At 60.3% G+C, this 45,096-nt stretch carries 40 protein-coding genes (1 of these 40 running past the window's edge); 10 read left to right on the top strand and 30 right to left on the bottom strand.

Features of this window, described 5'->3' with window-relative positions; all coding sequences use genetic code 11:
- The 3 genes from F3H58_RS08875 to F3H58_RS08865 form a co-directional block, all read left to right on the top strand.
- The coding region (locus F3H58_RS08875; RefSeq protein ID WP_080857880.1) for a carbohydrate ABC transporter permease at positions 1–873 on the top strand (873 nt) is incomplete at its 5' end.
- A gap of 12 nt (positions 874–885) precedes the next feature.
- Entirely contained in the window at positions 886–1,710 is an 825-nt protein-coding gene (locus tag F3H58_RS08870; RefSeq protein WP_003525171.1) for a carbohydrate ABC transporter permease, read from the top strand.
- Between the two features lie 12 nt (positions 1,711–1,722).
- Positions 1,723–2,727 (top strand): ABC transporter ATP-binding protein, encoded by a 1,005-nt coding sequence (locus F3H58_RS08865; RefSeq protein WP_149741931.1) that lies wholly within the window; start codon positions 1,723–1,725, stop codon positions 2,725–2,727.
- Positions 2,728–2,730: 3 nt separating this feature from the next.
- Here the strand turns inward: F3H58_RS08865 and F3H58_RS08860 are convergent, their stop codons facing one another.
- The 10 genes from F3H58_RS08860 to aztA form a co-directional block, all read right to left on the bottom strand.
- Entirely contained in the window at positions 2,731–3,807 is a 1,077-nt protein-coding gene (locus tag F3H58_RS08860; RefSeq protein WP_149741930.1) for an ABC transporter ATP-binding protein, read from the bottom strand.
- A 4-nt stretch (positions 3,808–3,811) separates the two neighbouring features.
- Positions 3,812–4,642 carry a carbohydrate ABC transporter permease gene (locus F3H58_RS08855; protein ID WP_149741929.1) on the bottom strand — a complete coding sequence of 277 codons (831 nt, stop codon included), beginning with the start codon at positions 4,640–4,642 and terminating at the stop codon, positions 3,812–3,814.
- A 3-nt stretch (positions 4,643–4,645) separates the two neighbouring features.
- On the bottom strand, positions 4,646–5,590 hold the full coding sequence (locus F3H58_RS08850; protein WP_149741928.1) for a carbohydrate ABC transporter permease: 945 nt from the start codon (positions 5,588–5,590) through the stop codon (positions 4,646–4,648).
- Positions 5,591–5,741: 151 nt separating this feature from the next.
- A complete protein-coding gene (locus tag F3H58_RS08845; protein WP_149741927.1) occupies positions 5,742–7,001 on the bottom strand; it encodes an ABC transporter substrate-binding protein in 1,260 nt (419 codons plus the stop codon).
- 38 nt (positions 7,002–7,039) lie between these two features.
- Positions 7,040–8,212 carry a PLP-dependent transferase gene (locus F3H58_RS08840; protein ID WP_149741926.1) on the bottom strand — a complete coding sequence of 391 codons (1,173 nt, stop codon included), beginning with the start codon at positions 8,210–8,212 and terminating at the stop codon, positions 7,040–7,042.
- On the bottom strand, positions 8,209–8,901 hold the full coding sequence (locus tag F3H58_RS08835) for a FadR/GntR family transcriptional regulator (protein ID WP_003525094.1): 693 nt from the start codon (positions 8,899–8,901) through the stop codon (positions 8,209–8,211). The genes F3H58_RS08840 and F3H58_RS08835 overlap by 4 nt, the downstream gene beginning before the upstream one ends.
- A 229-nt stretch (positions 8,902–9,130) precedes the next feature.
- Positions 9,131–9,604 (bottom strand): ribonuclease H family protein, encoded by a 474-nt coding sequence (locus F3H58_RS08830; RefSeq protein WP_149741925.1) that lies wholly within the window; start codon positions 9,602–9,604, stop codon positions 9,131–9,133.
- Between the two features lie 125 nt (positions 9,605–9,729).
- Positions 9,730–10,755: a zinc ABC transporter substrate-binding protein AztC gene (gene aztC, locus F3H58_RS08825; RefSeq protein WP_149741924.1), complete on the bottom strand. Its 1,026-nt coding sequence runs from the start codon at positions 10,753–10,755 to the stop codon at positions 9,730–9,732.
- Between the two features lie 28 nt (positions 10,756–10,783).
- A complete protein-coding gene (gene aztB, locus F3H58_RS08820) occupies positions 10,784–11,650 on the bottom strand; it encodes a zinc ABC transporter permease AztB (RefSeq protein WP_149741923.1) in 867 nt (288 codons plus the stop codon).
- A complete protein-coding gene (gene aztA / locus F3H58_RS08815) occupies positions 11,643–12,470 on the bottom strand; it encodes a zinc ABC transporter ATP-binding protein AztA (protein ID WP_149741922.1) in 828 nt (275 codons plus the stop codon). Before aztA ends, aztB begins: the two co-directional genes overlap by 8 nt.
- Positions 12,471–12,765: 295 nt before the next feature.
- Here aztA and zigA point away from each other — a divergent pair, with 295 nt between their 5' ends.
- Positions 12,766–13,971: a zinc metallochaperone GTPase ZigA gene (gene zigA, locus F3H58_RS08810; RefSeq protein WP_149741921.1), complete on the top strand. Its 1,206-nt coding sequence runs from the start codon at positions 12,766–12,768 to the stop codon at positions 13,969–13,971.
- 204 nt (positions 13,972–14,175) lie between these two features.
- Here zigA and F3H58_RS08805 read toward each other — a convergent pair whose 3' ends face one another.
- From F3H58_RS08805 to F3H58_RS08795, 3 genes are all read right to left on the bottom strand, one after another.
- Entirely contained in the window at positions 14,176–14,613 is a 438-nt protein-coding gene (locus tag F3H58_RS08805) for a YqaA family protein (protein WP_149741920.1), read from the bottom strand.
- Between the two features lie 97 nt (positions 14,614–14,710).
- Positions 14,711–14,980 carry a hypothetical protein gene (locus F3H58_RS08800; protein WP_149741919.1) on the bottom strand — a complete coding sequence of 90 codons (270 nt, stop codon included), beginning with the start codon at positions 14,978–14,980 and terminating at the stop codon, positions 14,711–14,713.
- The gene (locus F3H58_RS08795; RefSeq protein ID WP_149741918.1) at positions 14,977–16,113 is read right to left on the bottom strand and encodes a CobW family GTP-binding protein; all 1,137 of its coding nucleotides are present in this window, start codon (positions 16,111–16,113) and stop codon (positions 14,977–14,979) included. The genes F3H58_RS08800 and F3H58_RS08795 overlap by 4 nt, the downstream gene beginning before the upstream one ends.
- 310 nt (positions 16,114–16,423) lie before the next feature.
- Here F3H58_RS08795 and ugpB point away from each other — a divergent pair, with 310 nt between their 5' ends.
- The 4 genes from ugpB to F3H58_RS08775 all read left to right on the top strand — a co-directional run bounded on the left by ugpB (position 16,424) and on the right by F3H58_RS08775 (position 20,605).
- Positions 16,424–17,734, top strand: a complete 1,311-nt coding sequence (ugpB, locus tag F3H58_RS08790) for a sn-glycerol-3-phosphate ABC transporter substrate-binding protein UgpB (RefSeq protein ID WP_188128837.1) — start codon at positions 16,424–16,426, stop codon at positions 17,732–17,734.
- Positions 17,735–17,803: 69 nt separating this feature from the next.
- Positions 17,804–18,685, top strand: coding sequence for a sn-glycerol-3-phosphate ABC transporter permease UgpA (gene ugpA / locus F3H58_RS08785; protein WP_078052474.1), 882 nt, complete (start codon positions 17,804–17,806; stop codon positions 18,683–18,685).
- A gap of 10 nt (positions 18,686–18,695) precedes the next feature.
- Entirely contained in the window at positions 18,696–19,544 is an 849-nt protein-coding gene (ugpE, locus tag F3H58_RS08780; RefSeq protein WP_080854682.1) for a sn-glycerol-3-phosphate ABC transporter permease UgpE, read from the top strand.
- Entirely contained in the window at positions 19,544–20,605 is a 1,062-nt protein-coding gene (locus tag F3H58_RS08775) for a sn-glycerol-3-phosphate import ATP-binding protein UgpC (protein WP_149741916.1), read from the top strand. The genes ugpE and F3H58_RS08775 overlap by 1 nt, the downstream gene beginning before the upstream one ends.
- A 72-nt stretch (positions 20,606–20,677) precedes the next feature.
- Here F3H58_RS08775 and F3H58_RS08770 read toward each other — a convergent pair whose 3' ends face one another.
- From F3H58_RS08770 to odc2, 7 genes are all read right to left on the bottom strand, one after another.
- On the bottom strand, positions 20,678–21,121 hold the full coding sequence (locus F3H58_RS08770) for a glyoxalase superfamily protein (RefSeq protein WP_149741915.1): 444 nt from the start codon (positions 21,119–21,121) through the stop codon (positions 20,678–20,680).
- 210 nt (positions 21,122–21,331) lie between these two features.
- Positions 21,332–22,030, bottom strand: coding sequence for an OmpW/AlkL family protein (locus tag F3H58_RS08765; protein WP_065655479.1), 699 nt, complete (start codon positions 22,028–22,030; stop codon positions 21,332–21,334).
- 310 nt (positions 22,031–22,340) lie between these two features.
- A complete protein-coding gene (locus F3H58_RS08760; RefSeq protein WP_149741914.1) occupies positions 22,341–23,636 on the bottom strand; it encodes an MFS transporter in 1,296 nt (431 codons plus the stop codon).
- A gap of 89 nt (positions 23,637–23,725) precedes the next feature.
- A complete protein-coding gene (locus tag F3H58_RS08755; protein ID WP_149741913.1) occupies positions 23,726–24,127 on the bottom strand; it encodes a MarR family winged helix-turn-helix transcriptional regulator in 402 nt (133 codons plus the stop codon).
- A 95-nt stretch (positions 24,128–24,222) separates the two neighbouring features.
- A complete protein-coding gene (locus F3H58_RS08750; protein WP_149741912.1) occupies positions 24,223–25,464 on the bottom strand; it encodes an MFS transporter in 1,242 nt (413 codons plus the stop codon).
- 203 nt (positions 25,465–25,667) lie between these two features.
- A complete protein-coding gene (locus F3H58_RS08745; RefSeq protein WP_080854677.1) occupies positions 25,668–26,237 on the bottom strand; it encodes a GNAT family N-acetyltransferase in 570 nt (189 codons plus the stop codon).
- 193 nt (positions 26,238–26,430) lie between these two features.
- Positions 26,431–27,564 (bottom strand): ornithine/lysine decarboxylase, encoded by a 1,134-nt coding sequence (gene odc2, locus F3H58_RS08740; protein WP_003523360.1) that lies wholly within the window; start codon positions 27,562–27,564, stop codon positions 26,431–26,433.
- A 537-nt stretch (positions 27,565–28,101) separates the two neighbouring features.
- On the opposite strand from odc2, the gene F3H58_RS08735 reads away from it, so the two are divergent.
- Positions 28,102–28,995: a LysR family transcriptional regulator gene (locus F3H58_RS08735; protein WP_065655482.1), complete on the top strand. Its 894-nt coding sequence runs from the start codon at positions 28,102–28,104 to the stop codon at positions 28,993–28,995.
- Between the two features lie 246 nt (positions 28,996–29,241).
- Here the strand turns inward: F3H58_RS08735 and F3H58_RS08730 are convergent, their stop codons facing one another.
- From F3H58_RS08730 to F3H58_RS08690, 9 genes are all read right to left on the bottom strand, one after another.
- Positions 29,242–30,195, bottom strand: a complete 954-nt coding sequence (locus tag F3H58_RS08730) for a substrate-binding domain-containing protein (protein WP_020810860.1) — start codon at positions 30,193–30,195, stop codon at positions 29,242–29,244.
- A 72-nt stretch (positions 30,196–30,267) separates the two neighbouring features.
- Positions 30,268–31,269 (bottom strand): ABC transporter permease, encoded by a 1,002-nt coding sequence (locus F3H58_RS08725; protein WP_149741911.1) that lies wholly within the window; start codon positions 31,267–31,269, stop codon positions 30,268–30,270.
- Positions 31,270–31,319: 50 nt separating this feature from the next.
- Positions 31,320–32,843, bottom strand: coding sequence for a sugar ABC transporter ATP-binding protein (locus F3H58_RS08720; RefSeq protein WP_149741910.1), 1,524 nt, complete (start codon positions 32,841–32,843; stop codon positions 31,320–31,322).
- A 200-nt stretch (positions 32,844–33,043) separates the two neighbouring features.
- Positions 33,044–33,667, bottom strand: coding sequence for a TetR family transcriptional regulator (locus F3H58_RS08715; protein ID WP_149741909.1), 624 nt, complete (start codon positions 33,665–33,667; stop codon positions 33,044–33,046).
- A gap of 118 nt (positions 33,668–33,785) precedes the next feature.
- Positions 33,786–36,920: a multidrug efflux RND transporter permease subunit gene (locus tag F3H58_RS08710; protein ID WP_149741908.1), complete on the bottom strand. Its 3,135-nt coding sequence runs from the start codon at positions 36,918–36,920 to the stop codon at positions 33,786–33,788.
- Between the two features lie 11 nt (positions 36,921–36,931).
- A complete protein-coding gene (locus F3H58_RS08705; protein ID WP_149741907.1) occupies positions 36,932–38,122 on the bottom strand; it encodes an efflux RND transporter periplasmic adaptor subunit in 1,191 nt (396 codons plus the stop codon).
- A 422-nt stretch (positions 38,123–38,544) separates the two neighbouring features.
- A complete protein-coding gene (locus tag F3H58_RS08700) occupies positions 38,545–40,050 on the bottom strand; it encodes a sensor domain-containing diguanylate cyclase (protein ID WP_149741906.1) in 1,506 nt (501 codons plus the stop codon).
- A 166-nt stretch (positions 40,051–40,216) separates the two neighbouring features.
- Positions 40,217–41,041, bottom strand: a complete 825-nt coding sequence (locus F3H58_RS08695; RefSeq protein ID WP_080857212.1) for a bifunctional allantoicase/(S)-ureidoglycine aminohydrolase — start codon at positions 41,039–41,041, stop codon at positions 40,217–40,219.
- A gap of 92 nt (positions 41,042–41,133) precedes the next feature.
- Positions 41,134–42,180, bottom strand: a complete 1,047-nt coding sequence (locus F3H58_RS08690) for a class I SAM-dependent methyltransferase (RefSeq protein ID WP_149741905.1) — start codon at positions 42,178–42,180, stop codon at positions 41,134–41,136.
- Positions 42,181–42,496: 316 nt separating this feature from the next.
- On the opposite strand from F3H58_RS08690, the gene F3H58_RS08685 reads away from it, so the two are divergent.
- On the top strand, positions 42,497–44,491 hold the full coding sequence (locus F3H58_RS08685; RefSeq protein ID WP_149741904.1) for a putative bifunctional diguanylate cyclase/phosphodiesterase: 1,995 nt from the start codon (positions 42,497–42,499) through the stop codon (positions 44,489–44,491).
- Positions 44,492–44,534: 43 nt separating this feature from the next.
- Here F3H58_RS08685 and F3H58_RS08680 read toward each other — a convergent pair whose 3' ends face one another.
- On the bottom strand, positions 44,535–45,096 hold the 3' portion of the coding sequence (locus F3H58_RS08680; RefSeq protein ID WP_188128835.1) for an Ldh family oxidoreductase. The gene runs 515 nt beyond the window's last position; the window shows 562 of its 1,077 coding nt (coding positions 516–1,077); its start codon lies off the right edge, out of view; it ends in the stop codon at positions 44,535–44,537.

The following is a 45,096-nucleotide window of genomic DNA, read 5'->3' as shown; positions in this document are numbered from 1 at the left end:
ATGGCAACCCGAAACACAAGCGGATTAGCGCGGGTCATGCTTGCGCCATCGGTGCTGCTGCTTCTGGTGTGGATGATCGTGCCTCTGGCGATGACGCTCTGGTTCTCGTTCCAGAACTACAATCTCCTCAACCCGGCCAATGTCAGCTTCGCTGGTCTGTTCAATTACCAGTATTTCTATACCGACCCGGCCTTCTTCCAGTCGATCTGGAACACGCTGTTGATCGTCGGCGGTGTGCTGCTCATCACGGTGGTTGGCGGCATCGCCATTGCGCTTCTGCTCGACAATGACATTTTCGGCCAGGGCATCGTGCGCATCATGATCATCTCGCCCTTCTTCGTCATGCCGCCGGTGGCTGCTTTGGTGTGGAAGAACATGATCATGCATCCCGGTTACGGCGTGCTTGCCGATCTGTCGCGCTTCTTCGGTTTCCAGCCGGTCGACTGGTTCGCGCAGTTTCCGCTCTTGTCCATCATCATCATCGTCGCCTGGCAATGGCTGCCCTTTGCAACACTGATCCTCTTGACCGCGCTGCAGTCGCTCGATGGCGAACAGAAGGAAGCCGCCGAGATGGATGGCGCCAACTTCGTCAACCGCTTCATCTATCTGACGTTGCCGCATCTTTCCCGCGCCATCACCGTCGTCATTCTGATCCAGACGATCTTCCTGCTTGGCGTCTACGCGGAAATCCTCGTCACCACCAATGGCGGCCCAGGCTACGCTTCCACCAACCTTGCCTTCCTCATCTATCGCACCGCACTTCTGGGCTATGACGTCGGCGGGGCTTCGGCCGGCGGTATCATCGCCGTCATCCTCGCCAATATCGTCGCCATCTTCCTGATGCGCGCCGTCGGCAAGAACCTCGACCGGTAAGGGGGAAACATCATGGCCCGCAAGACAACCACTCGCGCAAAGATCGGCTTTTCCATCGCGGCCTGGGCCGTGGCGCTGCTGCTGTTCTTCCCGATCCTCTATGCCTTCCTCACCTCGATCAAGACCGAGCCGGAGGCCATCGCCGGCTTCAGCCTCATTCCGTCCGGCACGCTCGAGAATTACGTGACGGTCCAGACCCAGCGCGATTACTTCAAGCCCTTCATGAACTCGGTGGTGCTGTCGCTCGGCTCGACGATCATTGCGCTGATCATCGCCATTCCCGCCGCCTGGGCCATGGCGTTCTCGCCGACCAAGCGCACCAAGGACATTTTGATGTGGATGCTCTCCACCAAGATGATGCCGGCCGTCGCCGTGCTGGTGCCGATCTACCTGATCTTCCGCAATGCCGGCCTGCTCGATACCCGCATCGGGCTCACCATCATGCTCACCTTCATCAACCTGCCGATCGTCATCTGGATGCTCTACACCTACTTCCGGGAAATCCCCGGCGAGATTCTGGAAGCCGCCCGCATGGATGGCGCATCCTTGTGGAACGAGATCGTGCATGTGCTGACGCCGATGGCGGTTCCGGGCATTGCCTCGACGCTGCTCCTCAACGTCATCCTCGCCTGGAACGAATCCTTCTGGACCATCCGGCTGACGACCACCAATGCCGCCCCGCTGACGGCCTTCATCGCCTCCTTCTCAAGTCCGCAGGGGCTGTTCTGGGCAAAACTCTCGGCCGCCTCGATGATGGCGATCGCCCCCATTCTCGTCATCGGCTGGTTCTCGCAGAAACAACTCGTGCGTGGCCTGACCTTCGGCGCCGTGAAATAAGGAACGACAAACATGGGCAGCATTTCCCTTCAGAACGTGTCCAAGCTCTTCGGTGAGGCGAAAGTCATCCCGTCGATCGATCTCGATATCCATGACGGCGAATTCGTCGTCTTCGTCGGCCCCTCCGGCTGCGGCAAGTCCACGCTGCTGCGCCTGATTGCCGGGCTGGAAGATGTTTCCGGCGGCAAGATCGTCATCGACGGCAAGGATGTGACCGAGCGCGCGCCCGCCGAGCGCGGCCTTGCCATGGTGTTCCAGTCCTATGCGCTTTATCCGCATATGAGTGTGAGAAACAACATCGCCTTTCCGCTGAAGATGGCCAAGCTCGACAAGGCGATCATCGATAAAAAGGTCGAAGACGCCGCAAGGGTGCTGAACCTTACCGATTATCTCGAGCGCCGGCCCTCGCAGCTGTCGGGCGGCCAGCGCCAGCGTGTCGCCATCGGCCGCGCCATCGTGCGCGAACCCTCCGCCTTCCTGTTCGACGAGCCGCTTTCCAACCTCGATGCGGCGCTGCGCGGCACCATGCGGTTGGAAATCTCAGAACTGCACAATACGCTGAAGACGACGATGATCTACGTCACCCACGACCAGGTGGAGGCGATGACCATGGCCGACAAGATCGTCGTCCTCAACCGCGGCAATATCGAGCAGGTCGGCTCGCCGATGGAGCTTTACCGCTCCCCCGCCAACCTCTTCGTCGCCGGCTTCATCGGCTCGCCGCGCATGAACCTGGTGACCGGTGACTTCGCCCGCCAAAAGGGCGCGACCACCGCCGGCGTGCGGCCGGAGCATCTGGTGCTGTCGAAGGAAAGCGGGCTGTGGCAGGGCAAGGTCACCGTCGCCGAACATCTCGGATCGGATACCTTCCTGCATCTCGAGGTGAACGGCATCGGGCCGATTACTGCCCGCACCGATGGCGAGTTCGAATGCAAACACGGCGATACCGTCTTCATCACGCCGGATGACACCAAGATCCACAGGTTCGATGAAAAGGGTAAGGCGATATCGGCCTGAGCCTCACGCCTCCCCAATTCTGACGCCATTCCTGTCGAAGACATGCAGCCTTTCCTGCGGGAAACCGACCCGCAGGGATTTACCCGGCTGCAACAATGCCCGGTCCGATGAAAACAGCTTGAACGGCAATCCATGCACGGTGAGGTGCAGGATGACGCCGAGGCCGGTCGGCTCGACCAGATCGACGGTTGCCTCCACACCGCCTTCAACCGGCGCTACGGTCACATGTTCCGGGCGGATGCCGAGCGTGACCGGTTCGCCATCGGCAAGCTTCACTTCCCGACCAAGCGCCAGACGCGTGCCGTCACCCAGCACGACGAAACTGCCGCCATTCTCCTGCACGAGTCTTCCTTCGAGGAAATTCATGCCGGGCGATCCGATGAAACCGGCGACGAAGAGATTGGCGGGACGGTCATAGAGATCGAGCGGCGCGCCGATCTGCTGCACATGGCCGGCATTCATGGCGACGATCCGTGAGGCAAGCGTCATAGCCTCGATCTGGTCGTGGGTGACGTAAACCGAGGTGGCACCAAGATCGGCATGCATGCGCTTGATTTCGGCACGCATCTGCTCGCGCAGCCGGGCATCGAGGTTGGAAAGCGGCTCATCGAACAGGAAGGCCTTTGGCTGGCGCACGATGGCGCGGCCCATGGCGACGCGCTGACGCTGGCCGCCGGAGAGCGCCTTCGGGCGGCGGGCGAGATAGGGATCGAGGCCGAGTTTTGCCGAAGCACCGGCCACCGCCGCCGCGATGGTTTCCTTCGGGCTGCGACGCAGGCGCAGGCTATAGCTCATATTGTCGGCGACGCTCATGTGCGGATAGAGCGCATAGGACTGGAAGACCATGGCGATGTCGCGATCCTTTGGCCGGCGATCATTGACGCGTTCGCCGTCGATGGACAGGTCGCCGGATGTTATCTCTTCAAGTCCCGCGATCATGCGCAGCAACGTCGATTTTCCGCAGCCGGAGGGACCGACGAGCACGATGAACTCGCCATCCCTGATATCAAGATCGACGCCATGCAGGACGGCGAGGTCGCCATAGGTTTTGCCGACATTCTTCAGCTCGATGGAAGCCATGGGATTATCCTTTCACCGCGCCGGCCGTCAGGCCCTGCACGAGATAACGTTGAATGAGCAGGAAGAAGAGGCAGGCCGGGATGAGAGCCAGGACGCCCGCCGCCATCATCTGCCCGAAATCGACGGAGAATTTCGAAACGAAGGTCAGAAGGCCGACCGGGAAAGTGGCGCTCTGGTTTCCGGAAATCAGCATCAGCGCAAACAGCAGCTCGCTCCACGCGGCGGTGAAGACGAAGCCGAGCGTCGCGGCGATGCCCGGAAGCGTCAGCGGCAGGATGATCTGGCGGAAGGCCGTAAACCGGCTTGCCCCGTCAATCATCGCCGCTTCTTCCAGATCTTTCGGAATGCCGTCAAAGAAGGATTGCATCAGGAAGGTGGCGAAGGGCACGTTAAAGGCGGTATAAACGATGACGAGGCCCGTCAGGCTATTGGTGAGGCCGAGCGGCGAAAGCATCTTGAAGATCGGCGCGACCAGCATGACCAGCGGAAACATCTGGGTGATCAGCATGAGCGCCACGATCCAGTATTTGCCCTTGAAACGGAAACGCGAAAGCGCGTAACCCGAGAGCGAGGAGAGTATCGTGACGGCAATCGCCGTGGAGCCCGCGACGATGACGCTGTTCTTAAAAAACGTCGGGAAAGCACTGTTTTCTATGACGAAACGATAATGATCCCATGTCGCGCGCGATGGCCACATCCTGACACCTTCGCTGTAAAGCAGGTCATTCGGCGTGACGGAAACCTTCAGCAGCCAGAAGAGTGGGAACAGTGCGAAGGCGATGTAGGCGAGGGTCGCGAGACGATGGGCAAGGGTGAGAAAAATCCTTGATGTCATCGGTCAGTCCTTCTCGATCAGGCGCTGGCGCAGCAGCACGATCAGCATGGAATAGGCAAGCAGCAGCACCAGCAGCACCAGCGCAATCGCCGAGGCGTAACCGAAGTCCAGCCGCTTGAAGGCCTGCGTGAAGATGTAGCTAGCAACAATCTGCGTGCGGTCGGCCGGTCCGCCATTGGTCATGACGATGATGAGATCGGCGAAATTGGCGATCCAGACGGTGCGCAGCAGGATGGTGATGGCGATGGTGGGCGCCAGAAACGGCAGGGTGATGGAGGTGAAGCGCTGCAACGGGTTTGCCCCGTCAATTTCCGCAGCCTCGTAGAGATCGCGCGGGATCGCCTGAAGGGCGGCAAGAAGGGTTATGGCGAAGAAGGGAATGCCCCACCAGACATTGGCGATGATCGGCCCCCACATCGCAAGCTGCGGATCGGCGAGGATATTGTTGGGCGCGGATAACAGCCCGAGCGAGACCATCCAATGCGGCAGCGGCCCGATGACCGGATTGAACAGCCACGCCCAGTTGAGACCGGCAAGGAAGGTGGGCACGGCCCATGGCAGGAATACCAGCGCCTGCGCCAGCCCCCTGCCCGCAAAGGGTTTATCGAGCAGCAGCGCCAGAATAAGGCCGAAGAAAAATTGCAGGAAAACCGAAGCGCCGGTCCACCACAGCGTGTTTTTCAGCGCCCGGTAAAAGGCCGCATCCTGCGACAACGTCTCCAGATGTTTCAGGCCAACGAAACCGCCCGAAAACGGATTGAGCAGTTGCACATCACGGAAAGCATAGGAAAGGCCGAGCACCAGCGGCACCAGCATGACGGCGACGATGAGCACCAGCACGGGCGCGCTGTAAAGCCACGGTTCGGCCCAATCGGCAAACCGCCGCATCGCAGGCTTGCCAGCCGGTTTGCGCGCAGCCACCGGCCCGGCGCCATGGGCATAGGACATTATATCGCTCCCTGATCGGACGACGAAACGGACGGGTTTTCCAGCCTCTCGGCTTGCCGATCCGAAAAATTGCAAGAAAAAGGCCTGTCGCAGCGAAGGCCGGCAAGACCCGCCGCACGGGCATTTGCGCCCGCACGGCCGGTCAATGTCGTTACTTCGAGGCGAGGAACTTCTGCTGCGCCTTGGTCATGTAATCAGCCCATTGCTTGGCGAGGTCTTCCGGCGTGATGTCGCCGAGAAGCGCTTCCTGCGAGGTCTTGATCACGAGCGAGTCCTTGAAGAAGGCGAATTCCTCAAGATAGGTCGGCATCGTCGTCGGCACGGCGTTCTTGTCGGCCAACTCGTCGAACCAGCCCTTGAACTGCTCGCTGGCATAGAAAGGGTCCTTCTCCGCCGACTTGTGCACCGGCAGCGCGCCGGTCTTCTTGTTCCACTCGATATTGCCTTCCGGCCCTTCAAGCGTCTCGATCAGCTTCCAGGAAAGGTCCTTGTTTTCCGATTTCGACATCATCGACCAGCCGGCGAAACCAATCGTCGGGAAGGTCTTGCCGTCAGGTCCCTTCGGCATGGTCATGACGCCGAAATCTTCCGGCTTCATACGCTGGGCAATGGCGATAAGGGCATCCGGGTCCTGATCGAGGAAAGCGCAGGTGCCGGAATAGAAGCCGGCAACGATTTCGTTGAAGCCCCAGTTGACGCTGTCCTTCGGCGCCAGTCCGTTCTTGTAGAGATCGATCACATAGGTCAAGCCCTTCACCCAGCCGGGGCTGTCGAAGGTGGAGGTGCCGTCCTTGGTGAAGAACTCGTTCGAACCTGCCATGGAAGCGCCGAACATCACCCAGCCGTTGAGGCCGCCGGGGCCGCCGCGCAGGCAATAGCCATATTTGCCGGGAAGGGCCGCGACCTTCTTCGAGGCATCGGCGAATTCGTCGAGCGTCTTCGGCGGCTCCTTCACGCCTGCCTGTTCCAGCAGCTTCTTGTTGTAGAACATAGCGCGCAGGTAAAAGCCGTAGGGCAGCATATAGGCCGTGTTCTTCACGTCGCGGCCGAGTTCAAGCGTACGGTCGCTGAGGCCCGCGGTGTGTTCCCACTTCGCGAGATAGGGCTCAAGGCTTTCGAGCATGCCGTTATTGGCATAGAGCGACAGCCAGGTATCAGGCATTTCCATCACATCGGGAATATCGCCCGCGGAGACCATGGTGGCGAATTTCTGGAAAGCCTCGCTCCATGGAAGCGAGACGATTTCCACCTTGGTGCCGGGATTGGCCGCTTCGAATTTCGAAACGATGCCTTTCAGCGTTTCGGTGCGTTCCGGGCTAGTGATGACTTCCACCAGCTTCAAGGTCGTGTCCGCCAGCGCCGTTCCGGTCATCAGGGCGGTGAAGATTGCTGCTGTTACCAGTTTTTTCATGTCGTTCTCCCCTTTTTTGTCGTCAGTTTAAAAATGCGTCAGGCGGCGGTAGCCGCCTTGATCGCGGGTTCGAGATCGTTCCAGAGCGCTTCCGTGCCCTCCAGCCCGACATGCAGACGCACGGACCGCGCGCTGATGCCGAAAGTGTGGGCGGAGTTTGGCTGCGCCTTCTGTTCAAGCACCACTTCGCCGGGGACGATGAGGCTTTCATGCCCGCCCCAGGAAACACCCAGTTTGAAAAGCTTCAGCCGATCGGCAAAAGCGCGCACATCCACGCCTTCCTTGAAGATGAAGGAAAACAGGCCCGACGTGCCGTTGAGACCCGGCGGCAGGCGGTTCGCCAGCCCCGGATGGCAGACGGTTTCCACGACGTCGAGCGCGTGAAGACGCGTTGCGATATCCAAAGCCGAGGCCTGATGCGCCTTCATGCGCAGCGGCAGGGTGCGAAGCCCGCGAATGAGCAGCCAGGCATCAAAAGGCGACATCTTGCCGCCGAGATAGGGATAGGCTTCCGCCCGAATGCGGTCGATCATGGCCTTCGAACCGGCAACCACGCCGGAGACCACGTCGCTGTGGCCGCCGAGATATTTCGATGCCGAATGCACGACGAGATCGACGCCCAGCGAAATCGGCTGCTGGAAGACCGGGCTTGCCCAGGAATTATCGATGACGGTCACGGCGCCATGCCGCTTACCGATGGCGGCGAGCGCGCCGACATCATGGGCTTCCATCACCCAGCTCGTTGGGCTTTCCATGTAGAACAGCTTTGCGCCCGGCATCGCCTTTTCAACCGCCGCCTCATCGCGACCATCGACATAGGTCACCTCGATATTCATGCGCTTCATGAAGGTGCCGAACAGCCGAAAAGCATCGGGATAAACGTGGCGCACCGCGACGATCCGGTCACCGGGCGACACGAAGGAAAGCACGGTGGATGAGATCGCCGACATGCCGCTTGCAAAACCCAGCGCGTCTTCCGCCCCTTCCAATTTTGCCAGCATCTCTTCGAACAGTCGAACGGTAGGGTTCAGTCCGCGCGTATAGACCGGCCGCACCTTCTCGCCGCGATAGGTGGAGACCATTTCGTCGTAGCTGGAGAAAGTGAACAGCGACGTCTGCACGATGGGCGGCACGACGGCCTCGAAGGCGTGGGCTTCGTCATGGGCGACGATCAGGGAGGCGGGATCGAAGAGATCGTTGCCATGGTTCATTTCGACATGTCCTTGATATCTTCCTCGACGACAGCGAGGATTTTCAGTGTTTCTTCCCGCGCCGTTTCCGCGTCTCCTGCGGCGATCGCGTTGAACAGGGTGCGATGAAAGGGAAAGGAGCGGCTGGCGAAATCCGGCCGGTCAAAGGGTTTCGACCAGAAGCGTTCAAAACCCTCGCGCATCTGCTCCAATAGCTGCTTGAACAGCGAATTATGCGTGGCGTCATAGATAGAGAGGTGAAAGGCGAGGTCCGCCTTGCCAGAGGTTCCCTCGGCCAGATGCACCCGCTCCATCTCATCGAGCCGCGCTTCCATGGTGGCGATATCCTCGGGCGTGCGACGGCGCGCGGCGGCCATGGAGGCCTCGACCTCGATGCCGCGCCGTACCTCCAGCGTCATCAGCAGCGCATCGCGCAGGCTTTCGGCATCGATGGAAATCGGCATATGCACGGTGGCAGCGGAAATCGGCTTCAGCAGATAATTGCCGCTGCCCTTGCGGCTATCGATAACGCCGAGCGCCTGAAACTTGCGAATGACTTCACGGATTGTGGACCGCCCCACACCCAGCGCCGCCATTAGTTCCCGCTCGGCCGGCAGCCGGTCTCCCGCCTTCAGCCCCGCCCGCTCCACATAGTCGGAAAGCGCGGCCTCGACCTGACGCACGCGGTCGCTCGGCGGAATCGGCTGCATGAGTTCCCGGCTGGACCTGTCCAAGACGCATCCTCTAAATTGGTCTGACATCTTACCATTTCAAACGGGACGTCGATTGTCAACCGGCAAGCGGCCGTGCGTGCACACCATTCGGTTGGAGTCCCGAAAGAGTACCGGCGCGACCGCTCGATACGGAAAAAGGTTGAGACGGGAGATGGCTGAAGTGAAGAGGTTAAAGCGCCGAATCACGGCGACTGACGGCCACCCGCTAAATCGCCGTCGCGCGGGCCACTCCCCGCGCCAAAGCATCGGCATGCTCGTTGCCGACAGTGCCGGAATGCCCTTTGCACCATTCTATAACCACATGGGGATGCAGCTCCAGCAGGCTGTCGAGCTGCTGCCAGATGTCCCTGTCGTGGATCGGCCTTCGACGGGTGCGCTGATTGGGCGTGATCCGCTTCCAGCCGTTGTTGCGCCAGATCGCCCTGTATCGGCGGCAGCCTTCGATAACATGAACGGCATCCGTCCAGAGCGTGACAGCCCGTGTTGGCGCCTCGGCGGCGATCCAGGATAGTGCGTTGAGAACGGCGAGGACCTCGAACGTATTGTTCGATGTGCCGACAGTCCTGCCTGAAGCGGAATGGACTTGGTGGCCCGCTTCATGAACCACGAACGCCCATCCTCCGGAGCTGGAAGCATCGTCGAAGGAGCCGTCGGTGAAGATGTGAAGCGCATCGGACATGAGGAGGCTTTGTAGCACCAATATGGAAATCGCTAAAGGAAGAGTTCCAGGGCCATGGCATAAACACAAAAGCAGAGAGGGCGGCACAAGCCACCCTCCCCGAACTCACAGCGCTATGGTCGAACTTACTGGCCGAGCACAGCCGCCGTTATCGTCTCTATATTGTGGTTGATCATGTCGATATAGGTTGCAGCCGGGCCGTCGGCAGTCGAAAGCGCGTCGGAATAGAGCGTGCCGCCAACCTTCAGGCCGGTTTCGCTGGCAATCTGGTCGATCAGCCGCTTGTCGGTGATGTTTTCGACGAAGATCGCCGAGGCCTTGTCGTGCTTCACCTGATCCACCAGCTTGGCGACATCGGCGGCTGAGGCTTCGGATTCCGTCGATACGCCTTCAGGCGCGAGGAAATTCAGGCCATAGGCATGCTCGAAATAACCGAAGGCGTCATGCGAGGTGATGATGACGCGCTTTTCCGGCGGGATGGCGGCGATATCGGTCTTCACCTTCTCGTTCAGAGCGGCAAGCTTGGCGATATAGGCGTCCGAATTGGCGGTGTAGGTGGCGCAACCGGCCTTGTCGACCTCGCAAAAGGCGCCGGCAATGTTCTTTACGTAAATTTCGGCGTTCTTGATCGACTGCCAGGCATGCGGGTCGAACTCGCCGTGATGGTGATGTCCCTCATGGCCGTGGTCGTGATCATGGGCCTCTGCGGTCTCATGGCTGTGGCCGGCTTCCTCTGCCTTGTGGTCGTGACCTTCCTCTTCCTTGGCCTCCGGATGGGCGTGACCGGCCGGCTCTTCGGAAAGCTTGAGCGGCTCCACACCCTTGGTCAGCTCTACCACCGGCGCCTTGGTGCCGCTGGTGTCGATCAACCGCTTCAGGAAGCCTTCGAATTCCAGACCGTTGACCAGCACCACATCCGCCTTGCTGACGGCGACGGCATCGGCCGGGCGGGGTTCATAGACATGGGCGTCGCCATCCGGCCCGACGAGCGTGGTGATTTCGACGCGGTCGCCGCCGACGTTTTTCGCGAAATCGGCGATGATCGAGAAACTGGCAACGACCTTGAGTTCGGCGGCGGAGGCCTGCGCCATCAGAACCGGGGAGAGGGAAAGAAGGCTGGCGCAGGTGGCCAGACGGAAGGTTTTGAACATGAAGGTTCTCCTTTTTCGAACGCTGTTTTCAGGCCGTCCTGTGACGGCCGGAACCGAGAAGATCGCTGAGCACGCCGCGCGTGCCGATGAGGGTGGAGAGCGCATAGATGACGCCCGCGGAAAGGATGATCGCCGGGCCGGATGGCAGCGACGCGTGATAGGACAAAAGCAGACCGGCAAAGCAGGACACCATGCCGATGCCGATGGAAATGAAGCACATGGGTGCGACACGGTTGGACCAGAAACGGCTGGCGGCTGCGGGCAGCATCATCAGCCCGACCGAAAGCAGCGTTCCGAGCGCCTGAAAGCCGCCGACCAGATTGAGCACGACGATGGCAAGGAAGAGGAAATGCACCGGGCTGCCCCAGTTGCTGACCGAGCGCAGGAACAGGGGATCGAGGCATTCCGCCAGCAGCGCCCGCCAGAAAGTGATCATCACCACCAACGTCACGATGCAGATGCCGCCGATCAGGCCGAGCGCCTCATTGTTCAGCGCCAGCACCGTGCCGAAAAGCACATGCATGAGATCGACGCTGGAACCGCGCCACGAGACGAGCAGCACGCCGAGCGCCAGCGAGATGAGATAAAAGGCGGCAAGCGACGCATCTTCCTTTTGGATCGTGAAGCGTGACACAGCACCGGCACCCAGCGCGACCAGGAGGCCGACGGCCAGCCCGCCGATGGTCATGGGCAGGATTTCCAGCCCGTAGAACAGAAACCCGACCGCCGCTCCCGGCAGGATGGCGTGGGACATGGCGTCGCCCGTCAGGCTCATGCGGCGCAGCATCAGAAACACACCGACGGGGCCGCAGCTGATGGCAAGGATCAGTGCACCGGCAAGCGCGCGCTGCATGAAGACATATTGGACGAAGGGTTGGATGAAGATATCAGCCATGGACATTCGAATTCGCGTGGGAGTGGGCATGGGAATGGGCGGATGCCGCCTGCGGACTTGCCCCGACGATCTGCGGCGAAGGCGCCTCGGCCGGCTCGCACCAGGGAGCATTTTCCTCCCACGCCTCGTGGAAATGCCGCGCCTGCCGGATGTTCTCCGCCTTCAGAACTTCTGCTGTAGGACCAAGGCCGACAAGCTTTCGGGCAAGGAACAGGGTCTCTGGAAAATGCTGCCGCACGAGCTGGAAGTCATGAAGGACGGCCAGAACCGTGCGTCCCTCCACCACCCATGATTTGATGAGGACCATAAGGTCGGAAACAGTGCGCTCGTCGACGGCATTGAAGGGCTCGTCAAGCAGGATCAGCTGCGCATCCTGCAACATGGCGCGGGCAAACAGGGCGCGCTGCATCTGCCCGCCGGAAAGCGAGTCGATATTGCGCTTTTCAAAACCGGAAAGCCCGACCGCCTCCATCACGCGGCCCATCGCCGCCCGGTCTTCGGGACGGTGGCGACCAAGCAAGCCGCGTTTCGGCCAGAGACCAAGCGCCACCAGATCCCGCACCTGCGCCGGGAAAGAGCGGTCGAGTTCCGATTGCTGCGGCAGATAAGCGACGGACGTATCTGGGCTTACCCGGCATTCGCCGCCGAGCGGCTTCAAAATGCCGGCAATGCCTTTCATCAGCGTCGATTTTCCCGAGCCATTGGCGCCGACCACCGCAGTGAGCGAGCCTTTGGCGATATCGCCATTCAGATGATGCACGGCCGCGCGGCCGGCATATCCAAGCGTCAGGTTTTTGAAGGCGAGGCACGGATCGCTCATCGATCCCTCCGGGGCAGGATGTCATTCGATGGCCTTTGATATGTAATGTTATTACATTCGTCAAACGAATATGTAATGAAATAACATTAACTATCGGAAAGATACGTTGCGCTTCGCATAAGCCGCAGCTCCGCATTGCGGGGACGCTTTTTTCTGTCGCCCGTTGACAGGCGGCCAGCATGTAATGTTATTACGTTACAAAACAAGGACGGGGCAGCACTGAACCCGTCATTTCCAGATCGTGCGCGTGGCCGCCATGAGGTCCACGCGAGCTTTGCCAAAGAACGAGGTCCATATGTCGCAAAAACTTCCCGTCACCGTGCTTTCCGGCTTTCTCGGCGCCGGCAAGACGACGCTTCTCAACCATATTCTCGCCAATCGCGATGGTCTGCGCGTGGCGTTGATCGTCAACGACATGAGCGAAATCAATATCGACGCCGCACTGGTGCGCGATGGCGGCGCCAATCTCTCCCGCACGGAGGAGCAATTGGTGGAAATGACCAATGGCTGCATCTGTTGCACGCTGCGCGACGACCTCTTGACGGAGGTGCGGGCGCTGGCCGAACAGGGCCGTTTCGATTACCTGCTGATCGAATCCACCGGCATCGCCGAGCCGCTTCCGGTCGCCGCAACCTTCGATTTTCGCGATGAAAACGGCCGCAGCCTTTCCGATGTCGCGCGTCTCGACACCATGGTGACGGTGGTGGATGCCGCCAATCTTCTCAACGATTACGGCTCCTCCGATTTTCTGGCCGACCGGGGCGAAACGGCCGGCGATGGCGACAACCGCACCATCGTCGACCTTCTGGTGGAGCAGATCGAATTTGCCGATGTCGTCGTTCTCAACAAGATCGGGACTGCCACACCGGAACAGCGAGACGCCGCCCGAAAGATCATTGTCGGGCTGAACCCGGATGCGAAATTGATTGAAGCCGATTTCGGCAAAGTAGCGCTGAAGGAGGTTCTGGGCACGGGACGTTTCGATTTCGCCAGGGCCGAAGAACACCCCCTGTGGTTCAAGGAATTGCACGGCTTCAAGGACCACATTCCCGAAACCGAGGAATATGGCATCCGCTCCTTCGTTTACCGCGCCCAAAAACCCTTCGACCCCGTGATGTTCCAGCGTTTCATCGACCGCGCCTGGCCAGGCGTGGTGCGCGCCAAGGGCTTTTTTTGGCTGGCGACGCGTCCGCGTTATGTCGGCGAGATCAGCCAGGCCGGCGCGTTGGTGCGCACCGGCAAGATGGGCCTGTGGTGGTCCGCCGTGCCGAAGGAGCAATGGCCCCGCGAAAAGCAGTTCCTCGATATGATGAAGCCCTATCTCGATCCGGTCTTCGGCGACCGGCGACAGGAAATCGTCTTCATCGGCTCCGACCCGATGAACGAGGAGCGCATCCGCGCGCAGCTCGACGCCTGCCTGATCGATACCGAGGCATTCACGCCGGATGCATGGCGGCACCTGCCCGATCCTTTCGCAAGTTGGGACCGGCAGGCGGCTTGATTGTCTACACCGCCCGCATTTCGGCCGAGCGGTTGCGTCTTTCGCCTTCTCCCCGCCGGGGAGAAGGTCGCGGCAGCGGGATGAGGGGGCGAGGGTAGCGATATGCGGTAAGCTTGCCCCCTCATCTGACCCTTCGGGCCATCTTCTCCCCGGCGGGGAGAAGAAACGGGAGGCATCCTCTCGCGAAAATAAGCAATTGAAAAATTATAAAAAATTCAGCGTCACCAGCGCCAGAACGAGATAACGCCCGACCTTGGCGATGGTGACCAGCAGCAGGAAGACCGGCAGCGGTTCCTTCATGATGCCGGCGGCGACCGTCAGCGGATCGCCAATCAGCGGCGCCCAGCTGATGAGCAGGGACCATTTGCCATAACGACGATACCAGTTCTGGGCGCGCTCCAGCGCCACCTCCCCGACCGGAAACCAGCGTTCATGCCGAAAACGCTCGATACCGCGGCCGAGCAGCCAGTTCGCAAAGGAGCCGGCGACATTGCCGGCGCTGGCCACGGCGACCAGCAGCCAGACGGGCTGTGATTTCAAAACGATGAGGCCGGCCAGTGCGGCCTCCGACTGCATGGGCAGAATGGTCGCCGCGATAAACGCCGTCAGGAACAAACCCGCATATACCGCCAGATCGGTCATTGCCCGCCCTTCATCATCCGCGAATCCCGTCGCTGCCCCTGAAGTGGCGGATGAGGGCGTCGGCGGTCAAGCGCATCTTGAGCCTGAAAACAGGTTCTCAAGCCGAATTCGCAGCGATGGCGCGCACGATATCGTCATGATCCACCGCGAGAAGCGGCTTGTGGATGGATAGTTGCCGGCTTGTACCGGAAGCCGCCAGGATGACGATCACCGTTTCGCGCGGCGGGCAATCCGGCAGGGCGCAGGAAAGCTCGCTGACGGTGATAATGTCTTCGGGGTGGAGATGCAGCAGAGCGCGGGACCATTGCTTCAGAAGACGGGCCTGCGAGACGATTGCCGAGCCGCTGCGCGCAAGCGGATTGTTCATGCCCTCCCCTTTCGCCCCGCCTGCGAGGCCAATGTCTCGAAGAGAGCGCGGATCGGCTGCTGCGGCATGTCCATGCCGATCAGCACGATGCGCGTGGAACGATTGCCATCCGGCCAGCGCTCCATGCGGGTCAATGGATAAAGCCGGTGCTGCACCGCATGGGCGACAACCGGCCGCTCCGGGTCATCCGTTGCACCGAAAATTCCCTTGAGCCGCAGCAGGCCGGAATGCACATTGCTGGTGACGAGCTCCAGAAAGGTGACGATCGCCTGCGGATCGAAAGCGCCGTCAAAGGTGAGATTGAAAGCCTCGACCCCGACGCCATGGCGGTTGATGTCGTGCTGGTGGGCGGCATGAAGGCTCAGCCTGTCGGCCGCAATCCACCCCGGCGCATCCTCCGGCTTGCCGCGCAGCGAATAATCCGAGGCTGCAAACAATGACATCAGATCGAAGTCGGCGGCATTACGGTCATGAAACGAGGCCGCAGGATTGAGATCGGCGAGGCTTTCGCGGTCCACGGCCGCAGCATTGGCAAGATCGGTTTTCGTCAGAACGATATGATCGGCGAAGGCAAGCTGTTTCCAGCCTTCGATAAAGTTGTCGAGCATCGCCGGGCCGGAGACAACGTCGAAAGCCGTGACCACGCCTGAAAGGTGGAAATGCCGGGCCACGATGTGATCGCGCAGGCCAAGCGCCGGCGTGCCGCCGGCGATCAGGCTGTTGATGATCGGCGCGGGATCGGCAAGGCCGGTGGTTTCGATGACGACCCGCGATACTTGCGGCATCATCCCTTCCAGAAAGGCCTGATGCAGCTCGTAAAGCGAAGTGCGGATATCGCTGGTGGCCGTACAGCAGATGCAGCCCGTCGTCGTTCTGAAATATCGCTCGGAACCCGTTCGCACCAGACCGTGATCAATGGGCACCGAGCCGAATTCATTGACGATGACCGCGGCATCGTGCATGGCCGGCTCAGTCAGAAGCGCGTTCAGCAACGTCGTCTTGCCCGCGCCCAGAAAACCGGTCAGCAGGGTAACCGGCACCGTGCGGACAGGTGGCGCGACGGCCGAATCGTCCCTGGAATCGACCGCCTTTTTCCGCTTCATCCCGAACACATCCGCACCTTCGATATTCATAAATTCACCGCACCATAGTACGTAATGTAATAACATATCAATGCCGATTATTGGATTTCCGGCGGGAGCTGATCCCGCGCCTGTATGCTCCTGAGGGTCGGGCGCATAAAAAAAACCATGGAACGAAGGAAATGGAATAATAAATCCGTTTCCTTCACTTTCGTTTTAATCGTTCCACGTTCTCTTGCATTTTCGTTAGAGTTCGCTTTTAATCAGTAATGCTAATACAGAGAAGATCGCCCGCAGCCGGATCGAGGAGGAACCACTGCAATAAGGGGCTGTATCTTTTACTGTTTTCATAATGGGAGGAATGACCTTGAAAAAACTCAGCTACCGCCTCGCCGCGGCATCCGCGCTTTCGTTTTTTGTCACATCGAATGCATATGCAGTAACGGACATTCAGTGGTGGCACGCCATGACCGGCGCCAATAACGAGGTCGTGGATACGCTTGCCAAAGAATTCAACGATAGCCAGAAAGAATACAAGATCACGCCCGTCTTCAAGGGCACCTATCCGGAAACCCTGAATGCCGGCATTGCGGCGTTCCGCGCCAAGCAGCCGCCGGCGATCATTCAGGTCTTCGACGCCGGTTCGGGCGTGATGATGGGTGCTGCCGGCGCCATCAAGCCGGTGGCCGACGTGCTGAAGGAAGGCGGCTACACCTTCAACAAGGCCGACTATCTGGCCGGCATCATGGCCTATTATTCCAAGCCTGACGGCACCATGCTGTCCTTCCCTTACAATTCATCCTCGCCGATCCTCTATTACAACAAGGATGTCTTCCAGAAGGCCGGCCTCGACGCCGCCAACCCGCCGAAGACCTGGCCGGAAGTTTTCGAAGCCGCCAAGAAGATCAAGACCAGCGGTGCGGCGCAGTGCGGTTTCACCTCCACATGGCTCACCTGGATTCAGACCGAAAACTTCGCCGCCTGGAACAACGTCTCCTATGGCAGCAATGAAAACGGCCTTGGCGGCACGGATGTGAAGCTTGCGGTCAATGCGCCGCTGTTCGTCGAGCATTTCCAGGCGATTGCCGATCTCGCCAAGGATGGCACCTTCCGTTATGGCGGCCGCACCTCGGAAGCCAAGCAGCTGTTCATGTCCGGTGAATGCGGCATCCTGACCGAATCCTCCGGCGGCCTTGGCGATATCGTCAAGACCGGCATGAATTACGGCATCGGTCAGCTGCCCTATTATGAGGGCCATGGTCCGCAGAACACCATTCCCGGCGGCGCCAGCCTCTGGGTCTTCGGCGGCAAGAGCGATGCCGAATATAAGGGTGTGGCCGAGTTCTTCCACTTCCTCTCCCAGACCAAGATTCAGGCGCGCCTGCATCAGGTCTCCGGCTATATGCCCGTGACCATCGCGGCCTATGAGGAAACCAAGAAATCCGGCTTCTATGACAAGAACCCCGCCCGTGAAACGCCGTTGCTGCAGATGATGGGCAAGCCGCCGACAGAAAACTCCAAGGGCGTGCGTCTCGTAAACCTGCCGCAGGTGCGCGACATCATGAATGAGGAATTCGAGGCGATGCTGGCCGGCAAGCAGGACGCGAAAGCGGCACTCGACAAGATTGTAGAGCGCGGCGATGCGGCCATCAAACAGGCTGCCGGCAACTAAACGATCCCCTGGCCCGCCCGCATCCTCAAGAGGGTGCGGGCGGCATTCCCATCTCATCAGGAGATCGCCGTGCAAAGCGTCGTATTCCCCAACAAGATCCTGCCCTATCTGCTGGTCGCGCCGCAGATCATCCTCACGGTGATCTTTTTCTTCTGGCCGGCAAGCCAGGCGCTCTACCAGTCGACCATGCGCGAGGATGCCTTCGGGCTGAGCAGCAATTTCGTCGGGCTGGCCAATTTTTCCGCCGTGCTGTCGGATGAAAGCTATCTGAACTCGCTGCAGGTCACCGTCATCTTCAGCATCCTGACCGCGCTCGTCTCCATGGGGCTGGCGCTGCTTCTGGCGACGGCGGCGGACCGCGTGGTGCGCGGCAAGGGTTTTTACCGCACCATGATGATCATGCCCTATGCCGTCGCCCCTGCGGTGGCCGGCATGTTGTGGCTCTTCATGTTCAACCCGGCCATGGGCACCTTCTCCTACATCCTGCGCCGCAACGGCATCATGTGGGATCCGCTGCTCAATGGCGACCAGGCCATGCTGCTCGTCGTCGCGGCGGCTGCGTGGAAGCAGATCAGTTATAATTTCCTGTTTTTTGTCGCAGGCTTGCAGGCAATTCCTAAATCATTGCTGGAAGCAGCCTCCATCGATGGCGCGCGCGGTTCGCGGCGCTTCTGGACCATCGTTTTCCCGCTGCTTGCGCCGACCACCTTCTTCCTTCTGGTCGTCAACACGGTCTACGCCTTCTTCGATACGTTCGGCATCATCCATGCCGTCACCGGCGGCGGCCCCGCCAAGGCGACCGAAACATTGGTCTACAAGGTCTATAATGATGGCTTCGTGAACCTCAATCTCGGCTCTTCCGCCGCGCAATCCGTGATCCTGATGGTGATCGTCATCGCGCTCACCGCCTTCCAGTTCCGCTTCGTCGAGAAGCGCGTGCATTACGGCTGAGGATTTCACAATGATTGAAAATCGCCCGGTCGCCCGCGTGATCGCCCATCTGATGCTGGTACTCGGCATCATCATCGTGGCCTTCCCGATCTATTACACCTTCGTCGCCTCCTCCATGACGTCGACGGATATCATCCGCCCGCCCATGTCGCTTTTGCCCGGCGACCATCTTGGCGCCAATTACACCGAGGCCATGGTCGGCGGTGTCGAAAGAGTGGTCGGCGTCAGCCTCGAGCGGCTGCTGTTCAACAGCTTCGTCGTGGCGCTCGCCATCGCCATCGGCAAGATCGTCATTTCGTTCCTGTCGGCCTTCGCCATCGTCTTCTTCCGCTTTCCCTTCCGCATGGGCTTCTTCTGGATGATCTTCATCACGCTCATGCTGCCGGTGGAAGTGCGTATCCTGCCCACCTACAAGGTCATCGTCGATCTTGGGCTGATCGACACCTATGCGGGACTGACGCTGCCGCTGATGGCATCTGCGACGGCAACCTTCCTGTTCCGGCAGTTCTTCCTGACCATTCCCGGCGAACTGGTCGAGGCGGCGCGCATCGACAATGCAGGGCCGTTCCGTTTCATGCGGGACATCCTGCTGCCGCTGTCGAGAACCAATATCGCCGCTCTGTTCGTGATCCTGTTCATCTATGGCTGGACCCAGTATCTCTGGCCGCTGCTCGTGACCAACGACGCCAAGATGAACACGATCATCATCGGCTTGAAGCGCATGGTGGATTTCACCGACGCCTCGACGCCCTGGAATTATGTGATGGTGACGGCGATCCTCGCCATCATCCCCCCGATTATCGTTGTGGTGCTGATGCAGCGCTGGTTCGTCAAAGGTTTGGTGGAGACCGAAAAGTAATGGCAAAAATTGCGCTGAAAGACGTCCGCAAGGTTTATGGCGGCAATGTCGAGGCCATCAAGGGCGTGTCGATGGACATCGCCGACGGCGAAATGATCGTGCTCGTCGGCCCCTCCGGCTGTGGAAAATCCACCCTGCTGCGCATGATCGCCGGTCTGGAAGGTATTTCCGGCGGCCAGATCGTCATCGGCGACCGGGTCGTCAACGATCTCGAGCCCTCCGACCGTGATATCGCCATGGTGTTCCAGAACTATGCGCTTTATCCGCATATGACGGTGCGCCAGAACCTTGCCTATGGCCTGAAGAACCGCAACACGCCGAAGGAAGAAATCGAGCGGCGCATCACCGAGGCGGCCAAGGCCCTGGAGATCGAGCAGTTCCTGGAGCGCAAGCCGCGCCAGCTTTCCGGCGGCCAGCGCCAGCGTGTGGCCATGGGCCGCGCCATCGTGCGCAAACCGGCAGCCTTCCTGTTCGACGAGCCGCTCTCCAACCTCGATGCCAAGCTGCGCGTGCAGATGCGTGTCGAAATCCGCCGCCTGCAGCGCTCGCTCGCCACCACCAGCGTTTATGTCACCCACGACCAGATGGAGGCCATGACGCTGGCCGACCGGCTGGTGGTGCTGAATGCCGGCCGCATCGAGCAGATGGGCACGCCGATCGAGCTTTACGAAAAGCCGGCGACCACCTTCGTCGCCACCTTCATCGGCTCGCCTTCCATGAACCTGCTGAGCCATGGTGCGACATCGGCAAACGGCTCTTCCGGCTGGTCGGTGCAGGCAACCGCAGCACTGCCGCAGGGCGTCGCCACGCTCGGCATCCGCCCCGAAGACATCACCCTTGCAGATGAAGCCCCCGCAGACGCCGCCTTCACCGGCACCGTGCAGGTGGACGCCGTGGAACTGGTGGGGGCGGAAAGCTATGTGCATGGCTCCTTCGCCGACGGCACAACAATCGTTTTCCGCGTCCATGGCCGCTCGCAGCTGCGCATCGGCGAAACGCTGAAAATCGCCGCCCAGGCGAAGGATTTTCACCTGTTCGACGCGTCGGGTAAACGGATTTAGGCTTCATCGCAGAAACGGGACACCCGCCACTCGGCGGGTGCTCACACTATAGCTAGAATATCCGCCAGCTCCCTACCACACCAGTTCCACCTGCGGCCGACCATTGGAGGTTTTCTCCACGGTGCGGCCGGATGTATCAACATTGCAGTGGACGCGCTGGCGAAAGGCGGAAAAGCTTTCGAAAGTCACCACATCCACCGGATCGTCGAGATGCAGGGTCAGCCGGTAGCGTTCGGGATCGCCGCCGAGCGCCTGCACGCCCAGCACCGAAGCCACGAAGGGTTGGCCGAGGTAAAAACCTTCCACCCTTGAACCCAGAAGATAGGGGTTGAAGGCGGGGCGGTTGCCGGCCGATGCGTGGAGGGTGTTCCAGTCGCGGAAGCCATATTGCGCGGCGATGAGTTCCAGCGCTTTCGAATGGGTGATTGCCTGCCCCTGATCCTGAAGGGCGGCGCGCAGGCGTTTTGCCTGTTCTTTCAGCCCCTCAAGTGCGGGGAGCGGTTTGGACACGTTCATAACGGTTCTCCAACATGCGCATGCCGAATGTTCCGAAGGGGTCCGCGTTACCATCGACGACATGCAAAACATGGGGATGACCGTTATCAAGGATAAGAGCTTCACCAGGGGCGCAAACGCCTGCGGACGGCCGGGGCTCTTTGCCCGTGGCCGTCCGTATAACTCAGAAAGCGCCGCCCGTCAAAGGCCGCGCTGAAGCGCGTCCCGAGATCAGAAGCGATAGGTGATACCCGCGCCGATCAGCCATGGATCGAGCTTGGCCTTGCCGCTGATCGGTGTGCCGCCGAGTTCCGCAGTCCAGTCGGTCTTGAGGAAAATCTTCTTCACGTCGAAGTTCACGCCCCAATGTTCGTCCAGCATATAGTCGAAACCGACCTGCACGGCTGCACCGACCTTGTTCTTGACATCGAGATTGCTGAAACCGGGCTTTTCCGTCTGGTTATAGAACAGCGAATAGTTCACGCCCGCGCCGATATAGGGCTTGAAAGCACCGAAATCGGTGAAGTGATATTGCAGCGTCAATGTCGGCGGCAGCAGCCACGTCTTGCCGACCGGCGTGCCAGCCAGCACACCCTCGCCATTGATCTTGGCATAGGTGGTGCCGAGGATAAGCTCCGCGGCGAAGTTTTCGGTGAAGAAATAGCTGATGTCGAGTTCCGGGATCACGGTGTCCGAATAGGACAGGCCCGCTCCCGGCACACCGTCGACGCTGCCACTATCATGGGTGATGACGCCGAGGCCGCGCACGCGCAGCATCCACGGGCTTGCCGCTGCAATCGCCTCTTCGGCGGTGGGGGCCGGCGCTGCCTGGGCCAGATCGGCAGCCATCGCATTGGCGGATACCAGCATGGCCGCGACACCGACTGCGACACTGGCAAGCAAGGCGGTTTTTTTGTTTCCGTTCGTCATTCCATCTCTCCTATAGCGCACCGCAGCCGGGCAAGTCCCCGGAACCGGCTGATGACGGCGGGCTTTCGCGAATCTTCGCCTGCCGCAACCGCTTGGGGCTACTATGACGAAGGGAGAGGCGGGCCGATTGAGATGGATCAAACCGGGACGCCGATCATGGATCGGAACGATTGACCGGCAAGGATTGTGACAATTACGCAACAATTGCCGTCCAGCAATCGTGGAGCTCGTGCACAACGCGCCCGGCAGATGCCGGAAAAATACGAAAAAGGCCTGCAAATGCAGGCCTCCTTCCAGTGTATCACGTCTATCACGCGGCCTGGGGCGCCAGGGTTGCGGAGCCCGGCTTGCGCAGAAGCAGAACCGAGACGGCCGCGATCATGCACATCAGACCGGCAATCTGCAGCGCGGGCATATAGGTATCGAAGTCGCTTTTGAAGAAACCCGCGCCAAAGGCGGCGGTGGCGGCTCCCAGCTGGTGGCCCGCAAACACCCAGCCGAAAACGAGACCGGCCTTTTCGCGGCCGAAATTCTCGGCAGCGAGCTTCACCGTCGGCGGCACGGTCGCCACCCAGTCCAGCCCATAAAAGACGGCAAAGACCGAAAGCTCCACGAAGCTGAACCCTGAGAATGAGAGATAAAGTAGGGACAGCCCGCGCAGACCGTAGAACCAGAACAGCAGGAAGCGATTGTCGAACCGGTCGGAAAGCCAGCCTGCGAAGATCGTGCCGAAGAAATCGAAAATGCCGATCACCGCCAACGTGCCTGCCGCCGTCACCGCAGCCATGCCGAAATCGCCGCAGATCGAAATCCAGTGTGTCTGGATGAGACCGTTGGTCGAAAGCCCGCAGACAAAGAAGGTGCCGAAAAGCACCCAGAACACCGGGTTGCCCGATACGCTCTTCAGGGTCACCAGCGGCGATACCAGTGTGGCGAGAAGATTGTGATCCTGCTTGACCGGCTTCGCCACCGCCGTCTCGCCATAGGCCGGCAGGCCGACATCGGCAGGATGGTCACGCATCAAAAGCAGGACGAGAACCATGGCGGTGGCGATTACCGCAACGGACAGGGTCAAGGCGGTTCGCCAGCCATAGGCTTCCGTCAGCGCCGCCAGCAGCGGCAGGAAAACCAGCTGACCGGTGGCGTTGCTCGCCGTCATGAGGCCGATCACCAGTCCGCGACGCTTGGAAAACCAGCGTGTCGCCACGGTGGCGCCCAATACCAGTGCGGTCATGCCGGTACCGACGCCGATCACCACGCCCCAGAGCAGCAGCAATTGCCACACCTCGGTCATGAAGAAGGAGGCGACAATGCCGCCCATGATCAGGGCAAGCGCGGTGGAAACCACCTGCCGGACACCAAAATGATTCATGAAGGCGGCGGCAAAAGGCCCGAGCTGGCCAAAAAGCACCAGCCTGACGGCCATTGCGGAGGAAATATCGGCGATATCCCAGCCGAATTCCTGATGCAGCGGCTGGATCATCACCCCCGCGGACCCCATCGCACCGGCGGTCGCCAGCATCGTCAGGAAGGTGGTTGCAGCAACGAGCCAGCCATAATGCAGATTTCTGCCGGCCATCCAGCTGGCGAGGCCTGTGGAGAGCATGTTCAAATTCCCTTTCCAGCGGCCGCGGCCGATATTTTGCGGGTATATACCCTGTATTGCGGGCAGATACCCGCTTATGTCCCCAAAAATCACAGGGCTGCGAGCAGTTCCTGCAATTGCGCTGTCTTCTCGGGCCCAAGCCGGGCCTCGATTTCATCCTGCACCCCATCCCAGAGCGGCGCGCCCGCTTTCAGGATCGCGTGGCCTTCCTTCGTCACGGTCAGCATCGCTTCCCGCTGATCCTCGCCGTGACCGATGGCCACCAGACCCCTGCGAGCCAGCACCTTCGCGTTGCGGCCGACGGTGGAACGATCCAGCTCCACTCGCGCGGCCAGATCGGTCAACGAAACCGGCGCCGTGCGGTTGATGTTCCGCAACAGGCTGAACTGACCGATATTCACGCCAAGCGGCGCCAGGGCCTCGTCATAATAAGACGAAACCTTGCGGGATGCTTTGCGCAACAGGATGCAATGGCAACTATCGTTTGGCATTTGTCTCGGGTATATACCCGTAAATTTCTACGCGCAAGAGGCATGGAGCGCGATGAGGCGATAAAACGGCCGGCAGGTCACCGCGCAGGAGGGAGTCAAAAGCGCAGTCGGAAAAAGCCATAAACGGCCAGAACCGCGCAGATAAAGGCTCCGACCAGATAAGGCATATGCAGTGCCGCAATTCGGCCGACCCCCGGCTCGGCAAAACTGACCAGTATGCCGGCGGCAAACGCGCCAAACGACATCGCCCCCCAACCGAAAAACCGATAGACGGAATTGACGCGCCCAAGCAGCTCATCCGGAATAAGCCTTTGCCTATAGCTGACGGTAACCACGTTCCACAACATGCCCGCTGCGGCCTCGAAAAACAGACCGGCCGCCACTAGCGGTACGGACGCCGACAGGCCGAGCACCAGATTGAACAGTGCAAATGCGCAAAGCGCCAGAAAGAGGCTTACTCTCGCCCCCAGCTGGCGGGCAAGCCATGGAGAGATCAGCCCGCCAAGAACGCCGCCCGCTGCGCCGCATGTCAACAGCACGCCATAGGCGGTCGCGGACAGATTGAGCACCTCCTGCGCATAGAGAACGAGGATCGTCATTCCCCCGGCAAATACGGCGTTGATTGCTCCCAGCATGATGGCCAGCCGAAGGATCATGGTATTGCGCCGCATCCAGCCAAGTCCTTCCTGCAATGCGGGCCAGAAAGAAACGGGGCTGGAGGGCCTACGCGGCGGCAGCACGATGAGCCAGATCAACGCCGCCGAAACCCCATAAAAACCGGCATCGAGACCGAAGGGAATGGCGATGCCCGCCGCAATCAACAAGCCGGCCAGCGGTGGGCCTATGAACTGGCCAGTGACCTGTTCGGCGCTCCACATCTGGCCATTGGCATGTTCAAGATCACCCGGCGCGACAAGCGAAGGCAGGATCGTCTGAGCCGCATTGTCCCGAACGACTTCGGCGCAGCCGAACAGGAAGGCTATTACCGCCAGCGAAAAAATCGCCGTCGAACCAGATCGCGTCGGCAATGGCGGGTTTATGGTAGCGGAGATCATTGCGACGGCGCATACCATCAGCGCCAGCCGCACCATGTCCGCCCTCACCATCAGCAGACGCCGGTCGCTTCGATCCGTCCAGACACCGACCGGCAGTGCAAAAAGCAGCCAGGGCAGCCGTTGCGCCACCGCGATCATGGAAATCAGCAGCGGATCGCTGGTCAGCAAGGTGCCCAGCCATGGTATCGCCACCATCGAAATACCATCGGCAAGATTGGATACGGCGCTCGCGGAGAATAGCAGGCGGTAGTCGCGATTGGTTCGGAGTAGAGCTGCCTGCATGCCTGATCCCCTGCTGCTGAAATCACGCCGGAGCAGACATAAACTGTCGCAATGGCCAAAGAGGCAATTGCGACCCTATCGCCGCCGAACCGGTATCGCATCCGATTCCGCAGCCTCGCATGAAAGAATATTTTGCAGCAATACAATTTCGCTGGATCGGCTCCGGCCACCCGGCCGGAGCACGAAATCAACGGTTGACGGTCTCAGGCAGAGAGCCTGCGCCCGCTTGCCACCAGCAGGCCGGCAGCGCCTTCAAGCCAGCCGGCTTTCAGTTCCAGCGCCAGGAAACGGCTGCGCTCGAACGGGCCGGGCATGATGAGGTGCTGGGCCTTGTCGGCGAAAAAGCCGAAGCGCTCGTAATAGGGCGCATCGCCAACCAGAAGAACGGCGCCGTGGCCACGCTTGGTGGCTTCGGCAATGGCAGCGCGCATCAGCGCCGAGCCGATGCCCTTGCCTTCATGGGCGGCATCGACGGCCAGCGGGCCGAGCAGCAGCGCTTCGACGGCGCGGCCTTCGCGCGAGATGCCGGCCTCGACGTTCCACAGGCGCACCGTGCCGATGACATGGCCGTCCTCATCGCGGGCGACGAGCGCCAGGCCTTCGGCCGGAATGCGACCCGCGCGCAGCTTTTCGGAAGACTTGCGGCGGCGACCGGCGCCCATGGCGCGGTCCAGAAGGTTCTCACGGGCGACGACATCGCCCGGATTTTCCTGATCGACATGAAATGTCTGCGGCGTGAAAAATGCCCGTACCGAATTCAAAAGAGCGGCCATCCTTGGCCTCCCGTCACACTACCGCCCACACGCGGCCCTTGATGAAAAATTGGTGGAGCCGTTCCGGCCCGCCGACACGCTTTCCTCGGCTGGAAGAGGTGCAGCAAGCAGGGATTTGCGCATCAGCACAATCGGCAAAGCCGGAACGGAAGCTTGGTCGAGACGCCGCCCTGCTCAGCGGACGGCGCTCGGATCAGATGACGTAGGCCTTCAACGGCTCGAAACCGTTGAACGCGACCGCCGAATAGGTGGTCGTGTAAGCGCCCGTGCCTTCGATCAGAACTTCGTCACCGATGGTCAGCGAGACCGGCAGCGGGTACATGTTCTTTTCATACAGCACGTCGGCGCTGTCGCAGGTCGGGCCGGCCAGAACGCAGGGCTCCATCTCGTCCTGATCGCGCTCAGTGCGGATCGGGTAACGGATAGCCTCGTCCATCGTTTCGGCGAGACCGCCGAATTTGCCGATGTCGAGGAACACCCAGCGGTGGTTGTCATTGTCGGACTTGCGCGACACGAGAACGACTTCCGCCTTGATGACGCCGGCATTGCCGACCATGCCGCGGCCCGGCTCGATGATCGTCTTCGGGATCTGGTTGCCGAAGTGCTTGCGCAGCGCCGTGTCGATCGCCTGGCCGTATTCTTCGGCAGCCGGAACGTCGCGCAGGTACTTGGTCGGGAAACCACCGCCCATGTTGACCATCTGCAGGTGGATGCCCTGCTTGGCGAGCGAAGCGAAGACGCGCTTGGCATCGGCCAGCGCCGCATCCCATGCGTCGAGGTTCATCATCTGCGAACCGACATGGAAGGATACGCCGTAGGACTCGAGGCCGAGCTGATGTGCATAGACCAGAACGTCGACAGCCATCTGCGGAACGCAGCCGAACTTGCGCGACAGCGGCCATTCGGCGCCTTCGCCATCCGTCAGCACGCGGCAGAAGACGCGCGCGCCGGGAGCAGCACGGGCGACCTTCTCGACTTCCTCATGGCTGTCCACGGCGAAGAGATCGATGCCGAGCGCGTGGGCGCGAGCAACATCGCGTTCCTTCTTGATGGTGTTGCCGAAGGAGATACGGTCAGCCGTCGCACCGGCATCGAGCGCCATCTGGATTTCAGCCACGGAGGCGCAATCGAAGTTGGAGCCGAGCGAAGCGAGCAGCTTCAGGATTTCGGGAGCCGGGTTTGCCTTGACGGCGTAATAAATGGCGCTGTTCGGCAGGGAATGCCGGAAAGCGTTGAAATTGTCGCGCACGACGTCGAGATCAACCACGAGGCAAGGGCCTTCGGGACGTCGGGTCTTGATGAAGTCGAGAATGCGTGCAGTCGTCATCGATGTATTCCCTGTTAAACCGGCTCCGGAAAAATCCGGAGGACAAAGGACGCTCGAGATATGCATTCGAATCAGCCGGTGGAGGCGCAGAATCGATAGCATACGCTCAAGGCGCGAATGTGAACGATGCCCTGCCAGAGCATCATTCGGCTTTGTCTGCCATGGATTGGAGGGAATGACCCGACCGCACTTCAGGCAATGATGGTGTGCCTCTTTAGTACCCCGGCTGATGGAAAGCCGGCAGAGAACCAGAAAGGCCCGCACCGTCGTTGCTTCGTATGTCCTCGCATTTTCCGGTTGGCCGGAATAGCGACTGGAGGGGTTAGTTCCAGGTACCTTACCTAAATCCTCACCACATCGAGGAATCGGCGGACACACATGGGCACGTGCGACTTTGGGCAGCACGGGAGATAAGAATATTCGCAGTCATAATCAAGAGGATTTTTTCACCAAAGAGCGGATTTTTTCGGCAGTGAATTAAGGGTTGAACAGTCCGCCCTCGCCGTTCAATTATATGGAACGAACTGGAGGATTTTCATGGACACGCTCACCCGCATCCGCGCCTTTATCGATGTCGTCGAAGCGGAGGGTTTTTCTGCCGCGGCGCGCAAGACGGGGCGTTCCAAGGCACTTCTGTCTAAATATGTCAGGGAACTGGAGGACGATCTCGGCGCGCTGCTCCTCAACCGCACCACCCGGCAGTTCTCTCTGACGGAAGCCGGGCACACCTATTACCGCACCGCTTCCGACATTCTGAAGGAGATCGATAACCTTGCCGATCTGGTGCGCGAAAAGAATGCCGATCTGAAGGGCAAGCTCAGGATTTCCGTTCCCCGCACCTTCATCGATGCCGATGTCGGCCAGAGCCTGATCGATTTCGCCAAGGAAAATCCGGAACTGTCGCTGGAAATCGTCGCGGAAGACCGATTCGTCGACCTGATCGAGGAGGGTTTCGATCTTGCGGTTCGGATAACCCGGCTGGAGGATTCCGGTCTCATCGCCCGCAAGCTTTCCGATTTCCGGGTCTATGCGGTGGCGACGGCGGATTTCGTGGCACAACACGGGCCGCTCGACGGGCCGCAGGATTTCTCCCGCGTTCCCTTCATCATCGACACCAATACGCGGTTTCACAATACGGTACGGTACCTGGAGCCGGATGGCGGTTCGAACTCCGTCACCATCAGCGGACCGATCGAGGTCAACAGCCCGCAGGCCACGCTGCGCGCCGCCCGCGCCGGGCTGGGCATTGCGCTCGTGCCCGATTTCATCGCCAGACCCTATATCCAGTCCGGCGAGCTGGTGACGCTCTTCGACGATTATATTTCCAAGGATAGGGGTATCTATGCGGTCTATCCGCATCGCCGTTACCTGCCGGCCAAGGTGCGCAGCTTCGTGGATTATCTCTCGGCCTGGTTCAGGAAGAACGGGTGAAGGCCCGGGCGGCATTCGCCGAGCGTCCTTCCGTCATGCCGGACTTGATCCGGCATCCAGCCACGGCGCGTCTGCGCCGTGAAAGGACTCTCCCGCGATCAAGGACTTGATCGCCCTGGACCCCGGATCAAGTCCGGGGTGACGGAGTGGGGATGCAGCCGTCTCGCCAAATCCAAACCTCGACAAAACTTTTAGCAGCATCGACGCCCGCGTTTCAGCGGGCGTCGCATGGCAGAAGCCAGCGCGTCAGAACGGCGAATCCGGGAAGTAGAACTGCTCGGCATTGTCCTTGGTGATGAGCGTCGCATCGAGGATATATTCACCCGCAACCGGCACCTGATCATAGAAATGCCCGGCCGTCAGCTGCATGGCGGTTGCCACCATTGCCGGCGGGTAGAGTACGTCGACCGGCACCAGCTTGTCGCCATCCATGACCTTCTTGATCATGTCCTTGGAACCGGCGCCCGCAACGATATACTGGATATCGGTGCGTTTCGCCTGCTGGATGGCCTCCAGCACGCCGATAGCCATGTCGTCATCCTGACACCAGACCACGTCGATCTTCTTGTATTTGGTCAGATAGTCCTGCATCACGCGGAAGGCGTCATCGCGGTTCCAGTTGCCGTACTGGCGGTCGAGAACCTTGACGCTGGAACCGGCGATACCCTTGTCGAAACCATCCTGACGCTGCTGGTCGATCGGGATCGGCAGACCGCGAATGACCACGACTTCGGCGTCAGGCGTCGTCTTCTTGATGTATTCGCCGGCCACCTGGCCAAGTGCGGGGTTGTTGCCGGCAACATAGAGATCGCGGATCGAATTGTCGTTGACGCTCGGCGCGCGGTCGACCAGCGCGACGAAGGTGCCCTTGTCCTTGATCTCCTTGATGGCGTTGACCAGCGGATCTGGATCGGATGGCAGCACGACCAGCGCATCGAGCCCCTGCACGGCAAGGTCCTGCAGCGCATTAGCCTGATTCGCGGCGTCCGGCGACGTCTTGACGATGACGTTGAGCCCCGGATGCTCTTGCATCAGCAGCTTCGCCACACGCTCGGCATGGTAGACGACGCCCGCCGTCCAGCCATGGTCGGCCGCTGGAATGGATACGCCGATGGTGACCTTCTTGTCCTGCGCATGCGCTGAAGCGGCGAGCACCGTGGCCAGCGCGGCAAAGGCCACGCCGATGAATTTACTACGCATAGTCTCTTTCCTCCCAAGACCGGGGCGTTCCTCCTTCGACCGCGCCTGCCCCACATGGCGCGGCGTGATACGTCACCTGCGGCTGAGCGAACGCTGCACCAGCATGGCGATGATGATGATGGCCCCCTGAATGGCGCCGATCAGATATTCGCTGACGAAGTTCGACAGGATCATGATGTTGCCGACGATCTCCAGAATGAAGGCGCCGCAGATCGTCCCCCAGATGCGCCCTACCCCTCCGCGCAGCGCCGTGCCGCCGACAACGACGGCGGTGATGGCCTGCAACTCCCACAACATGCCTGTCGTGGCCGAAGTGGAAGCGAGGCGCGGCACGTAAAGCAGCACCGCAACGGCGACACACAGCCCCTGAACCACATAAGCGATGGTGCGCACCCGCGCGACCGAGATGCCGGAATAACGCGCCACATCCTCGCTCGACCCTACTGCGGTCAGATGCCGCCCGTAACGGGTGCGGTAAAGCACGAAGGCGGCTATCGCAGCGGTGACGAAGATAACGATGACCGGCACCGGCACGCCCAGAACATTGCCGAAATAGACCGGACGATAAAGCGTCTGGATTTCCGGGTTGCGCAGCGTGATCGCCCCGCCCTGCGACAGCCATGTGGTCAAGCCGCGATAAATGCCCATGGTGCCGAGCGTGGCGATGAAGGGTTCGATACGGCCGATGGTGGTGATGAGGCCGTTGGTCAGCCCGCAGGCAGCCCCGATGGCGAGCGCCAGCGCCATGGCGGTAAGCAGCATTAAAAGCGGACTGGCGATGGCGCCGCTATTCATGAACAGGATCATCAGGCTGGCGACGAAAGCCACCATTGCGCCCACCGAAAGATCGAGCCCGCCCGATGTGATGACGTAAGTTGCGCCGAGCGCAATGATGGCGATGAAGGCGCTGCGGGTGATGACGTTCAGGAGATTGTCGATGCCGATGAAATTGGGATTGGCGATGGTTCCGAGAACCAGCAGCAGGGCCAGCGCCACGAAAGGCGCGACGGCGCGCAGATCCCAGTCCTTCGAGGTCTTCGGCATTTTGCCGTTGTCAAATGCGGCCTCAGTCATGTTTCCCCTCAGTCTCTTTTGTCAGGCCATGTTTCCCGGCACACGGACGCTCAGGCGGGTTCCTGCGTATGAACGCCAGTCGCCAGCGCCACGATGTCGTTTTCAGTCATGCGCTCACCCGTCACCTCACCGACGATCCGGCCCGACCGCATCACCAGAATGCGGTCGCAGATGCCGATCAGCTCCGGCATTTCCGAAGAAACGACGATGATCGAGCGCCCCTCATCCGCAAGCCTGGCGATGAAGCGGTAAATTTGCTCCTTGGTGCCGATATCGATACCGCGCGTCGGTTCGTCGATGATGACGATGGACGGATCGATGAGCATCATCTTGGCCAGCAGCAGCTTCTGCTGGTTGCCGCCGGAAAGCTGGCCCGCCAGCAGATCCTTGCGGCCGGTGCGGATGTCGAAATCCCGGACCGCATCATCGAGCGCCGCCGTTTCCCGGCGGGTATCGATCTGAAACAGCCGGCTGAATTTCTTGAGCGAAGCAAGCGTGAGATTGACACGCAAATCCTTGGCGAGCAGCAGGCCCTTGCCCTTGCGGTCCTCGCTCAGGTAAACGATTCCGGCCTTCAGGCTGTCTTCCGCCGTTGCGAAATGCACCGGCCTGCCGTGATGACGCACCGTTCCCCGACCGGCGCGCAGGCCGAGTATCCCCTCCATAAGCTCCGTTCTGCCCGCGCCAACCAGACCGGCAAAACCGAGGATTTCGCCCCTGCCCAGGCTGAAATCGGCATCCTGAGCATAGGCGGGAACGGTAAAATGCTCCACCTGCAGAACCGGCTCGTGCTCGCCGCCGGCGGCGCGGTCCGGATAAAGCTTGGCGACATCGCGCCCCACCATCAGCCGCGCCATATCGGCAGGCTCCAGCGCCGATGCCGGATGGGAGGCGACCAGCCTGCCGTCTCGCAGAACCGTCACCCGGTCGGCGATCTCCTTCACCTCCGGCAGACGATGCGAAATATAAAGCACGGCCACGCCTTTCGCCCGGATGTCCCTGATGACATTCAGCAGCGCATCCGTTTCGATGGGCGTAAGGCTCGCCGTCGGTTCATCGAAAATCACCACACGATGCGGCACCAGCAGAACGCGGGCGATCTGCACCAGCTGCCGCTGGGCAATCGACAGGCTGCCGACAATGGCGTCCGGATCGATCGTACCGCCGAGATCGGCGATTGCCTGGCGTGCGCCGGCGCGCATGGCGCGGTCGTCCATCATGGCACCCCGGCGCATTTCGCGACCGAGATAAATGTTCTGCGCCACCGTCAAATCCGGGGCCAGCAATATTTCCTGATGCACGAGAACGATGCCGCGATGTTCGGCATCCACCGGACCGCTCAGCGTAACGGCTTCGCCATCGATGCGGATTTCGCCGCCCGACGGCTTTTCATTGCCGGCCAGCAGCTTCATCAGCGTCGACTTGCCGGCGCCGTTCTCGCCAATGATCGCGTGGACCTCACCGGCGCGCACCGCAATCTCGATGTCCTTGAGAACCTGTACCGGCCCGAAAGACTTGGACAGCCCAACCGTCCGGATAAGGGCGTGGTCTGGAGATTCGTCAGCAAAAGCCATGTGCCGTCACCGGTATCCGGTGTGAACGGACGGCGTTTGCCCCTTGATTTTATCTGAAACGACCATCTGCGAACTCCTCCCAAAGCTCGAGGAAGAAGCTAGCGTCCGTTTTGAGGTACGTAAAGCAAATTTCGCTGGTGTTTTAGAATACACTCAAATTTGACCACAGGAACCCAAGCCAGAGGGTCACGAAAGTCCCGTCATGACGCGGAGGAGCGCTGGAACCCCTTCATCAGACGGTGCACGGCTTCAGCGCCCTCCTTGGCCAGATCGAAACGCTTGCCGAACAGCAGCCAGTCGGAGCACATGCCTTTCAGCAGCCAGTAGAGCGCGTCGAGCGCAGAGTCCGCCGTCCAGTTGTCGTTGAATGCGCCTTCCGCCTGCGCCCGCGCGAAAGCGCCCTCGAGCCGATCCTTGTGATACCGGTCCAGTTCCTCCTGCGCGTGCAGCACCGGGGCGAACTCATCGGAGTAATTGGTGCGCAGGCTGATGGTCATGATGCGCTGGCGTTGCTCATCTTTTGAAAGAAGCGTCAGCCATTTGCAGGCCGCTTCCTCGATCTTGGCCAGCAGAGCCAGGCCCCTGACGTCGGGGTCGCCGAAATCAAGCAGATCCGATTCCGGCAGGGACACCGATTGATAGAGGCCGATAAAGAGATCGCTCTTGCTGGAAAAATGCCAGTAGATCGCCCCGCGCGTAACGCCGGCCGCAGCCGCCACCTCATCCAGAGAGCTGTTGGCCACGCCCTTCTTGAAGAACACCCGCTCGGCAGCGGCAAGGATCGCCTGACGGGTCTCTTCTGCCTCGGCCTTGGTTCGGCGCATGCTGATGTCTCCTTCCAGTCGCGGCACGGCGCTTTCGCACCGTGCCTTGTTTGCGGTGCCGGGCTGTCAGTCAGATGAACGCATTCACGTGACTTTTCGCCCAGCCGTCACACCCGTTTTATTCCGCCGGCGATACGGCGTCAGCAGCAATCTCATTCTCCTTCTTCCGATCCCCGAAAATCTTCATGACGAAGACGAAGAAGACGGGAACGAAGAAGATCGCGAGGATCGTCGCCGAGATCATGCCGCCGAGAACCCCGGTGCCGATAGCGTTCTGGCTCGCCGCGCTGGCGCCCGACGCAATCGCCATCGGCAGCACGCCGAGCGAGAAGGCGAGCGACGTCATCAGGATCGGCCGGAAGCGCAGATGCGCCGCCTCCACCGTCGCATCATAGGTGGATTTTCCTTCCGCCCGCAAATCCTTGGCGAATTCGATGATCAGGATCGCATTCTTGGCGGACAGGCCAATAATCGCGACGAGGCCTACGAGGAAGTAGACGTCGTTCGGCATGCCGCGCAGCATCACCGCCGCCACCGAGCCGATGACGCCGAGCGGCACCACCAGCATGACGGAGAGCGGAATGGACCAGCTTTCGTAAAGCGCTGCCAGCAGCAGGAAGACGAACAGAACGCTGAGCCCGATCAATGCCGGCGCCTGCGACCCGGACTGGATTTCCTGCAGCGACTGGCCGGTCCATTCGAAACCGAAGCCGCTCGGCAACTCACCCGCTAAGCGCTCCATTTCGGCAATGGCGTCACCAGACGAATAACCGGGCGCGGACTGGCCGCCGATACGGACCGCCGGATAGCCGTTGTAACCGACCACCTGCGAGGGACCGCGCACCCATTCCACCGTTGCGAATGAGCTCACCGGCACCATGCCGCCATTGGCATTGCGGACGTTGAGGTTCAAAAGATCCTCCGTCTTCATGCGCTGGCCCTGTTCCGCCTGCACCGTCACGCGCTGCATGCGGCCGGCATTGGGGAAGTCGTTGACGTAGGACGAACCCATATTGGCCGAGATGGTGGCGTTGATGTCGCTGAAGGTGACGCCGAACGTATTGGCCTTCTCACGGTCGATGATGAGATTGACCTGCGCCGCATCCGGCATGCCTTCGATGCGAAGACCGGCAAGGATGGGGCTCTGACGGGCGGCAGCCATCAGTTGCGCACCGGCAGCGCTGAGAGCCGCCTGTCCCGCGCCCGAGCGATCCTGGAGGCGGAAGGTGAAGCCGCTGGAATTGCCGAGACCCTGGATCGGCGGCGGCGACAGCGCAAACGACATGGCGTCCGGAAGACCCCACAGCTTGGCGTTGACGCGCGCCGATATGGCGGCGGCGGAATCGTTCGGTCCGCGTTCGCTCCAGTCCTTCAGGGTGGCGAAGGCGAGACCCGCATTCTGGCCGGAGCCGGAGAAGGAGAACCCCGAAACCGCAATCACACGATCCACTGCCGGCTCTTCCATGAAGATCTTTTCGATCTGCTGGATGGATTGCAGGGTGCGGTCGCTGCTGGCTTCCGCCGGCGCCTGAATATCGACGATCAGGTAGCCCTGATCTTCGTTCGGAAGGAAAGAGCTCGGCAGTTGCATATACGCCCAGCCGAGGCCCACCAGCAAAGCCGCGTAAATGACCATGAAGCGACCGGAACGCTTGATGATGCTGCCGACGGACGAGGAATATTTGTGCGAGGCCTTGTCGAAGCCGCGGTTGAACCAGCCGAAGAAGCCCTTCTTCTCATGGTGCCCGGCCTTGATGGGCTTCAGGAACGACGCGCAGAGCGCCGGCGTGAGCGACAAAGCAAGGAAGCCCGAAAACAGGATCGACACCACCATTGTCAGGCTGAACTGCTGGTAGATGATGCCGACGGCGCCGGGGAAGAAGGCCATGGGCACGAACACGGCGGTCAGCACCAGCGTGATGCCGATGATCGCGCCGGAAATCTGGCCCATCGCCTTGCGGGTGGCCTCCTTGGGCGACAGATGCTCTTCCGCCATGATGCGCTCGACATTCTCGACAACGACAATCGCGTCATCCACCAGAATGCCGATGGCGAGAACCATGGCGAACATGGTCAGAACGTTGATCGAGAAACCCGAGACATACATGATGGCGCAGGTGCCGAGCAGCGCCACGGGCACCACCAGTGTCGGGATGATGGTGTAGCGGATATTCTGCAGGAAGACGAACATCACCACGAAGACGAGGATGATCGCCTCGATCAGCGTGTGAATGACCTTTTCGATCGAAATCTTGACGAAGGGGCTGGTGTCATAGGGAATTTCATATTCCAGACCCGGCGGGAAATATCGCGACAGCTCTTCCATGGTGGCGCGAACGCCCTCGGAGGTCTCCAACGCATTGCCGGTGGGCGAAAGCTGCACGCCGATGGCGGCGCTCGGCTTGCCGTTCAGGCGGCTCGAGAAGTTATAGCTTTCGCCGCCCACTTCCACCCGCGCGACATCGCGCAGCCGTACGGACGAGCCGTCCGGATTGGCGCGCAGCACGATGGAGCCGAATTCTTCCGGCGAGGTGAGCTGGCCCTGCACGTTGACGGTTGCGGAAATCTGCTGGCCGATGGGATTTGGTGATGCGCCGATGCGGCCGGCAGCAACCTGCGAATTCTGCGCCTGAATGGCGCCGATGACGTCGTTGGAGGTCAGGCTGAGGCCCAGCATCTTGTCCGGGTCCATCCAGATACGCATGGAGCGCTGGGTGGCGAAGAGCTGCGCGCTGCCGACACCGGGAACGCGGCGCAATTCGCCGAGCACGTTACGGCTGAGATAATCGCCGAGACCGATGGCGTCCGTGTTGCCGTCGACGGAGGTGAGCGCCACCATCATCAGGAACGACGTGCCCGCCTGCTCCACGCGCAGGCCCTGCTGCGTCACCGCCTGCGGCAGGCGGGGTTCGACGCGCGCAATGCGGTTCTGAACCTCCACCTGGGCTTCACCGATGTTGGAGCCCGGCGCAAAGGTGACGTTGATGGAAATGCGGCCCGAGGATTCCGACGTCGATTCGAAATAGATCAGGCCTGGAACGCCGTTAAGCTCTTCTTCGATGGGACGCGTGACGCTCTGGTAAATATCCTCTGGCGACGCGCCCGGATAGGTCGTCGAAACGGAGATCTGCGGCGGGGCGACATTGGGATATTGCGCAATCGGCAGCATGGGAATGGCGAGCAGGCCCGCCAGCATGATGAAGATGGCGACGACCCAGGCAAAAATGGGCCGATCGATGAAAAAACGTGCCATGAAATCGGTCCTTATTGCTTCGCAGCCGGAGCCGCGCTCTCGCTGTCAGCGGCGGTTGCGATATCGGCCTCATCGGACCACGGTTCCGGCTTCACTTTCGCGCCCGGAGCGGTCTTCTGGAAACCTTCGGCCACGACGCGGTCGCCATCCTTCAGGCCCTCGGAAATCACCCAGCGATCGCCGATGGAACGGCCGACGCTGACGCGACGCTGCTCGACCGTGTCTTCGGCATTGACGACAAGCACGCTCGCCTGCCCGCCGGCATCGCGCTGAACCGCCTGCTGCGGCACGGCGAAGGCCGCTTTCTGGATACCCTGCTGGATCTGCACACGGACATACATGCCCGGCAGCAAATCGCCGTTCGGGTTGGGGAATTCACCGCGCAGCGTCACCTGACCGGTGGTTTCATCCACCGCCGCTTCGGAAAACAGCAGGCGGCCGGGCAGCGGGTAACGGCTGCCGTCATCGAACAGCAGGTTGACTTCGGCTTCGTTCGGGCCGGTCATCAGCTTGCCGTCCTGCAGGGCCTTGCGCAGGCGGATAAGATCGGCTGCCGGCTGGGTGAAGTCGGCATAGATCGGATCGAGCTGCTGGATCGTCGCCAGATTTTCCGAGCCGGTGGCGCTGACGAGGGCGCCTTCGGTAATGCGCGCGCGACCGATGCGGCCGCTGATCGGGGCTTTGACATCGGCATATTGCAGATTGAGCTTCGCTTCCGCGACACCGGCTTCGGCCACGGCCACCTCGGCATCGGCCTGCGCCAGCTGGGCGATGGCGTTGTCGAATTCCTGCTGCGAACCGACATTGGAACGGCGCAGCTGCTGCTGCCTGTCGGCCGTCTGCCGCGCCTGAAGCTGCGCGGCCTGCGCCCGGCGCAACGTGCCCTCGGCGCTGTCGACGCGCACCTGAAACGGCGCGGGATCGATCCGGTAGAGAACATCGCCCTCCTTCACCAGCGAGCCCTGTTCGAACACCCGCTCCACGATGATGCCGGAGACACGCGGGCGCACTTCGGCAAGCCGCGTCGGCGCAATGCGTCCCGGCAATTCGTTGGTGATGGGCAGTTCTTCCTGGCTCACCGTCACGACCTTCACCGCACCGGGCGGCGGCGCGCCGGGCGCAGACGCCTGCTCATCGCTACATCCGACAAGAACGATGCCCGTCAACAACACCGCCGCGATCTGCCCCAATCTCTTCGCCATACTGCGCTCCGAATACATAAAAAATGTCACATTTACATACATACTAAGACGTATGTAAAATTTCAGCAATGAAATTGTTGCAGTGCAAAAGCCGCCTCACGCGCTTGTGAAGGCGCGTGAGACGACTTGCGGAGAGCGCCGTAGTTCGGAAATGGGGGACTAACTGGCGTTCGCGGCAGGACATATCGCGACGAGCCGGAGGCGACAGCCGGACGAATGAAGCTTTCCGCTGTTGCCGTCACGTCCGAACCACCGCTGCGCGGTTTAGATTCCGGGGATAACATTCTCTCGACGTCACCCTCGGCCCTATCCCGAGGATCTGCAACCGATTGATTTTATTCGACGTGATTAGATCTTCGGCGCGGGGCCGAGGATGACGTCGGGGCTGAGGGAATGCTCCACGACGCCCTCACTACCCCCCTTTAGGACAGACGCTTCAGTGAGGAAGCTTCCGCCTGCGGGCCGGGTTTCGTCGTGTCGTTATTGTCGGCGGATCTGTTGCGCAGCGCCGCATAATAGGCGTTCTTCTGCTCGTACATATTCATATCGGCACGGCGCACCAGCGATTCCATCGTCTCTCCGGCCTCGCTGGTCGCCACGCCCAGTGACAGGCTGAGCGGCGCGCTGGAATAGAACTGGTTGTTGATCTTCAGCAGCTCATAAACGGTTTCGACCATGGCGGCGGCCACCTGCCTGTCGGCGCCGGGAAGAAGGATGGCGAATTCGTCGCCACCGATGCGCGCCGCATGGTTCGGCGCGGTCACCACGCCGTTCAGCACCTCGCCCACACGCCGCAACAATGCGTCGCCGGCATCGTGTCCCAGCCTGTCATTGGCGTCCTTCAGGCCGTTGAGATCGATGACGATGGCCGAGACCGGCCTGAGCGCACTGCGCTCCAGCCGGTTCAGCTCGTCCGAATAGAAGGCGCGGTTGTGCAGCTTGGTCAGCACATCGTGCTTGCCGAGATATTCGAGATAGGCTTCCGCCTTCTTGCGCGCGGTAATGTCCGTCAACGCCACCTGCACCAGCGACCAGTCGCGCTCATGGCCGGGGAAGACTGAAAAATGCAGGAGCACATGCCGCTCCGAACCGTCAAGCGCGTAATTCACCACCTCGCGATGGTGGGTGAGATTGCCGTTCCAAAGCTCCATCAGCTGTTCCCGGAACGGCTTTTCCATCTCGCCACGGAAAATATCGCCGAGTCGCTGCAACAGAACCTGCCGGTCCGGCGCGCAGAACAGGTCGAGCGTGGCACGGTTGACGTCGATGACGCGGATTTCGCTCATGCATTGCCGCACGAATTCGGGATGCACATCCATGAACACGCGGAAATCGATGATACCGCGCTCCCTGACCTCCTCGATCAGCCGCCGCACCCGGCTGAAATCCTCCACCCACAGGGAAACGGGCGAATGTTTGAACATGCCTTCGGCGTAACGGCGGTTGAGAAGCTCCTTGCGGCGCGCCTCCTCCCGCTCCGTCACATCCTCGGTGGTCAAAAGCAGCCGCCCGAGGGTTTCTTCATGGCCGGGTATGACCGCGCCGCGCAACTGGATATCCAGCCGCTTGCCGCCGATTGAATAATTGACCGCGTTGCTGATGAATTCCGTCTTGCCCGCCCAGAGCTCGGAAAGCTCGTTCACATGGCTCTCCAGCATATCGTCACGAAAAATCCGGTGGAGATTGTCGACGAGATGCGCCTGATCGCGGGCCTCGAACAGTTCCAGCGTCCTGGCGTTGACCTTGATCACGCGGATTTTCTGCGAGCAGGCCGCCACCCTCGATAAATCTTCCAGAAGAAACGCCCGGATATCCTCGACGCCCTGCGATCGCCAGATATCGAACTGGCTTTTCACCTCGCTGAAATCCTCGATCCACATCGCCACGGGGGCAAGATTGAAGACATTGGTATCGATTATCTCATTCATACGGGAGGTCTTCTCAAGGATAGCAGGCGAATGCCGAAACGGTGCGGAACGGCGATAGCCGTCCGCATAACCGAATTTATTAGTGATATTCGATTTAACGCAAGCATTTATCGCGCAAACCGCCGGATTGCGCGATAATTCACGGGTTTTGCTGATATGATGCCCGTTACCAGAGCTTCACGTGCCGGTTCACATCCTTGTAGAGCAGGTAACGGAAGCGGCCCGGCCCACCCGCATAGCAGGCCTGCGGGCAATAGGCGCGCAGCCACATGAAGTCGCCCGCCTGCACTTCCACCCAGTCCTCGTTCAGCCGGTAGACGGCCTTGCCTTCCAGCACATAAAGGCCGTGTTCCATCACATGGGTTTCCATGAAGGGAATGGTCGCGCCCGGCTCGAAGGTGACGATGTTGAGATGCATGTCGTAACGCACGTCTTCCGGATCGATGAAGCGGGTCGTCGCCCATTTGCCGTCCGTATCCGGCATGGCCGACAAAGCGTGCTCATCCTCATGCGTGAAGATAGCCGGCGGCGGCTCCAGCCCGTCGACCGCCTGAAACGCCTTGCGGACCCAGTGGAACTTGACGGGCGCCTTGCCCGAATTGCGAAGCTGCCAGCGGGAACCGGCCGGCAGGAAGGCGAAGGAGCCCTCTCGCAAGGCATGCGGCACGCCCTCGAATTCCACGGTCATTTCGCCGTCGACAACGAAGATCGCCGCTTGCGCCCTTGCGTCCGGCTCCGGCCGCTCACTGCCGCCGCCCGGCTGCACCTCGACGATATATTGCGCGAAGGTTTCGGAAAAACCGGTCATCGGCCGGGCGATGATCCAGGCCCGGGTGCCGGTCCAGTGCGGCAGCACGCTCGTCACTATATCGGACATGACGGTTTTGGGGATGACCGCATAGGCGGTCTTGAACACCGCCTTGCTCGACAGAAGTTCCGTCTGTCCCGGCAGACCACCCATATCCGAATAATATCTCTTCATTTCAGCCATTCCATTCTGCAACGCATTCGGCGCGGATTCTTAGGCCCGCGCCGGCGTTTAATCAAATGGTTATTGGCAAGCAGAGACTGGCCCGAAGGATGTCACGCCTTCTTACGCATCGTGGCGTAGACGATATTGTGGTTCTCCCCGAAGAACACATCCGCCTCGATGCTTGCAGGATCGGCGCTGGCGTTGACGATCCGCCACATATCCGCCTTGGAGCGCAACAGCAGCGCCCAGTTCATGAAGGTTTCCATGTAACCGTCGACGACGATGTCCTCCGAGAAATTGGCGAAGAGGAACATGCCGCCGGGCTTCAGCATTTCCATGCAGCGCCGCGTGAGTTTGATCGCCACGCGGTCGTTCAGATAGTCGTAGAGACCGGCCGCGTAGATCAGATCGAAAGTGCCGAGTTCCTGCGTGCGCAGGACGATATCGCGCACGGAACCGTCGATCGCCTCGATGCAGCTGCCGTTGAAATCGCGGGCGACGGAACCGACGCTCAAGGGGTCCTGATCGAGCGCCACCCAGCGCTTGATCTTGCCCTCTTTCAGCGCCACGGAGGAATCCGCCTCACGCAGATGGCCGGAAGCGATGGTGAGGATTTCCGTCTCACTACCGTGCCGGGCCGCAGCCTCATCGACGAATCGCGTCAGCAAATCGCGCCGCTCGCGCACGGCGACCGAGGAGCTGGCATCCTTCGTGTAATCATAAAGGGCCGCACCGAGCGGCGTGGCTTTATTTACCAGTTCGGCAACACTGTCGTGGCCATAAATGAAATCGAGCAGCTGCGCATCGCCCGAATAACCCCGCGGCTTTTCGAAAGACCAGCGCGTGAACGGGTCCTCCAGAAAATGGACCGAAACAGGGTGATTCTGCACCAGCGGAATCAGTTCAGCCCACACGCTGGAGTGGAGCTTCTCACGCAGACCATGCAGTGCGCCCGCCGTTCTATGTATTATCTCACGTGCTGAAATACGATTGTCGAACTGCTGCTGTGCCAATTCAAGAATGAGCGCAATCTCTGCTTTCGCAACGGCGAACTGCTCATCGAATGTTTCCGTTCTGCGTGCAAAAATCTCTTTTGCGACAGTATCCGGGGTAATCAGACTTGCCCCGTCAAGATTTTTCTTCTTTACCCGTACCACTTCAGCCTCCAGTATTAACACATTGTTAACTATACGTTTCTGGGAGACGGAAGGCCACTCGCTTTCGATTTTTGAGCGGTGTAGGGATACATTAGTAAATTAGCGTATTTTTTTGGTCACACTCGTGAGGACGGGAGAAAGCAGATACGCGATTTAGTGAAACTTAATGTTGCGAACGTATGATGCGTTCTTCCTTTCCATGTTCTCCGCACGCATCGGCAGAGATCGACGGGAACCCGCACTGGGTGCGACAGCACACGGAAAAGTGGAATAAGCAGTTACTTAATAAAGTATACGCAACACTATGGGAAAGTGCATGAAGCACACATTGGGAGAGGTGAGTGGACAGCAAGACTATCGGCGGCCGGACTCCCGGTTTTCTGATGAACTCCTTGCCCTTTACCAGCAGGAAGGTGAGCGCAGCCGCCGCGGTTCTATCCGGCGGGGCCTGTGGACCGCTGTCTTCATCTATCTGCTGTTTGCCGCAACCGACATTATTCTGATACCCGACGTCGCTTTTTACACCATTATCGCACGCCTGATTGTTGTGCTGTCATCCCTGCTGACACTGGAGATTCAGCTAAGCAAGGGCGTCAGCACCACGGCGCTCGATCTCACCTGCGCCACCGCTCTCGTCATGGGCTATATCGGCTGGCTGCTGCCGTCGCTGTTGACCGACAATACCGAAAACATGTCCTATTACATGGTTTTCGGCGCGATCTTCATGATGGGCGCCAATCTGTTTTTCACCTTCCGCTTCCATCTGTCGCTGGTGTCTTCAGGCATTATTCTCGTCACCTATTTTCTGGCGGCAACGCAGTTTCCCGAAGACAGCTTCTACAAGTTCGCCTTCGGCACATTCTACATATCGTGTTTCGTCTTCACATCTTACGTAAACTGGAACCTGAACCGCGAGCGCTACCACGTCTTCGTCAACGGGCTGGAGGCGAAGGCCCAGCAGAAGGCGGCTGACGAACGTGGCCAGGCGCTGCTGCGGCTTTCCAATACCGATTCCCTGACGGGCCTGCAGAACCGCCGCGCCATCGACCACCATCTGCGCCTGCTGTGGGACAACTGGATCAGGAAGGAAGAAGGCTTTGCCGTTTTCCTGATCGATGTCGACTTCTTCAAAAAATACAACGACCGTTACGGCCACCAGGAAGGCGACAAATGCCTGGTGACGGTGGGCAACGCCCTGCAGGATGCGATCACCGAACACGGCGCTTCCATTGGCCGCTATGGCGGTGAGGAATTCATCGTGCTGGCGCCGTTCAAATCCAAGCAGCAGGTGGGTGAGCTTGCCGAGACGATCCGCCACACCGTTGAAGACCTGTCGCTTGCGCATGACCAGCGCCGGGATGGCACCTTCATCGTCACCGTCAGCATCGGTGCGTCCTTCACCCGTCCCAACGCGGACGGCAAGCTGGAAAAGATCATCAACGAGGCCGACCGCGCGCTCTATATCGCCAAGGGCAATGGCCGCAACTGCATGAAGCTGTTCGACCCGGACGATCCGCAGACCAGCGACGAGACGGAAAACATTGCCGCCCTGCTGAAAATCGCTGTCGCTGAAGATCTCGTTTCCCTCGTCTATCAGCCTATTCTCAACGTTTCGACCAATGAGACCGCAGGGGTCGAAGCGCTGATGCGGCTTCGCCTGCTGGATGGCAATCCAGTCGCACCCGGTATTTTCATTCCGATTGCCGAACGCACCGGCACGATCATGGAACTGGGCCTGTGGACCATCAAGACCGTCTGCAAGCAGATACTGGCCGATGACAAGGTGGCGGTCGTCAGTGTCAACGTGTCGCCGATGCAATTGAAAAATCCGGGTTTCGCCACCTCGGTGGCCGCCATTCTCGTGGAGGCGGGAATTGCCGGCAACAGGCTTGCCTTCGAAATCACAGAAGGCGTCGACATGGAAATGCATTCGGACGTGCTGCGTTGTCTGAACGACCTGAAAACGCTCGGCATCAATATCTGGCTGGATGATTTCGGAACGGGTTTTGCCGGCCTTTCCTGGCTGCGCATGACGGATTTCGATACCGTCAAGATCGACCGCTCCTTCCTGCACGACAGCAAGACCCCGCGGGGCCGGGCGATGCTGCAGGACATGATCCGCCTCATCCGCAACCGCGGCCACAGGATCCTGATCGAAGGCGTCGAGACCGAGGAACAGCTGAGGCTCGTGCGTCAGATGGAAATCGACTACGCGCAGGGTTATTATATCGGTCGTCCCATCGGGGCCGAAAGGCTGGGCGCAACGGCAGCGCCCTATCCGCGCCCGAATATGCTGCTGCGACCCGCCTGAACACGGGATGACGGCGGAACACCGCCGTCAGCCGCAGGCCGCTTTAATGATAAGCAGGCGGGTTGACTGAGAATTTTACGGCAAGCTCCGAGAAGGCCGCCCGCGTGACGGGATCGACAGGAGCCCCTTCCCTTTCCCGCCTTGCCGCCACCGCCCACTCCCGGTCACCCGGCGCCATCACCTTGCAATCTTCCCGCACGGGAGATCCGCGCAGGACCTCGAGATAACGTTTCATGCCCTCGTCGAACACCTCGCGCTCCAGGAAGGCTTCCGGCTTCAGCGCCAGAACGAAAGCCCCAAGCCCGCGCGGCGTGGAAAAATCCGGCCCGCCCATGGGAGCGATATCGAAGCTGAGTTTCATGCCCGTGAGAACAGCGCTGAAAATCTCGACCATTCCCGCAAGTGCGGCCCCCTTGAAACCGAACTCGCCGCCGACCGGGGCAAGCATTTCAACGGCATGGGGATCGCGGGTATCGACGCCGTCGCCGTCAGAGGCAACACCTTGCGGCAATTGCTGGCCGAGGCTCCGGTAAAGCAGGACACGGTTATAGGGCACCGCGCTGGTGGCCATATCCAGCAGCCAGGGCATATCGTCCGATGCCGGC

Source organism: Rhizobium sp. NFACC06-2 (assembly GCF_900101425.1).
Taxonomy (GTDB): domain Bacteria; phylum Pseudomonadota; class Alphaproteobacteria; order Rhizobiales; family Rhizobiaceae; genus Agrobacterium; species Agrobacterium leguminum.
This window is presented reverse-complemented; position numbering and strand designations above follow the sequence as displayed.

What these genes read in the sequence shown, in the direction of transcription:
- aztA (WP_149741922.1), bottom strand. Translation starts at nt 12,470, where the DNA reads ATGAGCGATCCGTGCCTCGCCTTCAAAAACCTGACGCTTGGATATGCC.
- F3H58_RS08685 (WP_149741904.1), top strand. Translation starts at nt 42,497, where the DNA reads ATGAAGCACACATTGGGAGAGGTGAGTGGACAGCAAGACTATCGGCGG.
- F3H58_RS08850 (WP_149741928.1), bottom strand. Translation starts at nt 5,590, where the DNA reads ATGTCCTATGCCCATGGCGCCGGGCCGGTGGCTGCGCGCAAACCGGCT.
- F3H58_RS08725 (WP_149741911.1), bottom strand. Translation starts at nt 31,269, where the DNA reads ATGACTGAGGCCGCATTTGACAACGGCAAAATGCCGAAGACCTCGAAG.
- F3H58_RS08720 (WP_149741910.1), bottom strand. Translation starts at nt 32,843, where the DNA reads ATGGCTTTTGCTGACGAATCTCCAGACCACGCCCTTATCCGGACGGTT.
- F3H58_RS08705 (WP_149741907.1), bottom strand. Translation starts at nt 38,122, where the DNA reads ATGGCGAAGAGATTGGGGCAGATCGCGGCGGTGTTGTTGACGGGCATC.
- F3H58_RS08745 (WP_080854677.1), bottom strand. Translation starts at nt 26,237, where the DNA reads ATGGCCGCTCTTTTGAATTCGGTACGGGCATTTTTCACGCCGCAGACA.
- F3H58_RS08860 (WP_149741930.1), bottom strand. Translation starts at nt 3,807, where the DNA reads ATGGCTTCCATCGAGCTGAAGAATGTCGGCAAAACCTATGGCGACCTC.
- F3H58_RS08805 (WP_149741920.1), bottom strand. Translation starts at nt 14,613, where the DNA reads ATGACCGATCTGGCGGTATATGCGGGTTTGTTCCTGACGGCGTTTATC.
- odc2 (WP_003523360.1), bottom strand. Translation starts at nt 27,564, where the DNA reads ATGACGACTGCACGCATTCTCGACTTCATCAAGACCCGACGTCCCGAA.
- F3H58_RS08770 (WP_149741915.1), bottom strand. Translation starts at nt 21,121, where the DNA reads ATGAACGTGTCCAAACCGCTCCCCGCACTTGAGGGGCTGAAAGAACAG.
- F3H58_RS08715 (WP_149741909.1), bottom strand. Translation starts at nt 33,667, where the DNA reads ATGCGCCGAACCAAGGCCGAGGCAGAAGAGACCCGTCAGGCGATCCTT.
- F3H58_RS08735 (WP_065655482.1), top strand. Translation starts at nt 28,102, where the DNA reads ATGGACACGCTCACCCGCATCCGCGCCTTTATCGATGTCGTCGAAGCG.
- F3H58_RS08830 (WP_149741925.1), bottom strand. Translation starts at nt 9,604, where the DNA reads ATGTCCGATGCGCTTCACATCTTCACCGACGGCTCCTTCGACGATGCT.
- F3H58_RS08870 (WP_003525171.1), top strand. Translation starts at nt 886, where the DNA reads ATGGCCCGCAAGACAACCACTCGCGCAAAGATCGGCTTTTCCATCGCG.
- ugpB (WP_188128837.1), top strand. Translation starts at nt 16,424, where the DNA reads ATGACCTTGAAAAAACTCAGCTACCGCCTCGCCGCGGCATCCGCGCTT.
- F3H58_RS08755 (WP_149741913.1), bottom strand. Translation starts at nt 24,127, where the DNA reads ATGCCAAACGATAGTTGCCATTGCATCCTGTTGCGCAAAGCATCCCGC.
- F3H58_RS08750 (WP_149741912.1), bottom strand. Translation starts at nt 25,464, where the DNA reads ATGCAGGCAGCTCTACTCCGAACCAATCGCGACTACCGCCTGCTATTC.
- F3H58_RS08840 (WP_149741926.1), bottom strand. Translation starts at nt 8,212, where the DNA reads ATGAACCATGGCAACGATCTCTTCGATCCCGCCTCCCTGATCGTCGCC.
- F3H58_RS08855 (WP_149741929.1), bottom strand. Translation starts at nt 4,642, where the DNA reads ATGACATCAAGGATTTTTCTCACCCTTGCCCATCGTCTCGCGACCCTC.
- F3H58_RS08795 (WP_149741918.1), bottom strand. Translation starts at nt 16,113, where the DNA reads ATGAATATCGAAGGTGCGGATGTGTTCGGGATGAAGCGGAAAAAGGCG.
- F3H58_RS08775 (WP_149741916.1), top strand. Translation starts at nt 19,544, where the DNA reads ATGGCAAAAATTGCGCTGAAAGACGTCCGCAAGGTTTATGGCGGCAAT.
- F3H58_RS08760 (WP_149741914.1), bottom strand. Translation starts at nt 23,636, where the DNA reads ATGCTCTCCACAGGCCTCGCCAGCTGGATGGCCGGCAGAAATCTGCAT.
- F3H58_RS08800 (WP_149741919.1), bottom strand. Translation starts at nt 14,980, where the DNA reads ATGAACAATCCGCTTGCGCGCAGCGGCTCGGCAATCGTCTCGCAGGCC.
- F3H58_RS08700 (WP_149741906.1), bottom strand. Translation starts at nt 40,050, where the DNA reads ATGAATGAGATAATCGATACCAATGTCTTCAATCTTGCCCCCGTGGCG.
- aztC (WP_149741924.1), bottom strand. Translation starts at nt 10,755, where the DNA reads ATGTTCAAAACCTTCCGTCTGGCCACCTGCGCCAGCCTTCTTTCCCTC.
- F3H58_RS08835 (WP_003525094.1), bottom strand. Translation starts at nt 8,901, where the DNA reads ATGCAGCCGATTCCGCCGAGCGACCGCGTGCGTCAGGTCGAGGCCGCG.
- F3H58_RS08710 (WP_149741908.1), bottom strand. Translation starts at nt 36,920, where the DNA reads ATGGCACGTTTTTTCATCGATCGGCCCATTTTTGCCTGGGTCGTCGCC.
- F3H58_RS08730 (WP_020810860.1), bottom strand. Translation starts at nt 30,195, where the DNA reads ATGCGTAGTAAATTCATCGGCGTGGCCTTTGCCGCGCTGGCCACGGTG.
- aztB (WP_149741923.1), bottom strand. Translation starts at nt 11,650, where the DNA reads ATGGCTGATATCTTCATCCAACCCTTCGTCCAATATGTCTTCATGCAG.
- F3H58_RS08765 (WP_065655479.1), bottom strand. Translation starts at nt 22,030, where the DNA reads ATGACGAACGGAAACAAAAAAACCGCCTTGCTTGCCAGTGTCGCAGTC.
- zigA (WP_149741921.1), top strand. Translation starts at nt 12,766, where the DNA reads ATGTCGCAAAAACTTCCCGTCACCGTGCTTTCCGGCTTTCTCGGCGCC.
- F3H58_RS08865 (WP_149741931.1), top strand. Translation starts at nt 1,723, where the DNA reads ATGGGCAGCATTTCCCTTCAGAACGTGTCCAAGCTCTTCGGTGAGGCG.
- F3H58_RS08695 (WP_080857212.1), bottom strand. Translation starts at nt 41,041, where the DNA reads ATGGCTGAAATGAAGAGATATTATTCGGATATGGGTGGTCTGCCGGGA.
- F3H58_RS08845 (WP_149741927.1), bottom strand. Translation starts at nt 7,001, where the DNA reads ATGAAAAAACTGGTAACAGCAGCAATCTTCACCGCCCTGATGACCGGA.
- ugpE (WP_080854682.1), top strand. Translation starts at nt 18,696, where the DNA reads ATGATTGAAAATCGCCCGGTCGCCCGCGTGATCGCCCATCTGATGCTG.